This is a genomic window from Nicoliella sp. ESL1113 (genome assembly GCF_058509245.1).
In genome coordinates this window covers 403,700-461,370 of sequence record NZ_CP196387.1, presented here as the reverse complement: position 1 = coordinate 461,370, position 57,671 = coordinate 403,700, and the positions used below count along the sequence as shown (strand labels likewise).

Sequence of the window (57,671 nt, the reverse complement as noted above, 5' to 3'; positions counted from 1 at the left end):
TAATGGCTAATGAGCCAGATGTTAAAAAGGTGACATTGAAGCTAACTTATATTCAGACTCCTGAACAACGCCCAACCACTAAGACCGAATCGATCACTGCTAAGCAAGCCCAACGTTTCTTTGACTCAGTTATCAATGAATACCAAGAATGGCTTGAATTGAGTGAAAAATTGACCCACCAAAGAATTGAGAGTGCTAAACAGTTACAATTTCCGTTTGCGAAGTTCAGAAATGGCCAACGGGATTTGGCGGCGGTCGTTTATAAAAGCATCGTATTAGAAAAACACCTTTTTGCGGAGGCCCCGACTGGAACTGGTAAAACGATTTCGACACTGTTTCCAACGATCAAAGCAATGGGCGAACAAGTAGTTGATAGGTGTTTTTACCTTACCGCTAAGCAAAGCACCAGACGCGTGGCAGAGGATGCAATGACGCTGATGCTCAACAAGGGCTTGAACACCAAGAGCATCACGTTAACCGCTAAGGAACAAATCACGTTCGCTGCCGAAAAGGACTTAAAGCCTGAAGATAACCCGTATATGATTGGTTATTATGATCGACTCAAGCCCGCTTTAAAGGATGTTTTAAACCACAATCAGCACATTAGTAAAAAATGCGTGGAAAAGTATGCTGAAAAGTATAAAATCGATCCATTCGAATTTTCACTCGATTTAAGCGAATTTTGTGATGTAATCATTGCTGATTATAACTATCTTTTTGATCCACAAGTTCACTTGGCACGCTTTTTTAGCGTTCCTAATAAGCAAAATTGCTTCTTAGTCGACGAAGCACATAACCTAGTTGACCGCTCTCGTGAGATGTATTCAACTGAGATCAATAACGCTGGTTTAGCCGATTTAATCGAAAGGCTGAATCAATCCCCAGCCAAAAATAAAAAAGTAGTTCAGAAGATTCAAGCCATCAAAACAGATTTTGATCATTACTATCGATTATTGGGAAAGGAAAAGGCTGAAACAATGGTCTTTGAAGAATCACTCAATAACATCATCAAATCATTAAACGAAGCTGCGATCGAAATTCATAAATGGCTTCCTAACCAACCCGATAATGTTACGACCGATGCCGTGACAGATTTTTACATTAATTGCTTGAACTATCTCAAAATTAATGATTTATACGATTCAAAAATCTATCGAACCAGATTGATCCGTGAGGGGCTCACCATTACATTTCGCCAGTTTTGTATGGATCCAAGTAAGTTCATTGCAGAGACCCTTAATTTAGGTGGTAGTACCATTTTCTTTTCAGCCACCCTCTCCCCAATGAATTACTATCAACGGGTTTTAGGCAATGAAGAGGATAGTATTAGCTATCGATTACCATCCCCATTTCCACCCGAGAACCAATACGTTTTAACAACTAGTTCGATTCAAACCACTTATCATAAAAGAAAAGATAGCATCCCCCAGATCTATAACATGATCAAAGCAATGGTGCATTCTAAACCTGGGCACTACCTCTTCTTCTTTCCTTCGTTCAAATACCTAGAAACGGTGTATGAATTTTTTAGAAACCACCCCATCAAAGAAAAGCTAGTGGTCCAATCACGGAACATGGATCTAAAACAACGGGAACAGTTTTTAAATTACTTTTCCAATCACGATGAAAGCCCAACGTGTGGGTTTGCGATTCTTGGTGGTATTTTCGCAGAAGGCATCGACCTTAGTGGTAATCAATTAATTGGCGTTGGAATCATTAGTGTCGGCCTCCCTGGCTTGAACGAGGAAAATAACTTAATTCGCGATTATTTTGATGCCGAAAACGGGAATGGTTTCACCTATGCATATCAACTTCCTGGTTGGAACCACGTTGTTCAAGCCGCCGGGCGATTAATTCGGACCGCAAGCGACTTAGGAACGATCGTATTAATGGACCAACGTTTTAATCAATCACGATATCGGAAGTTATTCCCTAGTAGTTGGCGATTTAGTGATAACGTTACCACCCCTCAAGAATTAACATATCAGATCAATTCATTTTGGGATTATCACCATCAAAAATAACCCCCATTAGGCAAAACCTAACGGGGGTTATTTTTAGATTAGATAGACTAGTTTAAAAATTCAGCTTCACGGGCGATACAAACGGCAGCGGGAACAACAAAGTCCTTTTGAACCACCGTTAATTTACCATTATCAGCATTGCGTTCGTAAACCGTTCCATTATCGGATTCTTGGTTCACAACCACTACGAGACTTTCATCAGCATTGAAATTAAAATCACGGGGAAAGTCACCTTCAACAGAAGCGCGTTCAACAAACTTAAGACTGCCCTTAGCGTCTGATTCAAAAACTGCAATCGTATTGTTACCACGGTTCGATACGTATACAAAGCGGCCATCACTTGAAACACGGATGGCAGCACAACCATTATGAGCAGTCCAATCTTCTGGGATCGTGGAGTGCACTTCGCGAACGGAGAATTGACCAGCTTGTTCATCATAGTCTAAGACAGCGACGTTACTACTTAATTCTCCAACTAAGTAAGCAACCCCCTTCTTAGCATCGAAACGAATATGACGAGGGCCAAAGCCATCTTCCATTTCTAAGTAACTCACTTCGCTTAATTTACCATTGTCACTTACATCGTATAAATAAACGCGATCTTGGCCTAAATCAACGACTACTAAACGACCATCTGGAGTTAGGTCAGCAAAGTGTGGATGAGGACCATCAGCTTGTTCTGGACGGGGACCCATTTCACCTTCGTGCTTTACTTCGTCTACCTTTGCAAGGGTCCCGTCTGAAGCGATCTTGTAAACGTTGATCACACCAGTATGATAATTAGCGGTGTAGACTAATTGACGTCCTTCATCGACTGAGATATAAGCGGGATTGGTACCCTTATCGTAGTCAGTTTCGATCGTTCCTGATGGGCGTTCCTTACCATCTAAAACTAAAACTCCACCATGAACATCGTCGCCGTTGACCGTTTTGGCAACGGAGTAAATAACGTTTTTCTTTGATAACGTCACATAGGTTGGGTTAGTCGCCTCTGCAACTAATTGTAAGTTTTGCAATTGCTTTTTATCAGTGTCTAATTCAACTTCATAAAGCCCTTTACTGGCACGTTTAGTGTATGTTCCGATTAAAAATTTTTCAATCATCATCATTCGTCCTTTTCTTTTTTATTTTATTATTTCATGTTTATATTATCACATATTTTAATTTAAAAACGAAATGATACCACCATCACAAATTAGAATTTGACAAAATATTTAAATCTAAATATAATAATCTTAAATATAAATTAAGCGTCGATGAGAAAAAGTAATTAGTAATGCACATTCAGAGAGTCTATGGTTGGTGTAAATAGATTGGCATTTACTAATGAACAATGGTCTTTGAGCTTTTCACTAGTGAATAATTAGCTAGTGACGACTGCCACTCGATACCGTGGACCGAAATGAATCCGTTTCGGACTGAGGTTGATTTTTTATCAACAAACTAAGGTGGTACCACGAGCATTCGTCCTTTTTGAGGGCGGGTGCTTTTTTTATTTGGAAGGAAGGATTTAAAATGGAGAAGCAATCATTCACTAAGTCGATGGAAAGTCGACATCTAATTACCCTTAGTTTAGGAGGGGTAATTGGAACTGGGATTTTTATGAGTTCAGGATATTTAATTCAATCTGCGGGCGCAGTTGGAACGATCATCGCATATGGCATCGGTGCATTATTGGTATGTTTGGTAATGCTTTGCCTCGGTGAATTAACCGTCCACGATCCCAACACAGGTGCATTTCACCGCTACGCCAGTAAGTATATCAGTCCAGGAGTTGGCTTCGTAACCGCTTGGTTATATTGGTTGACCTGGACGATTGCATTGGGATCTGAGTTCGTCACCCTCGCAATTTTGGTGCAAAAATGGTTCCCGACACTGCCGACTTGGTTATTGACAATTATCTTTACCGCCATCATTTTCGCCATTAATTCTTTTAACATCACATTCTTCAACCGCGCGGAATTTTGGATGTCAATCATCAAGGTATTAGCGTTAGTGGCGTTTATCATCATTGGATTAGGCATGATTTTTAAAATCGTTCCCGTCCACCACGCAAACTTTGCCCCGTTCTTCAAGGAAATCATAAAGCCTGGATTATTTCCGAACGGTTTTGCACCGATTTTTTCAGTTATTTTAGCCGCTAACTTTGCATTTTCAGGAACCGAAATGATCAGTGTCGCTGCTGGTGAAACTGATAACCCTAAGAAGGCGATTCCAAAGGCAATTTTTCAAACGTTAGTCATTTTAATCGTATTATTTATTGGGACCATCGTAATCATGGGGGCGCTCTTACCGCAAAAATCAGCAGCCCTAACCGACAGTCCCTTCATTGCCGTCCTTGAGAATTGTGGAATCCCATACGCTAGTGATATTATGAACTTCATTTTATTCATTACCGTTTTATCAGCCGCTAATTCAGGGGTCTATGCGGCTTCTCGAATGATTTGGTCACTTGCTGATCAAAAGACGCTCCCCAGTCGATTAGCTAAGCTAAGTAAACACGGGATTCCAGTATATGGACTGCTATTGACCATCCTAGGGGGGCTGTTAGCACTCTTCTCTAGTATTTATTCACCCAAGTTAGTCTACCTAGCGCTGTCCGCAATTTCATCATTTGCGGTCGTAATGGTCTGGCTAATCATCGGCTGGGCCCAATTGAACTTCAGAAAGCAATTCTTAGCCGCTGGCCACAAGCTCGATGAACTCAGCTACAAGGCGCCTGCATATCCCCTGGTGCCATGGCTAGTCATCATCATCTGTGCAATTTCGCTAGTCGGGATTGCATCTGATCCGAACCAACGCATTGCCCTAGAGGTCGGGGTTCCATTCTCGATCATCTGTTATGGGTACTATCAACTAATCTACCGTAAAAAATTAAACCAAACTAATGGAGGAATTCAAAATGAGCAAAATTAAAGAATGGGCAACAAAACAAAATAACATCCTTATCGACTGTGCAATGTCATATGGACTAGAACAACGTAACATTGAGTTAAACAACAAGCTCTGGACAGCTAGCGCCTTGGATAGCCACCCAGACGTAGTGAAACAGATCCACAAGGACTACTTAAATGCCGGTTCGAACTTGACCGTTACTGACACTTACCAAGGTAGTGTGCCTGGATTCGTAGGCGCTGGCTATACTGAAGAACAAGCCGTGGCGCTGATCAAAAAATCAGTTCAATTAGCTAGAAGCGCCCAAGCTGAAGTAAACGTTGAACAACAAACCTGGATCGCTGGAGCAATCGGGCCTTACGGAGCATTCTTAGCTGACGGTTCTGAATACGTTGGTAACTACGGTGTTAGCGAAGAAAAACTGATTGATTTCCATCAAAAACGACTTGCTGCACTCGTTGAGGCGGGCGTTGATCTGCTTGCCTTCGAAACGATTCCAGACATTACAGAATTAAAGGCGATCAAGCAGTTATTAAGTCAATATCCAAACGTCGATGCATTTGTTTCATGCTCGATCAAGGATGCCCACCACATCAGTGATGGAACCGACCTATTAGAAGTGCAAGCCCTTTTGGAAACCATTCCGAACGTAATTGCATACGGCTTCAATTGTAACCACCCTGAATTTACGGTCCCTGGGTTAAAATACCTAACGGAACATCAAACTAACGATGACCAATCATTCATCGTCTTTCCAAACTCAGGTGCACATTATGATCCATCAACAAAAGAGTGGTCCGAAAGCACTGGATTTAGCTTTGGAGCTGCTGCTAAGGAATGGAAAGCAGCCAATGCTAAATGGATTGGCGGTTGTTGTGAAGTCTCCGTTCAAGATGAAATTGACATGAAAGATGCTTTATTTCCCCAAACCAGCAATGTAAAATAGGTTTATATCCTATTAGTGGAGATGTTAATTTTGAATCATTTTGAGGGTCTACATCCGATTATAACGGCTCATTATAACTTGGACTGGTTAACCAAATTCAAGCTGACATCCGTTGCCACAATGCAAAAATCATTGATGAAACCAGCTGACGTTGTAGCCACTAGTACATTCATTAATGAAACGATGCGTAACGTAATGGCTGGCAAACAATTAACTTGGGGCATTGGCACTAAACAAGGCAATCTAATCGGCATTATGAACATTACTAATCTAAATCAGAATGCCGTTGACGTTACCACCCAAATGATCCCTGAATTTAAAAATGCGTTGATTGAAGAGGAAGTACAAAAAAGCATTACTAGCCTCTTAAATGGTATCAATCGAAAAATCGGTTCATGGAAGTCTTAAAAACGAGTCAAACCCTTTCAAGATCCTATTCTAATTCTCAATTAGGATGGGGTCTTTTTTGATTGGAATTTTAAAGATTTATTACGTTCAAGGCAATTGATTGATTATTTAGCTAAATTCATTTATATTATAAAATAAGTGTAATTAATTAATAATTATTATAAAGTGGCAGGAGGTTAGCAATATGAAAAATGAATCTGTTTACGACAAGTCCATTGCCATCTTAAAAGAAAACCATGTTAGAATTACCCCACAGCGTCAGATTATCTTGAAATATCTGATCAATCACCATAATCATCCATCGGTTGAGACCATTTACAAGGCCCTTGAAAAAGATTTCTCTAACCTTAGTATGGCAACCGTTTATAATACGCTGCGACTCTTTGAAGACTTAAACATCATTATTCAGCTTCCCAATAAAGATGGTGGGGTCCGATTTGATTTCTTTGGCACTCCACACTTTCACGCCATTTGTGAAAACTGTGGTAAAATCATGGATATTACATATCCCCGTTATCAAGAACTCGACACCGAGCTTCAAGATATTACCAAAAACCAAGAACCAGATTTCACCCCTACTAAGTCTAAAATTGAAGTCTACGGACTTTGTAAGGAATGCCAAGCTAAATTAAAGCCATAAAAAAAATCAGATTGAAAATTAAATTTTCAATCTGATTTTTTATTATTGATTAACCCAAGAAGTTTCTCAACTTTGCTTGGCGTTCGATTAACATGGTTCTAGTTTCTTTATCATTGATCCGATCTAAGTCGGCTGCTAATTCAGCATGTTTTGCTTGGTCAGCATCAGTTGGACCAGCTTGGATATCAAATAATTCATCCAATGCTAATACGTCCTTTTCGACTGCTTCCCAGGCTGGGTTTTGCTTCTTTAAGGCCTTCATTGCAGCTGGACTGTAGTACTTAGCAACGTGAGCGAAATCGTGACGAATGTTTGGATAATACTTAACAAGCGTTTCGAATTCTTTCTTGCTCAATTGTTGTAATACGCGACCAGTTCCGATCAATTCTGGTGGCACCCCTACTGAATAGAGGGCTCCAGTAAATGTGATTGCCCGTGGCATCTTGTAACCATCGACATCCCGTGAGTAACCAATGATTCCAACGTGTTGGTGTCGGTCACGCCGCTTTGGAAAGGCGTCGAACACTGGTTGGAGATCATTGATCAATGGATCTAGTGTTTCGTGGTATTGCTTAGCAGTCTTACCAGCAATGCTCAACAATACTTTTTGGTCTTCATCCTTAATTGGATGGAATTCGTTCTTTTGTAAACCAGTCCGTAACTTTTCAATTGCTGGTTTAACTACGTCTAATGGATAGTCGTATCTAAATGCAGATTGAATCGTTGCGGTCTTTAGACCAGGGAATTCTTGGAGGTAGCGATCGATCATTAATGGTGAAAGCCCCCCTCTAAAGATGGTACTACCAGTTCCTGCGATTGGGTAAACTGGGAGGTTTGATTTTTCAGAAAATTCAGCTAACTTAGTTAAAGCTAACTTGTTTCCAATAATACTATTAATGAATCCGTTGGAAAGGGCAGAATCTGACCCAGCCAAGAATACACGCACGTAAGGCACTTCACGGTTAAAGTGTTCCTTGTAAAGTTCAACGAACTTACTTAGGACCTTAGGAGCATTTAATTGGGCTTCAAAACTTTCAAATAATGGGATCATTTGAAGTGTATCAGCATTCTTAAAGCCTTGACTAAATTCCTTGTCCTTAAAGTGTGCTAATCGAGAGAATTTTTCTTCCATTTCAAAGAGTTGATCAGCGGATTGAGTCATTGGTAAAATCGCTTCGAACAATGGACGGTTTTCAAATCCAAGGTCACGAGCAAAATCTTCAGCTAATAACATGGTCGTCATTGCTTGCATTAAGCTATAACCTTTTTCTTCCCAAATGTTAGGTAAACGGAAAGTTAAGAACTTATCCTTGCCAAGTGGGTGTTGCTTGAAATATTCATAGTGTTCCGTGTAAAGCCGACTAATTACTGAAGCATCGGCATGCTTACCTTCCCAGTCCCACATGTATTCGTCAGCATTCAATCGCGAGAAATTTTCGTATGCTTCATCAATTTCACGTGATGCTGAAACGAATGGACGAGTATGCTTAAAGAATGGAATGTTTGCGTTATCTGGGTGCTGAGTACCCATAATGTTTGGAATCTTGCGACTCAAAATAAAAACCCCCTATTAGTTACGAAAATTGATTTTACTTAGCCTGGTAATGGTCTTCTGGAACGTGAACGAGGTCTTGTTCTACCAATCGTTCTGCGTTTTCAACTGTGTTCCAAGCTGCTCCCTTTAAGAGGTTATCAGCAACGACCCATAAATGAAAAGCACCCTTATTTTCTTGATCTGGACGCACCCGACCAACGAATGTTTCACGATGACCTTCAGCAGTTAGTGGTTGTGGGTATACTTGGTGGTCAGGATCATCTTGGAGCGTTACCCCATCTGCATCCCGAATTGCAGCCTTGATATCATCAACGGTCGCATTCTTGTCTTCAACTTCAAAGTAAACCGATTCACCATGTGAAATTGGCACTGGAACCCGTACACATGTAGCAGTCACCTTAATATCACTAGCATCCATGTCGTTTAACATAATTTTCTTAGTTTCATGGATCATCTTCCATTCTTCATGGGTGTAACCATCTTCTTCGAAAACATCGATTTGTGGTAAGAGGTTAAATGCTAATGGGTAGTGTTTCTTATCGCTAGCAGTCGGTAAGATATTGGATTCCATCTTCTTGCCATCAAGGTAGTCTTGGGCTTGTTGATAAAATTCATTTAAAGCTGATTGACCAGCACCAGATGCTGCTTGATAAGTAGATACCACGATCTGCTTCAAACCAAATTTCTTAAAGACTGGTTGGAGTGCCACTACCATTTGGATCGTTGAACAGTTAGGGTTTGAAATAATCCCCTTGTGGTTCTTTAATTGTTCAACGTTGACTTCTGGAACCACCAATGGCACTTCTGGATCCATTCTATAAGCACTGGTGTTATCAACACACACGGCGCCACGCTTAACAGCTTCTGGTAAGAACTTCTTTGAAGCCGCCCCACCAGCAGATGCAAGCACTAGGTCAACGCCATCAAAGGATTCTGGAGTTGCTTCTTCAACGGTCACTTCTTGGCCCTTAAATTTCATTTTTTTACCAGCAGAGCGCTTCGAAGCTAAGAGCTTGATGTTCTTAACGGGAACCGTAGAATTAGCTAATTGATCGATCATCCGCATTCCAACGGCACCGGTAGCACCTAGAATTGCGACATTATATTCTTTCATATTAAATCATCCTTTGTTTTAGATTTGTTGAGCTAGGAATTTTTCAATTCTGTCCATGGCTGTCTTGATATCTTCATCTGAAGCAGCGTAAGACATCCGAATGTAGCCTTCACCACCAGGACCAAATGCACTTCCTGGGATCACACCGACCCTAGCTTCACGAGCTAGAGCCAATCCAAATTTAACATCGTCTTGTTCCAAATTAGCAGGAATCTTAGCAAAGATGTAGAAGGCCCCTTGTGGTAAGGCGGTCTTAAAGTTCATCTTTTCAAGACGGTTGCTAATGTAATCACGCCGTTTTTCGTAAATTGCACGCATTGAAATCGGATCATCAAGTCCATTTTGTAATGCTTCTGCCGCAGCAGCTTGGTCGATGTCTGAAGGACAAGTAACCATAAATGCATGGGTCTTGGTAATTTTTTGTACGATTTCAGCAGGTCCAGCAACGAAACCAATCCGCCATCCAGTCATTGCGTGGGACTTAGAAACCCCATTAATGTGAATTGTTTGTTCTGGAATAAATTCAGCGATTGAGTGGTGTTCAACACCATAAGTTAATTCACTGTAAATTTCATCAGAAAGAACAAATAGATTGTGTTGCTTAATCACATCTGCTAGTTCCTTGATCAATGATTCTGAGTATTCAACCCCAATTGGATTACTTGGGTAGTTCAATAGGATTGCCTTAACAGAGTCGCCTTCCTTAGCAAGCACTTCTGATAAGCGTTCAGGAGTAAGGTAAAAATCATCCTTTGAAGTATCAACATTGATGACTTCGCCACCCAATAGCGTCACGATTGGTTCGTAAAGCGCAAAAGTTGGCGTAGGCAAGATAACCTTATCACCAGGGTTTAAGATGGTTTCGAAAGTCGCATAAATTGCTTCAGTCGCACCAATCGTAGCGATGATTTCTGTTTTTGGATCATATTCTAATCCGCGTGTAACTGATAAGTAGTGGTGAATCGCATTTCTTAATTCAATTGTCCCTGGTTGAGCAGAATAATGAGTATCATTATCTTGGATCGCCTTGATTGCAGCTTCTTTAATGTGTTCTGGGGTATTTAAATCTGGTTCCCCAATCGTAAGTTTTACGATGCCATCAACATCTGAAATTTGTTTATCAAAACTTCTAATTCCTGATGGTTTTACTAAGTCTAGCCGTTGGTTGTAAACACGGCTAAGCTTTGGTGATAAGTTTGGCATAATCGCTGATTCCTCCTGAATTGTTTATTCTCTGATAAAAATTTTTAATTCATTAATATTAGAATTATCTTAATTTTACAAAACATTTTCTAATCCGACAACTAATTCAGGCAACTTTTTAACATTTTTTACTGCAACTTTAACTCCTTGCATAAAAGACGAACGATCAAAGGAATCTTGCCGAATCGTAAGTGCCTCTCCAGAACCGCCAAATAATACCTGTTCATGAGCGATGTAGCCTGGTAATCTCACTGCATGGATTCGAATTCCATGATAATCGCCACCCCGTGAACCAGGGAGGGTTTCCTTTGAGTCCCCCTGTTCATGTTGTGGACGAACTTCATCGATCATCTTAGCAGTGCTCAATGCAGTTCCAGAAGGCGCATCCTTTTTGTCTTCATGATGCATTTCAATCACTTCAACGTCTGGGAAGTATTGGGCAGCTTCCTTTGCAAACTTCATCAATAGGACTGCTGATAACCCGAAGTTCGGCGCAATCAATCCACCAATTTGTTTTTGTTTTGAAAGTGCAATCAATTCAGCTTCCTGGTCATCAGTTAAGCCGGTCGTTCCGATCACTGGGTGGTAACCATGTTCAAGGGCGAACTTAGTGTCTTCGTACACTGAATCTGGAATCGTAAAGTCAACCCACACTTCTGCATCTGAATCGACTTGGTTCAAATCATTGAAGACCTTTACTGAATCGGCCAAGCCATAATCAGCTGCTTCCTTATCAGCACTAGGGGCGTATACCGCTACTAGTTCGAATTCGGGGGTTTCGTTGATCATTGTAATGGCCTTTTGCCCCATTGAACCAGTGAAACCAGCTAACAAAATTTTTACCATTATACTAACTCCTCTAACTTATGATTTAATGCATCCTTGTTCAAGCCTAACCGAACTGCTAGGGCTTGCTTTTCTTCATTATCCAATGGCAAGATTGGGAGCCGACATGCGCCGACTTGATACCCTTGCGCATTTAAAACGGCCTTTACGGGGGCTGGTGATGGGTACATGAACAATGCTCCCATTAGTGGGGTCAAATGCCGTTGCATTGCCCCCGCCTTTTGATAGTTACCGGCTTCTAATGCATCGTACATCGCCCGCATTTCAGGACCGTAGATGTGTGAAGCAACAGAGATCACACCGCGCGATCCAATGACCTTTGCGAATAACGCTTGGGCATCTTCACCACTGTAAACGGCAAAATCAGCAGGCGCATTTTGGACTAGAAATTCCATGTCTTCCATTGAAGTACATTGCTTAACCGCCACAATGTTTGGGTTCTGTGCTAATTCCAACACCGTTTCGTTTGCCATCGTCACACCAGTTCGGCCAGGAATGTTGTACATTACCACTGGCATGTTTCCTTCGTTCGCAACAGTTGTAAAGTGGGCCTTCATGCGTCGTTGATCAGGCTTGTTGTAGTATGGAACCACAACTAATGCCGCATCGATTCCTTTGATGTGACTAACTTCCTTAGTGAATTCAACGGTTTCTGCAGTATTATTACTACCAACACCAGCAATTACTGGAACTCTGCCATCCACGATCTGACCAAATTTAGTGTATAATTCAATCTTTTCGTCATGGGTCAAAGTTGGTGTTTCACCAGTGGTTCCGCCAATCACGAAGCCCCGATTACCTTCCTTAATATAGCGGTTCGTAAGTTCAGCTAACGTGTCAAAATCAATCTTGCCGTTCTCATCAAATGGTGTAATAATTGCGGTCATTAAATCTGCATTTTCAAACATAGTAAGTCCCCCTTAATCCTGTTGCATTCGATATTCTAAAAAGCCTGTGATGGCGTGAATGCCTGGTACAATTGCTTCTTCATGTGGTGTAAACGTGGATGCGTGTAATTGTGAATCATCATCCACCCCGAGCCAAAACATCGTGCCGTGAATTTTGGATAATAAGTACCCAAAGTCTTCTCCGGTCATTGCTGGTTCGGTTTCAATAAAGTTTACTTGGTCAGCTTGTTGCATGTACTTAATAAAGTTCGCGGTCAACTTGGGATCGTTTTCAACTGGTAGGTAGCCGCCTTGATTCAACTCCACGTTGACCTCACAGTTATAACTGCGGGCAATTCCAGCTGCCACATCGCGAATCCGTTCGTCGATCGTTTCGATCATCGTTTGCGTAAGCCCGCGAATCGTTCCTTCGATGCGTGCCTTACCTGCAATGACGTTTCTGATCGTCCCAGCTTGGAGCTTCCCGAACGTGATCACGCCACTTTGGATTGGATCGATGCTTCTGGAAATGATGGTTTGAATCTGGTTAATAAATTGGGCTGCTACGACCACCATATCATTCGCATTTTGCGGATAGGCAGCATGGCCACTCTTCCCAATCAAATCAACATTGACCTCAGTCGTACCCGCAAATAGCGTTCCCATTCGACACCCAATCGCACCAGTTGGTAAATCAGGTGTATCGTGGAGCCCGTAAAATTCATCGGGTCGCCATTGACCTTCAAAGACTCCGGCTTCATAAGCTAACTTCCCACCATTTTCACTTTCTTCGGCTGGTTGGAAGAAGAAGATCAAATTATCCTTTGGTTGGTGGCTCGCAAAGTAGCTCAACACCCCAAGGGCCACCGTCATGTGAATATCATGCCCACAAGCGTGCATTACGTCAGCATTTTGAGAGGCATAATCCAATCCAGTCTCCTCAGTAACTGGTAATGCATCAATATCTGCGCGGTAGCCAATCGTTTTCGTCGGGTTGCTGCCTTGCACCCTTACTAATAAGGCGGTTGGCAGCGATTTGATTTCCCTAATCGAAAGGTTCGTTTGGTCGAACTGTGCGATAATCGATTTCAGATAAGCGTGCGTTTTGGTTTCATGCAACGCTAATTCTGGAATCTGGTGGAGGTGTCTGCGAATCTGAATTAAATCTGCTTCCTTTAATGCTGGCATTTGATCACAACTTTCTTAAATCGTCTTCGAGCGTCGTCTTGGATTGCGTTTTGGCATCAACGTCTTTGATCTTTCTAGCGGGGGTTCCTGCTACCATCGTGTATGGTTCAACATCATGAGTAACGATGGCTCCAGCGGCAACTACGGCCCCTTCACCAACATGAACTCCTTCGATCACAACGGCGTTTGCTCCGATCAATACGTTATCGTCGATCCGCACTGGTTCGGCAGAAGCTGGTTCGATCACCCCAGCAAGAACGGCTCCAGCACCGATGTGGGAATGGTTACCAACGATGGCACGGCCACCCATGACTACTCCCATATCGATCATTGAATTAGCACCAATTTCACAACCGATGTTAATGATGGCACCCATCATTACTACGGCGTTATCACCAATCAATACTTGGTCGCGAATGATTGCACCTGGTTCGATTCTGGCGTTGATATTCTTTAAATCTAGCAATGGAACGGCTGAGTTACGGGTCCAGTTTTCAATTTCATAGTCGCTAACGGCTGAATCCTTAAGGATGGGAGCAACTTGTTTCCAATCTCCAAATACGGTTGCTGAATCAACCCCCTTAAATACCTTTACGTCTGCTGGAAAATCGATTTGATCGATCTTACCATTTAAGTAAACCTTAACTGGGGTTTTCTTTGGTGCAGTTCCAATGTAGTTAATAATTTCGCGTGCGTCTAATTGTGCCATTTTTAAATTACTCCTTTAAATTTTTCTACTATTATATTTATGATTTTTATTTGCCATCTAATCCAAAATCAAGGCGTTCTAGATCAGCGGGGGTTTCCCTTCTAGTAACTAACGTTGATTTTCCATTATCAACAAAGACAATGGCTGGTTTCGGGTTAAGGTTGTAGTTAGAAGCCATTGCATACCCATAAGCTCCCGTATCGAACATGACAACCACATCCCCTGGTTTGGTTTCTGGCAGTGGAAGGTCATCGATCAAGATATCACCTGATTCACAATACTTTCCAGCGAGGTGAACGTGTTCTACGATCTCAGCTGCGGGACGGTTAGCAACGACTGCTTCGTACTTAGCTTCGTAAAGGGCTGGTCTAATGTTATCACCCATCCCACCATCGACTGCGACGTACGAGCGAATTTCGGCAACGTCCTTGCGTGAACCGATCGTGTAGAGGTTATAGCCGGCAGGTCCTACGATCGAACGGCCTGGTTCGATCCAAACAGCTGGGGTGGTCAAGCCATGGTCCTTGCTAGCTTGCTTGATCGTTTTAATGATCGCATCGACGAATTGTTCTGGTTGAAGGGGTTTGTCCTCTTCGGTATAACGAATTCCAAACCCACCGCCGACATCAATGACACGAGCTTCATAATTGAAGCGTTGTTTCCAATCAGCAGCTAATTGCACTAACTTTTCAGCCGCTAACTCGAAGCCGTTTAGTTCAAAGATTTGTGAACCGATATGCGAATGAATCCCAATCAATTCCATTCTAGAATGGGTCAAGATAATCTGTAATGCCCGTTCGGCTTCGCCTGATTCAAGATCAAAACCAAACTTACTATCAACTTGACCAGTTTGGATGAATTCATGGGTATGGGCTGAAATGCCGGGGGTGATTCGCATCATTACCTTAATGTGGGCGTCTGATGATTCTAATACTTCATTTAATAGGTCGATTTCATGAAAGTTATCTAATGCGATCACACCAACGTGGTTATCGACAGCCATTTGCAATTCTGCACGTGATTTATTGTTCCCGTGAAAAGTCATGTGTTCAGCGGGGAAGCCAGCGTGTAATGCCATGCTCATTTCACCTGCTGAAACAACGTCAACGTGACAATCCATTGAATTCACTAGTTGATACATTGCGGTGTTGGCGAATGCTTTACTAGCGTAGCAGACTGCATATTCAACATCGTTGTTCTTAAATACCTCTTGAAAGTGTTGAATTTGACTCTTGATTTGATTTACATCGTACACCACTAACGGTGTGCCGTACTGGCCAGCAAGCTCGACTGCATCACAACCACCGATGGTTAGATGGCCTGCAGCGTTAATATCAGATTGGCTAATCTGTTCGTTCATAAAATTACCTCCAAGTTTTTTTACGGGGTCCCTATTCTTGAAAACAAAAAAGGGATTCTCTCGCATGGGTGTGGTCCACATCCATACAAAAGAATCCCAATGGTTTTTATCCATCTTAATTTCTGGTTTCAATTGTCGAAAGCGCTCCACAAGATTATTCTCGTGACAGTCCGCAGCCTATTGAACTACGTCCCAGCAAGAAATCCACTGTAATGAACTTCTAGCTTCGGCAACCGCACTTTTCAATCAACGTCTTCGTCATTACAGTGACTCGATCGGTTTAATAGTCTTGGTCGCGACCTCTTCGATTGCTTAAAATACTAAAGCATTTTTAGCCCTTCGTCAACCGTTTTGACGAAAAAACTTTTTTTATATTTTTTTATTTCTATATAGTGATGCAATTCATCGCATAATGTCAATTCTTTCAGCAGTTGATTAAATTTTTAATCATGTTAGAATTCATTGTGAATATTATTAGAGGAGTGACACACCGTGACCAAAATCATTAAGTTTGGGGGCAGTTCATTAGCGAATGGTTCCCAATACCAAAAAGTAATCGACATTATCAAGGCTGATGCTAGCCGCCAGATCATCGTTGTTTCCGCACCTGGCAAACGCTTTGATGATGATATCAAAGTAACCGACCTATTAATCAAATACGCAGATCAAACCATCAAAAAACAAGACACCAGTGAGGTGTTAAAAACGATCATTGACCGTTATCAAGCAATCGCAAATGATTTTCAAGTTTCTGATGACCAATTCAAGGTCATCAAAGACACCCTATCCGCATTACCTACCCATCAATATCCAAATGATGAGTACCTAATGGCAGCTTTTAAGGCCCACGGTGAAAAGTTAAATGCTGAATTAATGGCGCTCGTCTTAAATCAACTCGGTATCAAGACCCGCTTCGTTGATCCTGCCGAAGCTGGAATCGTGGTGAGCGATGAACCAAATAGTGCTACCGTTCTTCCAGAAACCTACCAAAACCTGGGTAAATTCGGCTATGGTGATGAAAAGCTCGTCTTTCCTGGCTTCTTTGGGGTTACTAAGGATGGCAACATCGCAACCTTTGCGCGTGGTGGTTCCGACATTACCGGTTCGATCGTCGCACGCGGGTTGAACATCCCGATGTATGAAAACTTTACCGACGTCAGTGCCATTTACGCTGCCAACCCCAAAATCATTAACAATCCAATGCCGATCAAGAAAATGACCTACCGCGAAATGCGGGAACTATCATACGCTGGATTCTCCGTTTTCAACGATGAAGCCATCATTCCAGCAATTGAAGGTAAGGTCACCATTAACGTCCGTAATACTAACGACCCAGACGCCCCTGGTACCTTGATCGTGCCAGAAGGATCGTTCCAATCCGAACATGAAATTACTGGGGTGGCTAGCTCCAATCACTTTTCGGCCCTCTACCTCCATCGCTACTTGTTGAACAAGGAAGTTGGCTTTACGCTCAAACTACTACAAATCCTTTATAAGCACGACATCTCATATGAACACATGCCATCTGGAATCGATGATTTAACGATCATCTTTGAAGATAGTCAACTCACCGATGAAAAGATGCGCGCGGTCGGTCGTGAAATCAGCGAGACCCTCCACCCCGATAAGTTGAACTGGATCCGTGATTACTCAATCATCATGGTCGTCGGCGAAGGCATGATCAACCAGACCAACGCGCTCAGTAAGTCGATCGACCCGCTCGCAGCCGATGGTATCAAAGTCAACATGATCAATCAGGGAGCATCCCAAATTTCCATCATGATTGGGACCCGCAAGGCAGATGCCAACCGTGCCGTTAAGGATATTTACAAACAATTTTTTAGTTACCAGGAGGTTTAATCATTATGGCCCATTTATTAAAAGTTCACGGTTCTGAGAACCAATTCTTTATTCTTGATCAAACTACTTTAGATACGCCCCTTTCAGCGGATGAATTGACCCACTTGGCCCAGACCATCTGTCAACCCAATAACTTATTAGGCGGCGCTGATGGTGTCTTAGTCGTCGATAAGTCTGAGCACCCCAATGTACTCGGCCGCATGGAAGTCGTTAATGCTGATGGGAGTCGCGCTTCGATGTGTGGGAACGGACTGCGGTGTGTTTCCAGATACATCTCGGATAAATTCGGCCAGGATGAGTTCAAAGTCGAAACCCCGGCGGCCGACCTATTCGTTGAACGACAACCAGAGCTTGCGGATAAAGTTACCGCCTTTGCAGTCGAAATCTCGCCCGTTCGTTATCAAAAACAAGCCTTTCCATTTGATAACCTGGGAATGGATAAGATCATTAACCAACCACTCCCTGAATTGAACGACCATTTGAAATTCACAACGATCGCCGTTCCTAACCCCCACTTGATCAGCTTCGTTGAAACCGACCAAGACTTAAACGATACGCTAGGTGACCTTGGTAAGCAGTTGAACGCTAAAAACCCCTACTTTCCCGATGGTGTGAACGTCAACTTTGCTAAGATCTTAGGGCCTAACCAAATCTTTGTGCGGACCTATGAACGCGGGGTTGGTTTCACGAACGCCTGTGGGACTGGGATGTCAGCTACCTCACTTGCGTTCGCATTGAACTATCCTGATATGGTCGACATCGAACAACCGATCGAAGTGACTAACCCAGGTGGGATGGTCAAAACGATCGTGCATCCCAATGATGAAAATCAATGGATCCAATTAATTGGAAACGCAACCTTCACCTACCAAATCGAAATTGACGAAGCCGATTTGCATCACGCCAACGTTACGGCTGATTCTGGTCAAGTCACTGATACTGGCGAAGAAGTTTCCTACCAGGAATTCATCAAATCATTACAGTTAAATTAATTTAAATTTGAAGCGATTGGATTGCAATCGCTTTTTTTATTGCTTCAAAATGCGTTACCATAAAAATATGTACTGCTCCCCTAACTTTTAAATTCGTATTTATAAACCCTTTACAACTAGATTCAACTGTTTTATAATAAACGTTGTTAGTTAATAATTATTATAAAGTAATAAAAATAATTATTTTAAGAAGGGACGGGATTAGAATGGCAAAAGCCACTTTAGCACAAAAAATCAATGTAATTAGAGCCAGCGTGATGGGGGCCAACGATGGCATTTTATCGGTCGCAGGGATCGTCATCGGGGTCGCTGGAGCAACTGCGAACTCATTTGCGATCTTTATTTCAGGAATCGCTGGGATGATCGCCGGAACCGTTTCAATGGCAATGGGCGAATGGGTCTCGGTTAGTACCGAAAAGGACTCCCAAAGAAACGCGATCAACGATCAAAAAGCGGCCCTAGCAGCTGACTACCAAGGAGAGTTTGATTTCGTTAAACAAAAATACGTGCATGCTGGCATTGATACTGCCCTAGCAACAAAGGCAACTCAAGAAATGATGAATAACGATGCCCTGGTCACAACGGTACGGGAAAAGTATGGATTTAACGTTAATGAATTTACCAGTCCATACGCAGCGGCAATTGCATCAATGGTCTCTTTTCCAACTGGTTCTATTTTACCATTAGCAGCCATCGGTCTGTTTCCCAGTCATTTAAGGGTCGCAATGACATTCATCGCGGTCGTCATTGCCCTTGCAATCACTGGTTATTCAGCCGCCGTATTAAGTCAGGCTAATCGTTCTAAATCGGTGCTTAGAAACATTATCTCTGGAATGCTAACGATGATCGTTACCTACTTGATCGGTAAAGTCATCGGGAATTTATAATCTAAGGGGGCTCATCATATGCAACAAACTAAACAAAATCAACGGCAAACCATGGCCGAAAAATTAAACACGCTCCGTGCTGGGGTATTAGGTTCCAATGATGGTATCCTAACGGTCGTCGGGGTCTTATTTTCAGTCGCCATCGCCACTACCAACCCGTTCACCATTTTCATTGCTGGTCTATCTGATCTATTAGCCTGTGCCTTTTCAATGGCTTCTGGTGAATACGCATCCGTTAGTTCGCAACGTGATGCCGAAGCTGCCGCTGTCAAAGCAGAACAAAAGCTACTAAAGACTGATCTTGAAGGAGAAATTAACACGGTTAAGCAGTATTACGTTGAACGTGGTATTACCCCAGAAACCGCTGCTCAAATTGCAAAGGAACTCATTGATAAAAAGCCATTGGAAACGATGGTCAACGTCAAGAACAACCTCCAATTGGGGCATTATATGAATCCTTGGAACGCCGCATTTTCATCACTGTTCTCAGCTGCACTGGGTGGGATTTTACCACTGGCAGCAATGTCATTGCTACCCGCTAGCGTGCAATGGCCTGGGACCATCGTCGCAGTGATCATCTCAGTGGCCATCACCGGCTTTTTAAGTGCAAAGCTCGGCAACGGACTGGTCAAAACCGCAGTTATCAGAAACATCATTATTGGCATCTTAACCATGATCATTCACTACTCAGTTGGGAAGTTAATGAATCAATTCTAAATATCGCGCAATCTAAGAGGGGCTTCTCGTTCGAGGGGGCCTTTTTAATTTGATATTAGTTAAGTTATAAAATATAATGATTTAATAATGCGCTTTTATTTAATAGCTATTTACGGAGGACAATATGGAAAAAGAAACCAAGATTAAAATTTTAAAGGATTTAATTGATATTAAATCCGTCAACGATAATGAGACCGCGGTTGCAGAGTACCTACTTCGCCTCTTCCAAGAATATGGTATTAAAGCCAAACTAGTTGCTGAATTTCATAATCGCAGTAACATCGTAGCTGAAATCGGTAATGGAAACCACCCTAAGTTAGCTCTTTCAGGCCACTTGGATACCGTTCATCAAGGTGACGAGCGGACATGGAAAACCGATCCGTTTAAAGGGACCCTGAAAAAGGGCCGCATGTATGGGCGTGGTGCTGCTGATATGAAGGCTGGGCTGGCCGATCTTGCAATCGCAATGATCGAACTAACAGAATCGGCAACCCCAATCAATGGTACGATTCGATTCATTGGGACGATTGGTGAAGAACTCACTGCGGCTGGTTCTAAGTTTTTAACTGATAAGGGCTACGTTGACGATCTCGATGCAATGGTCATTGCTGAACCAAGTGGGGTTTCACTACATGGGCTTCGCTCATACGTTAATAGTGATGGCATCACCATCGAACCAACAGTCCTTAAGAACCTTTTAAAGAAGGCCTTCCTATCGGATGCATTAGAACAACATTTCATCATCAAGGCTCATAAGGGCTGGATGGCATACCGAGTTACCGCTAAGGGCAAAGCAGCCCATAGCTCAATGCCACAAATGGGGATCAATGCCATTGATACATTGATACAATACTACCTTGCTGAAAAAGAATTTTACGCTAATCTAACCGAATCAGACCCTGAACTCGGGCGGACAGTTTATTCTCCAGATATTTTTAAGGGTGGTGAACAAATTAATTCCGTACCCGATCTAGCTTATGAAATCGTAAAGGTACGGACAATCCCCCAAGTTTCTAACCATGAATTAATTGAGCGATTGAACCAATTGATCACAAAATTAAATGCTCAACCAGGGATCGAATTAGAGTTAACGGTTGAACACAGTGAACTACCAGTCAAAAGTGATAACCATACCCACCTAATCGAACTGTTCCAAAAACACGCTGAGCATACCATGCACGAACCAGATCAGCTCCCCGCCATCGGGGTATCGCTTGGGACCGACGCATCTGAATTTAGACGGCACAATGAAAAGATGGACGTTGTGGTGTTAGGCCCTGGGAACACAACTTCTCACAGCCCCAATGAATACGTTGAAATTTCCACTTACCTTGATATGATCAAGCTTTACAGGGCGACCATCGTTGATTTCTTGGCTAACAATCAAGAATAGGAGGCTGGATTTTGTTTCAGTTTATTAAAGAGCATGCTACCATCATTTACGCAGTTGTCGTTGCATCAGGAGTCACAATCGGGGGCATTATCTGGATTATCATGTCCCTTTAAAATAAAAAAAGATCAAGGATAGTTATAATGACTAACCTTGATTTTTTTAATTTATCTAATTTCATGCTTAAAATCTTCCGGTTGGTAGGCGTTGAACCATTTAATAAAGGCCCAATTAACTAATCCTCCAACAACAAGTGGAACAATAATCCAAGTAATTAACGCGGGTCCGATTCCAATCAAGTGGGTAATGAATTCCCGCTCCCCCTTATCCGCAATCATGGATTGAATCGGTGATCCAAATCCGATCCAGCCCAGTCCAGCAGAGGTCGGGGTCCCTTGAACATCGAATAATACGACGGGAATCGCTGCCAATCCAGCGGTCGTAATGAAGGCAAGGATGGTAATCGGTTTTTTAAATACCGTCGTCATCATCCCCATCATCGCCCCCATGAAAATGGCAATCGAAGTCCCCATTTTATTTACGAGCAATGAATTAATCAATAGAATCACCGTCGTACAGACGACCCCTATCCCCGCGGCTGCAGCACTGACCTCAGAAAGCGAGATGGCCAGGGCAATTCCAACCGTCGAAATCGGCGTAATGGTCAAGAATGCAAAGACCATCGCGATCAAAATGCTCATTAGGAGTGGTTGGAAGGCGGTCAGAGAATTAACCAGTTCGCCTAACGTGGTTGTGATCGCACCAACGTATGGCGACATTAGGTAGCCAATCAAGCCCACTAGGCCACCCACGATCAATGGCGTTAGGATGACTGAAATCGATCCAAAGCCATTTGCATACTTTTCTAACAATTTAATGGCTACTACCGCTAGGGTTGCCACAATAATTGCGTTGATGACATCTCCCGAACCATTGGCAACGTAAAAGGTACTGGAAACGGGATTATCAATATTAGTGATCGGATCGGTAAATCCTGGACGCGTTGAGACCCATCGAATAGATCCAGAAGCCGCCCCAGTGGCAAGCATTACTGCTCCTGTGTCTAATGCCTTCATTTTAAATTGGCCTGCCACTGCCATTCCAATCAAGATTGGGATGAAGACATTAAATAATACTAAAATCGCATTCAAGTGCATCGCCCATTGGACCTCTTGGTTGATCAACGGAGCTAATACATACTTTAAAATGGCTGCTGGGAGGACCCCAATCAAGATTCCCTGTGCGGAACCCGTTAGCACCCTGGTAAATAATTTTTTCACTAACTTTTTATGTCTACGGCCAATCGGCTCAGATTTCGAATTAGTACTAATTCACAACACTCTCCTTTTATTGTTTTTTATATCAATTTTTTATACACTTAGTATAACATAATTACAAAATTAAATAAAGCCATCGAATGACCGATGGCTTTACTTTTAAATTGATTCATTATTTAAATATCTGCGGAACCATTCTGTAACATCTTCTAGTCGCTGAACCCGTAAGTTCGGCAACCCATGCCTAGAAAGCCCATGGTAAGACTGTGGATAACGGATGTAATCAACATCGGTGCCAGTCTGCTTAAGGGCGGTAAAGAACGCCTCACTTTGGTTCGTTGGGACTCGCATATCGTATTCACCGTGTTGGATTCTAACGGGAGTTTTCACCTGATCAGCATACTTTAGTGGTGAACGATCCCAGTAGTAATCATTGGCATCATCGGCATAAAGATCCTTGCCCAATTCAGCACTTGCGTAACGAATCCCAATATCACCAGTGCCATATAATGCTTGCCAATCAATAATTGGCCGTTGAACACTTGCAGCTCTAAAGCGATTCGTATGGCCAACCGCCCAGGCCGCAAAGAAGCCCCCGTAAGAACCACCAGCTAAAAAGACCTTATCGGCATCCAAATCACTGTAATGATCCAATGCAGCCTGTAGTCCAGTCATGATATCATCGTAATCCATTTCACCATAGTGGCCCATTAATGCCTTTTCAAACTTTTGCCCATAGGTAGTAGACCCCCTGGGGTTTAAGAACACGACCGCAAATCCGCTACTGGCTAAGTATTGGAATTCATGCATGAATGATTCCCCGTATGCATCATGGGGGCCACCGTGAACGTATAAAACAACTGGCGATTTTTGATTCGGATCGAAATTATGGGCGTGCATTACCCAACCGTAAATCTTATCCTTACCATCACTAGTGTCATAGGTAAACCCGCCCACTTCGGCGTACTCATGGGTAGCTTCATAGGCCTGATTAGGATTGTAAATCCCCCGTTCGTCGAACTGCTTTAAGTCGACAATTCTCAACTCGCTGGGTGATTTTTGAGACGATGCGCTGATCAAAACATGGTTCACATCAATTGGGACAAAGTCATAGATTTCACTATGGTTATCACGCACTAATTGAATGTCACCATCTAAGTTTCCGGTATATAACTGACTATAACCATGGTGATAAGCATGGAAAATGTAATGCGAACTATCCAGCCAAAAAATACTTAGATTACTGCGTTGTTGAGCAAAATCAGTACTCAACCCCCCAGCAAACCCAGCATCGATATCATCATTTAAATTTAGTTGGTAAAGATTCCCATCGTCAATTGGGTATAAGTAAAGGTGATTAACGGTCGCATGAACGTAGTGATTATCATTACCGATCACGATAATATTTTTACCATCTGGTGAAAAACGAGCATCGGTAAAGATCCCACTAGGCATTTCACTGGTTACCCACGTTTTTTTCTTATTAGCAATGTCATAAAGGTATAATGCCGCCGTATCATCAACCGAGTCGGTCAAATTATGCATTGTGGATTGAATAAAGACTAGCCTTGTCAAATCAGGACTAATCCCTTGAAAATCTAAGTCATAGTTACTTTCGAACAATGGCACTTCTTGTTGGGTCTGCAAATCAAACATCGTCAACGAGTAACGCTTATCGTTAGAAAGCCAACCGATTCCATCAAGACGATTATCTAGCTTGGTAATATGACGAATTTGCGGGCGGTCACTGGTGTTGAACTTACTAGAAACGTTCGTGTGCACCCTTTTTAAAACCAAGACGTTTTCATCAGGAGTCATGCGCATTTGAACGATCGAATCGGCATCAGTAACCTGCACTGCATCCCCGCCAGAAAGGGGCATCTTCATCAACTGGTAGCGCCCCTTAGAATCTAAGTGGCGATAATACAGATCAGTATGGGTCCCAACTGGTTGAACGTTAATCCCACCAGTTGCCCAGATTTGGTAATGTCCATCCGTATCAACACTTGCAATCTGCGAAGTATACTTATTTGCTGCTTTATCAATCCCGTTTTCCACAAAAAAGGCCCGTTTCCCAATTGGATTGGGTTGGGTTAAGGACTTTAGCTGATATAGATCCTGTGCACTGACGCCTAATTTAGTATTAGTCATGTTTATCGACCTTCCCCTTTTTTCTTTTTCTAATTTGATATTGTTGTGCCATTACCAATGCTGTAACTGGAATCGTGATAATAACGCCGAGCAACGAAAATAAAATGATGATGAACTGCCCAGCAAAGACCTTGTCATTAATAATACTGCCAAGTGAATATTTTAGGCCCGCAAACCAAATAAACAGGGATAATGAACCACCGAACAAACCGAAGAATAGCGTGTTCAGAGTGGTTCCAATGATTTGCTTCCCCACTAAAATCCCATCGGCAAATAGTTGTTTCGGTTCAATCTTTGGGTGTTGCTCGATAATTTCATCTAACCCCGAAGCGATTGCCATTGTGGCTTCGGCAATTGCGCCTAGGGTACTTAAAATTGCAGTTGCGATTGCCACTTGAACGTAATCAATGCCAACTAGAATTGACATCCCCTCAAGGTCATCACTATCTTCAAGCCCAAACCCTTGTACTTGCGCCCAATGCTCAACTGGGATGATCAACAAGACCAATAACCCCAGTACCACTAAGGAAGCTATAAAGGCAATTTGACTCGTTTCATCACTCGTCCCACTAAGAAAGATCGTGATTGACAAAATGATTACTCCGGTCACAAGGGTGACTATCAAAGATGAGAAATGAAACGCAATTAAAACAATGGCAAAGAATAAAAAGCCAAAGTTCAACAGTAAACTAATGAATGACTGAAGGCCCTGTTTACCGCCCACAACCACCATCAATACTAATAATATCAAACCCAATGCGGTAATTGTACTCATTTGACTTTTGCCCCCCGTTTTTCAATCATCAAGCTCGCAAGCCCACTTGCCAGTGGAATCGAGATCACGATTCCGATTCCACTAATGAGGCTTTGCACGACTCCTAACGACATATTCATTGAAAACGAGTAACCCCAAGTATTGCCATTTTTTAAGAATAGCAGCGCCATTGGAATCGTTTCCCCCATAAAAATAAAGAATAACACGTTTAATAACGGCCCCATGATCGATTTACCGATTTGTTGCCCGGATAAAAAGATCTGTCGACTTGAAATATCGGGACGCTCCTTTTTTAGTGCGAAGAGCGAAGAAACGATATCGGTAGACTCATCCATGACCGCTCCTAGTGAACCAATCATAGTGGCAGCTAAAAACAACGGGCGCGGTAATTGGGTCACATACTGCATCGATTCGTAGTAAACCCCCCGTTCATGGGTAAAGACAAAGACTACTAGTGCAATTAAAATCGAAGCTGCGGTTCCTAAGACAGTTGAAAGCAACGTTACTAGCATCTGGCGGGTAAAGCCTAAAATTAAGATCAACGTGATTACTGAGAACACGACCGCTAGCACAGAAAACACCATTAACACCTGGGTCCCTTGACTATGGCCATTTAACATTACCGCAACGACAAATAAAATCGTATTGACCACAATACTCAACAATGCTGTTAACCCACTTAGCTTCAAAAAGATCAGTAATAAACAAGTGGCTAATAACACTAAAAATGTAATTGGCACATCGCGCTTGTAGTCCTTAATCGTTGTGCGATAGTTTTCACTCGGGTGAACCACTACGAACGCTTTTTGCCCGACCGCATACTTATGATCCATTGTCTCAGAAGTCGAATAGGTATTTTGCACCGTAATGTGGCGTCCCTTTTGCTTACCATTCAACAAAATCCCGCTCAACGTTTGATTCGTCTGTGAATCCGAGTTATGAAATTCATCCGTGGTCGTAGTGGTCTCCCCCTGCGTCACACTTTGCACTAACATGATCGGTTGTTTATAGAATCCATCATCATGCATCACTGCGAACATAACTAAAACACTTGCTAAAACTAACCCTAAAATTAATTTCCAAGGAATTTTATCAATCAATTTTTGCATCATTTTCATCTCAATCTAAAAAAATTTATAATTCATTCTAACACACTAATCTAATCACGTTTACCACTGACATTTAGTTAGTTCAATTTCCTAATTGATTTGACACAAACTTTTATTTTCTTTAAGGTATTATATATAGTTTGTCTAATTAGGACGTTATGTCCTGTCAAAATAAAAGAGCCCACCTGGCCCTTTTTTTATTTTATTGCTTAGATAGGGCTGCCGTCCTATCTTTATTTTTAACTCGGGAGGAATTTTATGACCACCAAAATCGAAGTCAAAGGATTAACCAAGATTTTTGGTAAACACATTGGCAAAGCTAAGGAAATGATGAAAAACGGCAATTCCAAAGCAGCTATTTTAAAAGAAACTGGTAGTACCGTTGGGGTGGATAACGCCTCATTTGCAGTGAACGATAATGAAATATTCGTTATCATGGGCCTATCTGGAAGTGGCAAGTCGACCCTAATTCGAATGCTCAATCGGTTAATTGAACCAACCGAAGGGACAATCACACTCGATGGCAGTAGTGTTACTAGTGCTTCTAAGGAGGAATTACGCCAAATCAGAAGGACCAAAATGGATATGGTCTTTCAAAATTTTGCGCTATTCCCCAATCGCACCATCATCGAAAATACCGCCTATGGATTAGAAATTCAAGGCATCGCTAAGGATGAACGACTAAGTAAAGCGCATGATGCACTTGAATTAGTTGGCCTTCATGGTTATGATAATGAATTTCCTAGCCAACTATCCGGTGGAATGCAACAAAGAGTGGGCCTTGCAAGAGCCCTTGCTAATGATCCTGAAATTTTATTAATGGATGAAGCGTTCTCCGCTTTGGATCCTTTGAACCGTAAGGAAATGCAGGATGAATTAATCGACTTACAAGAATCCGTAAAGAAAACGATCATCTTCATCAGCCATGATTTGAACGAGGCCCTGCGCATCGGGGATCGAATCATGATCATGAAGGATGGTGAAATCGTCCAGATCGGGACGCCAGAAGACATCTTACAACACCCCAAGGATGAATACGTAGAGGCATTTATCCAAGGTGTTGATCGGACAAAGATCTTGACTGCAGAAAACGTCATGATCAGACCAGCTACGATTAACGTTGAAAAAGATGGCCCTAGAATTGCACTCCGCAGAATGCGCGATGACGAAATCTCTAGTATCTATGCGGTTGACAGCGAACGCCACTTAGTCGGGCTAGCAGATGCTCAATCGGTTGATGAATTAATTCAACAAGATGATCGTGACATTCAAAAGGCAATTCAAACTGAGATCCCTACCACCGAATTGAACACCCCGATCAAAGAATTGTTCAAAACAATTTCTAAGACAGCGGTTCCAATTGCCGTCGTCGATGATCAAAAGCGGCTCCGTGGAATTATTATCAGAAGTTCAATTCTTGAATCACTTTCAGGAAGTCAGGGGGGTAAATAATGAACTTATTCTTTGCACAATCACAACCAATTCCAGTAGCAGACTGGATCAATCATTTCGTAAACTGGCTAACTCAATTCGTGGGCTTTTTCAACGGCATCACTAACTTCATTGGTGCAATTATCAACGCGTTCCAATGGGTGTTCGACCTTTTACCAATTTGGTTGTTCATCATCCTAGTTCTTGCAATCACCTTTTATGCATTACGCAAGGCTAAATTCATTGGATTAATGGCTTTCGAATTGATCGGCTTACTCTTCATCTGGAACCAAGGGTTCTGGCGTGACATGACCCAAACGCTATCATTAGTGCTGACGTCTAGCCTGTTGATCGTAATCATCGGGGTGCCGCTTGGAATCTGGATGGCTAAGTCCAAAACGGTTGCCGCCATCTTGAAACCGATCTTAGATTTTATGCAAACCATGCCCGCATTCGTGTACTTGATTCCAGCTGTCGCCCTCTTTGGAATCGGAATGGTTCCTGGGGTCATCGCATCGTTTATCTTTGCATTACCACCAGTCGTTCGCATGACCAACTTAGGTTTATTACAGGTGCCAGGTGACTTAATCGAAGCCGCCGATTCATTCGGTTCGACGAGTTGGCAAAAATTAGTAAAAGTGGAGCTACCACTTGCCAAGTCAACGTTAATGTCTGGTGTGAACCAAGGAATGATGCTGACCCTTTCAATGGTAGTTATCGCCTCGATGATTGGGGCCATGGGCCTTGGTTCTCAGGTCTACTTCGCAGTTGGCCGTAACAATGCGGGGGCTGGATTCACCGCTGGGCTGGCAATCGTAATTCTAGCCATCATCTTGGACCGTATTACGCAGGCCTTTAACCGTTCTAAGCAACCAACGAAGTAAGGAGGTCCATATGAAACGTAAACACCTATTAATGATCGTTCCAGTCATTTTGATCACCTTCATTTTAACGGCTTGCCAGAGTGTGACCGCTCCTTATAATCCAAAGGAAAAGCTCGGTCCGCAAATCAACTACACGATCACTGGAATTGATGCTGGAGCAGGAATTATGGCCTCGACTCAAAAGGCCTTGACCGAATATCCATTAGCCCAAAATAAATGGCAGCTTCAAACCAGTTCTACGGCTGCGATGACCAGTACTTTAGATAAGGCGATCAAATACAAACAGCCGATCGTAATCACTGGTTGGCAACCACATTGGATGTTCACCAAGTATCCGCTCAAGTTCTTAAAGGATCCCAAAAATGTTTATGGGAAGACAGAACAGATTCACACGATCACTAAAAAAAATCTCAAAACCAGTAATCCAGGCGCTTATCAGATTCTCAAACAATTCCACTGGACGCCTGCTGAGATGTCTCAAGTCATGCTCCAAACAAACGCGGGAGTTGACCCTGCCAAAGCGGCTAAGGATTGGATCAAAAAGAATCCCCAAAAAGTTGCCGAATGGACTAAGGGTGTGAAAAAGGGGAATCAACCAGTCAAGATGACCTATGTTGCATGGGATTCAGAAATTGCATCGACCAATGTAATTGCCCAAGTGCTTGATTCAATGGGTTATAAGACCACGATCCAAGCAATGGAAATGCAACCAATGTGGGTCTCAGTTGCTAATGGTTCTGCTGATGCAACCGTGTCCGCATGGCTGCCTAATACCGCTGGATTGTACTACAAACAGTATCAAAGCAAAGTTGATGACGCAGGCGTTAACTTAAACGGTGCCAAGGTCGGATTGGCCGTTCCAAAATACATGAAAAACATTAATACGATTGAAGATTTAATTAATAAATAACATTAAGATCCTATTTGTTTAAAGGCGGTTTACGTTACTTGTGAGCCGCTTTTTTGTATACTATAATTAATCAAAATTTGGATATGGAGGAATTTTTTATGAGTGACACAGTAAATCAGGCCCTAATCAAAACCGATATTTACCAAGCAGTTAACGGTGAATGGTTAAAGGATGCCAAGATTCCAGCTGACCATGCTTCTACTGGTGGCTTCATGGATTTAGTTGATGACATCGAAAAAACATTACGCAGTGATTTTAAAGCCCTTAGCGAGGGGAAATGGGAACCAAGTAATCCCGAAATGGCTGAATTTAAAAAGTTCTACCAACTAGTATTTGATTTTAAAAAACGTGATCAAGTCGGTGCTGAACCACTGAAACCCATCTTGAAACGCATCGAAGATCTTGATTCATACAAAGACCTAGATGATCAATTATCAGACTGGATCCTATCAGGCTTACCACTGCCATTTAATTTTGAAATCGAAGCCGACATGAAGAACGCTAAGATCAACGCCCTCTTCTCTGGGGTACCTAGCTTAATTCTGCCCGATAAGACCTACTATGCCGCTGGCAATGAAGCTGCTAAGCAATTAATGCCTGTATACACGCAAATGGCACGACAATTATTAGTAAAAATCGGCTACTCTGCTGATGAAGCTGAAGCAATGGTCGAAGAAGCTAAGCATTACGATGCCCAAATTGCTCCAAACGTTAAATCAGCGGAAGAAAATGCTGATATCACTAAGATTTACAACCCTAAGAAGTTTAGTGAATTTGTCAAGGCTACTGATAAGTTAGACCTTAACAAGGCGATTACCGAATTAATCGGTCAAACCCCCGATCAGATTATTGACACCGAACCAGAATACTTTGCATTCTTAAAGGATCTCCTTGATGATAATAACTTCAATTTAATGAAGAGTTGGATGATCGTTAAGACCGCTATTTCATACAGTAATCTTTTATCGGAAGACTTACGCGTGCTCGGTGGGACATACAATCGGGCCGTTTCAGGACAAAAAGAACCTGCTAGTAAGGACAAAGCAGCCTACTACCTTGCGACAGGCGTCTTTGATCAAGTTACTGGTGATTACTATGGTAAGAAATACTTTGGTGAACGCGCTAAACAAGACGTGCATGACATGGTCGTAAAGATGATCAACGTCTACAAGCAACGGTTAACTGATAACGATTGGCTAGGTGAAGCTACCCGCCAAAAGGCCATCACCAAACTTAACTCCCTCGTCATTCAAGTGGGTTATCCAGATGCCATTGACCCTATCTTCAAGCAATACAAGGTCGATACTGAAGAAGACGGTGGTACGTTGATCAGCAACGTTGAAAAATTTGGTAAAATCACAACCAAAGATTCCTTTAGCAAGTGGAACCAACCAGTAGAAAGAACTAAGTGGGAAATGAGTGCTGATACGGTCAATGCCTACTACCATCCTTTCAAAAACATCATTGTTTTCCCAGCTGCGATTTTACAAGCCCCATTCTACAGCTTAGATCAATCATCGAGCCAAAACTTCGGTGGGATTGGTGCCGTGATCGCCCATGAAATTTCCCACGCCTTCGATAACAATGGTTCGCAATTCGATGAATTCGGGAACATGAACAACTGGTGGACTAAGGAAGACCACGAACATTTCGACCAACTCGCCCAAAACATGATCAAGCAATTCGATGGCATCCCATTTGCTGGTGGCAAGGTCAATGGTAAATTAACCGTTTCTGAAAACATTGCCGATGCTGGTGGCCTTAGCTGTGCCGAAGAAGCTGCCAAAGCCGAACCAGACTGTAATTTAGCTGAATTCTTCATTAACTGGGCCCGCATCTGGAGAAATAAATCGACTGAACAAAGAGAACAGCTACTGCTTTCGATTGATGTTCACGCCCCTTCCGAACTAAGAGCGACCGTCCAAGTAAAGAACCTCGCTGATTTCTACACCACATTTGATGTTAAACCTGGCGATGGAATGTACATGGCACCAGATCAACGGGTCAACATCTGGTAATTTATCAATCCATTCGATTGAGTGCTATAATATCAGTGGATTCTGTTATTTTATAAGGAGGAATGATAATGGCTCAAGGCGTTTCAAATCATGATTTATTTAAATTAAAATCCATTACGCAACCAACTGCAATTGGGGATCGTTATTTCTTTGTTGAAAATGGAATTGATGAGGAAAGTAACCAATATTACAGTAAAATTGCTAGTGTCGATGAAGATCAGAACTACACAATTTGGGCTGATGGTGGGATTAATGTCAATCCCATTGTCTGTGATGGCAAACTCTTTTATTTACACAGAGATGCCCAAAAACACTTCCAAATTATGGAAATGCCACTTACTGGTGGAACCGCCAAACAAATTACCAGTGGCAATAACATTGAACAAATCAAAAAATCAAGCGATGAGCAAACGCTCGTTTTAAAAATTACTAAATCACGGGTCAAAACGAAGTATGAAACATCTGACTTCCCAGTGCCCCGCCACGTTAATAAAATTTTCAATCGGTTAGATGGGATTGGGTGGCTCCCAAACGATTTAAGTTATGAGTTAGTTTACTTTGATGTTCATACGCACCAAACGATCACCCTATTAGATGTTAAACATGACTTTGATCTAAAAACAATTAGTGCCGATAATATGAAAATTGTCTATACCAAATCCAATCACCCTGATCTAAAGACAGATTATGATCCCACTCAGGGGGTATACATGTACAACGTTGATACCAAAGAGGAAACTTACATCACTAAAAGTGTTGATGGTGGAATCTTCTCAGATGCCCAGTTCTCCCCTGATGGCAAACAATTGGCATTAATTGGTAACACCAATGAACACCCTAATTGTACAGTCAATAACTTTTGGCTATACCAATTTGATGGTGAACAATTAACTAACGTTACCAATAGTGATGATAAATATGACTGTGGGTATGAAAATGGTTTAGCTGCTGACTTTGCTCAACATAAATTGGGTAAGGCGATCCAATGGCTAGATAATGATCATTATGTCTTCCATGCCTATCATCATGGCCGCAGCATCCTATTATCAGGGTCTGGTAATGACTATCAACTCCTTCATGATGGAATTGAAGATGTATATGACTTCAGTGCTTTGAACGATCACCAAATCGTCTTAAGCGTTTCCAAACAAGAAAAGCCTAGTGAACTCCAAGTGCTAAACATCGATGGTCAAAACGCTGACGTTACAACGATTTTCAATCCTAATGCTCAGTATGAAAAAGACCATACTTATGCTAAGTCCGATCATTTTATCTATGTCTCCAAAGATCAAAAGGTCCAATTAGATGGTTGGACGATTCACGCTCATAACTTAGCGGATGGCCAAAAGAGTCCAGTCATCCTATACATTCATGGTGGCCCCCATGCTGCTTATGGTGAAACATTCTTCCATGAATTCCAAACGCTTGCTAACCACGGCTATGCAGTCGTATTTGTCAACCCAAGGGGTTCCACATCTTACGGTCAAGCATTCGAATCTGATGTGATTGGCCATTATGGTGAAAATGATTATTCAGACGTCCTAACTGGTTTAGACTATGCATTAAACCAATTTTCGGACCTAGATGCTGATAAACTCTTCGTCGCTGGTGGTTCTTACGGTGGATTCCTTTCCAGTTGGATCATTGGCCATAACGACCGCTTTAAAGCAGCCAGCGTGCAAAGACCCGTTACTGACTGGCAAGCACTCTATGGCACCAGTGACGTTGGTTTTTGGTTCAACCGTACTGAACTAGGGGTTGATTTATTCAAGGACGCTAATGCCCATGAGGTATACTGGGATAAATCACCACTGAAATATGCTCACAACGTAAAGACGCCAGTTAGAATTCAACACGGTGAGTACGACATGCGATGCCCTACCAACCAGAGTGAATCTTACTTTACGGCGGTCAAGCAAACTGGCACCGATTGTGATTACATTCGTTATCCGCAATCATTCCACGGTTTCTCTAGAAACGGATTGCCTAACCTAAGAATTCAAAGAATTGATGATATCCTTGAATGGTTCAACCGTTATAAAAGCGACCCACTGAAGTAACCATTCGAAAAAAAAATCCTGATGACATTCGTCATCAGGATTTTTTTATTTTTTGTGGTTGTGTTTCTTAAAGGCTTCATAAACGCCCACAACGGCTTCTAAGAACATTCCAGTTGCCATCATTCGCATTGCGATCATTTGAGCATTCATATCGTTATTAAATGAAAAGTATATCAACACACCATAGAAAATTAAGAACATCACAGAAACTATTTTAGAATTACACATCATTAGTCGGCTCCTATTTAGTTTGGTTCGTCCGTGAACGAATCATAAATGCAAATAATAACCCGACTAGTTCTAATACTAGCATGGTCACGAACACAATGTGATAAGCATTATGATTAGCAACGGTTTCAGCAATGCCACTCGCTTTTTGACTTCTTGCAACATTGGTTAAAATTAAAGTTGCTACAGCAACCCCTAGCGAACCTAAGATTTGCCGAGCGGTCGTGGTAACCGCAGTCCCATCAGCAACGACATCTCGTGGCAATGAATTAGCCCCTAACGTAACAGCAGGCATCATTACAAAGGCGTTCCCACCTTCGATCAGCATTGCCAATAAAATCATGACCCAGATGTTAGGTTGACCAGGAATCACGGCCAGTAATAACCAACCTAATACAATCATCGTCATCCCTGATAACATGGTTTTCTTAAAACCGATCCGATCGGCTAATTTACCAGTCAAGGGGTTCAAGAAGCTAAGGAATGCCGCACCCGGAACCAATGCCATCCCAGAGATAAATGGTGACACCCCTAAAATATCTTGGTAGTAAAGTGGAAAGACAATCGTCGTTACGATCAATGCAATGTAAGAAATTCCAGTTAAAAGCACCGATAAATCGTAGTTAAAAGTCTTTAAGACCTTTAATTGCAAGAGCGGGTGCTTCATTGTCCATTGCCGATATACGAAGATGGCAACGAATAAAATACTTACCGCTAAAATAATAATTGCTTGCCCCAAGTTGACGTTTGGCTTACCAATCATATTCACTACGTACAAAATCCCTGCAAATCCAACCAATAAGAAGGTGGAAACGTAGTCTAAGCTACTCTTCTTATGGGGCATTACATCCTTAATGGCATGAAAACTTAGGAATAAAATAATCGTTGCCGTTGTAATGAAGAACACGAACAACCCATGCCAATCGGTAAACTTCAGTACGACCCCAGAAATAATTGGTCCCACTGCTAAGGCAGAACCCATTACTAATCCTGCCAGTCCCATCGTGCTCCCCCGTTGATCCTTAGGAGTGATGTATAGTAAGACCGATTGATACGATGGGAATAAAATCCCCACCGCAACGGCCTTTAAGATCCGCCCCACCATCATAATCGGAAAGGTAGGCGCAAATAAGATAATAATCGATCCAACATCAAACAAAATAATTACAGATATAAATAAAGTTCGAAACCCGATGTTGTTCAATAACCATGGACTGACCGGCATCATAATGCACATTACCAGCATAAAGGCGGTCGTTAACCACTGCACGGTAGTCGCCGAAATATTAAAGTAGCGCATGAACGTAGGGTAAACAGTCGATAAAGATGATTGACTGATCGACATCGTAAAGCTTCCTAACAGAAGAACAAAGATAAACCAAGAACGGTTAAATGGTTTGCCATGTAAGTCATAGCTTACCTTTTGTTCAGCATTTTGGTTCATTATTAATCACCTCAAATTATAATCATTATAAATTGATAACTACTATATTTTATAACGATTACAAACAAAAGTAAATAGATTAGCGCTTATCAAATAATGCCTTTTCTACTAAACGATCGACAACGGGATGGTTGAACAATCCGAAATGATTGGCATCACTACCAGTTAGCTTAATTGCTTGGTAGTTATCAGTCCGTTTTTTGACCAGATACTTTAAGGATTCGGAGGAGACGTTGGTAATGACCCCATCGTTATTGCCCTTGCCCGCACTATTACCGTAGATATTTAATACCTTCACGTTCTTAGGCATCGTCTTAGTACTGGCTAACAAGTCATCATATGAAGGGTATTCCTTCGTTGCTTTTCTCATGATCAATGGCTTATCATCGTTGTTCAAATGATTAGAATTAGCCTTATCATTAGTCTTCATAACCCCATTATAACCAGCACAAATTGAAATCAACTGACTTAATTCTGGGATGCTAGTATCCTTGTCACTAGCGGTCATTAAAGCAGCAACCGCACCCCCGCTAAAACCAACTGCATTATAGTTATTGTAATCATACTTACTCTTTAAATGGACCAAGACTTTATATAGGCCATGCATTTGATCATATACAGTGGTTTTATTGCCAAAGGTTACCTTAATCAGTGGCTGAGCGGTTTTTTGCGTTAACTTGCCCTTGTAAACGGGATTACCATTTTTAAAGGTAATGCTGAGACTCTTATTGCCCCCGTCCCGTTCACCAATCGTCATTAAATGGTTCGCAGCTTTAGTAGATGAATTCGCACCGTTTATGTACAGAGTAGGAACGGGACGATTAACTTTTTTGCTGGTTTTATTTAAATCATTATCATTGTTAATGCTAACGAATATTGCAGCTGCTAATACGATCACTAGCGCTACCACTAACATGATGGTTTGTTTTGCATGCTTAGTCACGAAAATCAGTCTCCTTATATATTGTCTAGATATAAGAATACTAGAAAATTCAACTAATTTCATTAAAAAGTGTCGATTTAAACAATTTCATTAGCATGATTCGGCCAAAAGTAGTAAATTAGATGGTGAGATAATAAAATAAGGGAGCGAATGATTAGATGATTACATTAAAATCACCTCGTGAAATCGAAAAAATGGCCGAATCTGGTGCGATTTTAGCTGGGGTTCATAAAGGATTACAAAAATTAATCAAGCCTGGTTTAGATACATGGGAAATTGAAGAATTTGCTGATAAGTATATTACAGACCATGGTGCCAAAGCCTCAGAAAAAGGTTTTGACGGCTACAAGTTCGCTACTTGTATCTCCATTAATGATGAAGTAGCACATGGAATTCCTCGCAAGGGCCTTAAGTTAAAGGATGGCGACATCGTTAAGGTCGATATGTGTGTGAATAAGGATGGCTTTGAAAGTGATTCTTGCTGGAGTTACGCTGTTGGCAACGTTTCTGATGAAATCAAAAAGTTAATGCAAGTGACCCACGATGCCTTATACCTTGGAATCGATCAAGCCGTAATCGGCAATCGGATCGGTGATATCGGTGCGGCAATCCAAGAATACGTTGAACAACAAAATGGTTTTGGTGACGTGCGTGAATTAATCGGTCACGGAATTCAACCATCCATTCACGAAGCACCAAATGTGCCTGGCTATGGACATGCTGGCCAAGGGATGCGGTTGCGTGAAGGAATGACGATTACGATCGAACCAATGGTCAACACTGGTACTTGGCAAATTACCGATCGTTACGATAAAAAAGACGACTGGACCTACTACGTTTCAGCAGACGGCACTCCATCTGCTCAATACGAACATACCTTAGCAATCACTAAGGATGGTCCTAAGATTTTAACTTCTCAAGACCCCGAAGCGGATCAAAAATACATGCTTTAAAATGAAAAAGATAATTCCAACCACTAGGTTAGAATTATCTTTTTTTACTTACATAGTATCCCCACATCAATAGTCCATTAATAATTGAAAGCAAAATCGAAAAGATACTGAAGATCTTGAAACCATTAAACACCCCAAAATGGGATTGCATTAACGCCCCCACCGTCGTTCCCATCGAACCCATGAACATCTGAAAGGTTTGAATAATCGCGGTGGCATCGGCTTGATCAGAGCGCACCTGGTCATCAATCGCAGCGGTTTGGGCCCCAAAGTAGGCCATGTTCCGCCCGATGATGTAGACAATGTAGGCAACGATGATGGCAATTAACCCCAAATGGTTGGTAAAAACAGCCATCACGACTACAGCAGTCATGAAGATCGCATTCCCTAGATACATCGGGAGCTTACCACCGTGGTTGTCGTACATCCTACCAAAATAAGGATTCAATATCGCCCCAGTCAACGCCCCTGGTAGCAATGAAAATCCTGCAATAAAACTAGAGGTGTGCAGACCGTTTTCGGCAACGTTCGGGATGATCAAGTCTAATCCCAGCATCGAGAACATGTACAGCGCAACCGGCGTAAAGAGGGCTAAGAACTGCCCCTTCTTAAATAGCTCGAGGTTCAAAAATGATCGTTTTGAACGGCGGATGTGCCAGACAAAGACCACTAATGTCACCACAATCACTAAGAAGAACGGCCAATTAAATCCATTCGTTTCTATTTGGTTCACAAGCATTAAGCTCAGCGTTAAAATCACCGTCAACAAAGTAAACGCAATGAAATCAAAGCCATTCGTGTGTGAACGATTGTCAACATGGGTAATCGTCTTCCAGCCCAACAACACGGATAGTGCAGGAGCAATCAATAAAATTATAAAAATCGCCCGCCAGTTCATTAGGTCTAAGACTAACCCACCATAGGTTGGGCCAAACGAGGGTGCGAGGCTCACTACTAGTGAGGAGACCCCCAGCCACGTCCCAATCTTAGCGCGTGGCACGGTGTAGATTACAATGTTAAATGACAATGGCATCGCAACTCCAGATGAGATTCCTTCTAATACCCGTCCTAAAATTAAAATCGGTAGGTTCGGTGCAAACGCCCCGACTAGCGAACCAACGATAAAGAGGATGATACTAAATAACCAGACCGCCCGAATGCTAAACCGCTTGTTCGTGTAGGCACTGGTGGTAATGGCTGCCGTAACTGCTAATAGATAGGCGGCCGTGACCCACTGAATCGTATTCAGATCACTACCAAAAGTTTTAGCCAGGGTGGTAAAAGTTACGTTCATGGAAGTTTCGGCCATGATTCCGGAAAATGATAGTAATGCTACTGAAATAATTGCTAAGATCGTCTTTAACGAAACATGATTTGAATCCATTTCAATCCCCCTTCCAAAATAAAAAGCCAAGCGTTAACTTGGCTTCCAATTAAAAACTACTTGTAAATCCCAACTTTTTGTTTCATTTCTAAGATTCGCCGCACTGATGCGTCGACCTGTTTAATTGAGATTCGTTTATCCTTAATTGCTCGTTTTAATGCTGGAATTCCGCTTCGGTAGTTACTAGACATCAACATGTCGTTACCAGCCTCAAATGCAAGAACATCGGCATTCACCCGATGGGCACTGGCGTATTGAGTAACCGCCCCCATCTGAAGACTATCGGTAACGATAACCCCGTTGTACCCGAGATCAGAGCGTAATAGTTTAACCACCTTAGGCGATAGTGAAGCTGGCCGATATCTATCGACACGGTTCAACACGATGTGGGTTACCATGATCGAATCAGCGCCAGCAGCAATTCCAGCTTTGAAAGGTAGGAAGTCAACTCGTTTCAAATCTGAAAGTGAACGGTTGGTAGTGGCACCCCCGACGTGGGTGTCAGCAGCCGAACCATAACCTGGGAAGTGCTTTAGTGAAGTCGCAACTCCCTGGCTTTGAATGGCTGGAACGACTGCTTTGATGTAACTCGCAGTCTTAGCAGCACTTTGACCAAATGTCCGCGCATAGATAAAACTGTTCCGATTGGATGAAACGTCGGCATCTGGTGCGTAGTTCCAGTTAATTCCAAGCGCCTTTAAATCACGGGCGGAGCGTTTAGCTTGGGCCAATACGTTCTTCATTCCACCACTGTGGTAAGCCGCTTGTGGTGATGGGTAGTAAGTTGACCCTGAGATGGCCCGATTAATGCTTAGTCGTGAAACCGTCCCACCTTCTTGGTCGGTCCCGATCATTAACGGAATTTTAGCGCTATTTTGCATTCCCTTAATGTGATTCTTAAATGAACTCCGATTCCCTGTAAAGTCGGCACTGCCTAAGATGACTCCACCAAGGTGGTAGTTCTTAACCGCTGAATTAGCTGCAGCATCATTTCTAGAAACATCGGCAACGTAGAGCTGCCCTAATTTTTCAGATAATGACATCTTATTGATTGTCTTTTGAATCTGATCTTCTGAATCCTTCGCATGCTTAACTGAAGGCTTAGTTTCCTTTTTTGACTGCTTAGAATTAATCAACGTAATCGCAGCCATCACAGAATTGGAATTGCCAGCCTGGGTAGCTAATAGACCCACTCCAGCAATCACTATCCCACCAGTAAGTAAAGCAATCAAAAATTTCTTCATCAAACAAACCTCCAAAGGCGATTTTTATTATGTAGCACTTTTAGTATATATTAATTTTTTATTAAATACAAAAAAACATCGGAAATTTATCCGATGTTTTTAATTTAAAGCGTCATTATTTAATCATCATGGTGATCATCTGGCGATAAAATCAAATCACCATCAACGGCATTACGCCGCTCAACAGTAATTTTTTTCCGCCGAATACGGTTTTGACGCCGAACTTCACGCCATTCAGAACGTTTGACCTTAATCGTTTTAATCGATTCATCGTTGCGCAACATCTTCCAAATTGAGTATAGAATGAATGGCACCACGAACATCAATGGAAATCCAGCTAGTGTACAGAAGGTCTGAATAGTTTCAAATCCCCCGACCATTACTAAACTAAACGAGAAGATGATAAAGATGACCACCCAGGTCATTCGGTTGGCCCGACTTGGTTGTTCGCCCCGTGCTAATGGTAAACTGGTGAACGAAGACAAAACGTAGGCCGATGATGAAATCGTGGTGGCTAAAAAGATAAAACACGAGATACAGTAAAGTGCGAACATAACGAATTTTAATGGTAATGTCGAAAGGACCGCTGCAATTACTGCCGATTGTCCCTGGGTGCTTAAAATATGGATTAGATCAAGCGTCCCAGTCTTTTGCAGCCAGAGTGAATAACCACCGAGGATGGCATAAAAACTCATACAACCAAGCGCCCCGTAGGTCAACATCCCGACTACGATTTGGCGAATCGTCCGTCCCCGTGAAATCCTGGCAATGAACAGACCCATAAATGGCATGTAAGATAGCCACCAACCCCAGTAGAAAATCGTTTCTTGTTGAGTGGTATCAGCCCGTCCGTTGGGGATCGTATTGGTGCTTAACGGGATGAACTTCTGAATTAGCAATCCAATACTATTGGTTTCAGAATTTAAAATGTACACCGTTGGCCCAATTGCTAACACAATTGCTAGGAAAATCAATGCCGTCCAGATGTGCATGTTACTGAGCTTATCGATTCCACCCTTTAGCCCCTTGAAGACCGTGAAGGTAAAAATCACAAATAGGATCGCAAATAGCACTAATTTAAGTAGCAATGTGTCTGGAATCCCAGTTAAAGAACTCAACACCTTTGAAATAATCGGAATTTCTAGGCCGACCGAGGCGCCAACCCCACCCATGATTCCAAGCACCACGAGAATGTTAACGACCGTTCGTAACACCCTTTGCCATGACTTATCACCATTGAGCATTACGATCGAATCACTTAACGATTGGACCTTCAACTTTTTAACGTATAGGATGTAGCCAATCGCAATCGTTGGGGCGGCAAACATCATCCAAGCCATCGGACCCCAATTATACTGCCCTAACATATGAGCGAGGCCATACGCCTCTTGCGAATACGGCTTCGCACCAAATGGTGGATCCTGTAAGTAACGCAATGGATCGACCATACTAAGCATTAGGATACTAGCATCAATGGCGGTCGCAAAGACCATTGCACCCCATTGAAAATTACCATAGGCTGGCTTTTCTTCCTTATCACCAAGCTTGATGCCACCATACTTGCTAAGAATAATAAAAATAAAGAAAACGAAGTTAATTACATAGATCCACATGTAGCCCCAGCCCATTTCACCTGACACCCATGCTAAGATCGAATTTAAAACGCCGCGAATCGAAGATCCGCCAATCATTAATATTGCTGAAACACAGATAAATAAAATGACCGTTGGAATAAAAATCACCTTATTGATCTTTTTATTTCTAAAAATAAAAAATCCTCCTCAAAAATTAAAAATGTTACCGAATTAAAATAAGTAACATAGTAAAATTTGAAACTAAACAGCTCGCCACGAGCGATATGTATATCGTCCACAACCGTTGGTGGTGGGTTGAAAATGACTATCAAATTTTATGTTTTCATTTTCTAACGTTTATTATAGAACAATTGTAACCGAATATAAAATATATTATTGATATGTTTAGGGACGCCTAAATTATATCCCATAAGATAATTGCTCATAAACGGCGAATCACTCCCCCGGCAATAGCCTTTCGATCATGGTCGTCAAAGTAAGTGCCTGGGTGATCTACACAATTGCAATCATTTTCCCCAATTGGCATTGACTCGGCTTAGGGATCATCTTATTTAGCCTCTTTCAAATTTTAGGGCACGTCTTCCAAATGACTATCAAGCTCAAGACCTGGTACAATCCGGGATTATTCACGACGGTCGTGTTATTCCTACCGTTAGGAATCGTCTTCATCAATAAGTTAGCGAAAATTGGCGCCTTGAACTGGTCAACCTGGTTGTTCGCAGTGTTAACCCTTTTGGCCTGCATTGCTTTGAGCATCGTCTTGCCAGTCCAGGCATTGAAGAACAAGAATACTAAGTACGTAATCAGCCCTTGGCAAGTAAAGCGCTACCATGAAGTCATTAAGTTTTGTCGAATTAAATAATCAAAAAAATCAGGTCGCTGGCTAGCAACCTGATTTTTTAATCTATTGATGAATCGTGTATTTGTTCCGTTTATTCGCAACGTTTGGTGTATGACTAATAATTTGGAAAATGATTAAGATGACCATTAACGCAATTATAGTTGCCCCAAACATCCCAATCCCAGGCATCGTCCCCTTGAATGGTGACACACTGCCCAGTGCAGAAATCACGGTTGGCGAAATTGCGGTCCCGATGTTACAACCAACTAATAACACGGAATTAGCAAGTGCGTTCGAACCCTTCGGAGCAGCGACTTCCATTAGGTTAAAGAGGTAGTTACCGGCTAATGGGAAGGCACACCCGATGACCATCACGGAGATGATCAACATTGGAAAGCTGTGGGCGTAGTTCATAAGTAACATCCCAACTGAGAGGAATAACATCCCTGCTGAGAAGACGAACCGCTTGATAACTTGGTAGATCTTTCCGAACAAGAAGCCCATTACCATACTAGTCAACGTGAAAATGGTAATGACAAAACTAGCATCGGTCGCAGTCCCCATCTTGGCGTTGACAACGATCGAAGGTGTCAAGATACTAACGGCAGCCATCCCCATGGTTAGCAAGCAACAAATCACTCCAGCAGCGATGACCTTGAAGTTGACCCGTTGCTTAGCACTATCTTGGGGGTTGGCTTGATTAACTTGAGTGGTCGTATCGTCGGTAAATGGTGGGACGACGAACCAGAATAATGCGAGGACGGCAAAGATAACGATGTATGCAAGAAATGAAAATTGCCAACTGATGTTGAGCAATAGCCCAATCGATATGTTCATGATACAAAGGCCGACCTGTTCAAATGAACTCCGGTTCCCAAGCATTTGCGAACGATCTTCGCCAGTGTAGAATAGGTTCACCATCGTAATGGCAAGCGAATTCAATAAACCAATCCCGATTCCAAAGATGGCCCGCGAAACTAAGATCACCCATAGGTTCGGCACGAAGGCTGGGATGATCCCAGTTATCCCCATGATCAATAGTCCTAAGCCAATACAGTTCTTCATTCCTAATTTTCTAGAAATCGAAGCTGAAAATAATAGCACGATAAAGGCCGGAATCTGTTGGATCGTGGCCACCGTGTTAACTAATGAAGTCGGATAGTTTGAAAATGTTTTCGCCATTGCGGGTAGTGCTGGTGAAACAGCAGTCCCAATCGTAATGACCAATGAAACAGCTAATATGGAAAAGCGATGGAACAGCGTTTTGGAGTTCCAACTATTTGAATCCTTACTCATATGTGAACACCCTCTTAATAATTTAAACCAATGTATGTTCTTATTATACTCCCAATTTGTAAAACAATAACAAATTTTAAACCATTTAATGAAACAACTACAGTACTTATGTTTAATTTTAGTGTATACTGATAGTATACAAAACATATTACAGGGGGCGTTGAAATTGAAACCATTTTCTCAATTAATTAGCATCGCATTAACCGTTACAGTATTGGGTGGCGTGGGGATGGTAAATAGTTCCTCCACCGCTAATGCTGCTAAAACAACTATTAAGGGCGCTCCAAAGGTGTTAAAGGGGACTTGGGTGACTAAGGTCGCTCGCGCCGAACCAGAAGTTGAAGATGCCCGTTACCAAAAGAGCATCCTATTCGTTACAAATAAATCAATTGATGAATCAGGACTATTTTATAAGACTAAAACCAAGCCTGCTAATCCATTCAACAGTGCTGGTGGTTCCATTAATAGCGGACTTACCTATACTAAGAAGCATAAAACATATTATTTGAGTACCCGTGAAGGTAAGATTCGTTATTATTACAAGGTCAAACGTTTAAGCAACAAGCAAATCAAGGTGTACCTCGGCAATAGTTATTCGAAAAAGCAGCCTACCAAGTGGGAATATAATGGTAAGTACTACAAACAATCAAGTAAGATCGTTAATTTTACGACGAAATATAAGTTTAAATATTAAAACAATGGGATAAAACGTTCATCATTAATGGATTTTTTATCCCTTTTTTTTAATTGAATTAAATCTACATTAATGCATTAAAATAAATAGATTTATTGATAAAAAAGATGGATAATTAAATTAATTATAAAGGAGTGACTAATATGAAAATAAAACATCTATGGATTAGTGCAATCACCATCACATCTTTTTTCACGCTAACTGGATCATTCAATGCCAGTGCAGCAAAGTGGCATAAAGGAACCCCTCATTTTATGAAGGGCCGTTGGATTTCTAAAATGCACAAAACCCAAAATAATACTGGAAAAACGAAATTTGATCGGGAAACTAGTTACTATCGGGATGCATTTGTTATCAACGATATTAAGACCGATCCAATTAATTACAATCCATTTTGGTACAATCAAAATAAAAAATACTCCAGCACAGGTGCTATAAATGGTGCAGCAGCAAATGGTCGATACAAGAAGGTCGGTAAGAATAAATATATTTACAGTGAATACTTGTATGCCGTCAATAAGCGTTCCAAGATACATATCAAAAAAATAAGCAAAAAACACGTCATTATAGCAGGAGAAACATTTAAAAAAGTAAAAAGTTTTAAGCCATACGCTAAGTAGCCTATTAAGTAGGAATTCAATGGTAAGGCGGCAGCATGTTCAGTGATGGTGAACATGCTGCCTTTTTTGTTGAAAGTAATCCCAAAATGCTTCTCATAATTATCGAATGCAATTCCCATTTTAATTTATCGTAATGTTTGAAACAAAAGATTAAATTATAGTATAATTAACTTGTTAAATATTAATAATTGGAGTTGAAAATAAATGAAAAGAAAAATTTTATCAACGCTAGCAGCAACTAGCATTCTGTTATTTACAGGTGCCAGCGCCAGTGCAGCCACATTACATAAGGGGACCCCAAGTAGTATTCACGGTAGTTGGGTTTCTACCAAGGGATATACAAACGGGCCTAGAGTGAACGAAAAGTACCGCATTAACTTTACCTCATCGGATTACCTTCAATTCGACTATCCTGCCGAAGCTGATCCATCCGCAATGACTAAGGTTCACTATAAATATACTGGTAAAAACCGTTACAAAATAACTGGTAAAAAAATTAGTCAAGGCCAGGTTAGCATTAATGAATCCATGGATGTTCACCTATTATCAAAGAATAGAATGCGGCTTAGCTTCCATTCCAGCTCTACTTTACCTGGTTCTTGGAGCACCATCATGAAGAGAAATTAGGGAATTCTTAATTTCCAAATGAATTTAAAAATGGTCCTTAGCATAAGAAAAGTTTCCTATGCTAAGGACCATTTATTTTAGGAGTTAGTTCACAGCTCCCATATTACATATTATTCCTTAGTCGATGCTACCACTAAGAACTGAATCACACTGATCACAAGCAAGAAGAGCAATGCAAACGTGTAGCCTAGAATGCCATTGCCAGCAACTAGTGCAGTCGTTTTGGTAATGATCGTTGCAACGACCACCGTTCCAATCGCCCCTGCAAATTGCTGGACGGTCGTAATGATGGCATTTCCATCGGCTTGTAAGTTCCCAGTTAAGTAACTCAACCCCTTGGTCATGATGTTTCCGTATGCTAGGCCAACACCAATCATGATCAAAGTATAGAAGATGAGCACAACGGCATTGCTGAGCTGACTCGAAAAGATGCTCAAGATCAATAGTGAAATCACCATCAAACCAATCCCACTTAAAATTGGTTTCTTAGCCCCAAAGCGATCTAATAATGCGCCAGAAAATGGTGAAACCACTGCTCCCAACACGGCTCCAGGCAATAGGATCAACCCAGCCGTACTAGAGGCACTGTGATTAATCAACTGAACATAATTAGGAATCACAAAGGCTAAGCCCAAGATAATGAGCTGATTGATGAAAAATGCTAAAACGTACTTAGCATACGCCGCGTTCTTTAAGATGTGAACGCGCAGTAGTGGTTGTACAGAACGGTTTTGCATCCTAACAAATAGCCACAATGCAATTAAACCGATTACAATCGGAACGATCACCATTGGATTCCAGAAGCTACTGGTACTAATGGTATCAATCCCAATGATTAATCCTGCGAAGGTTACCACGATCAACAAGAAGCTCTTGATATCAAAGCGTTCTGCAACGAGTGGTTCCTTGCGCAAGTGGGGAATTGAAAACATCCCCATCACTAATGAAATTAACAAGATTGGCATTAAGATAATAAAGATAAATCGCCAACCAAGCGTATTAACAATGATTCCACCAAAGGTTGGTCCAACGGCAGAAGCTGCGGCAGTAATCAAAGAGCCAACGCCCATCATCACCCCCAATCGCTCTTGTGGCACGTTTTCTAGGATGATGTTGAACATTAACGGCAAAGCGATTCCGGTCCCAAAACCTTGAATCACCCGTCCTAACAGCAAGAAGATAAATGATGGTGCGAACGCATCCACCAATAGGCCAATTAGGAACAATAAGTTGGCAGTTATAAATAGCGAACTGATTTTAAAACGGGCCTTTAAGAACCGCGATAGTGGAATAATGCTCGATAATACCAATAGGTAGATCGTAGTCATCCACTGGACGACACTTAAGCCGATGCCAAACTCCTTGATCAACGTGGGGAACGTGATGTTCATCGATGTTTCCACCGTCACCCCACTAAACGTCATAACTCCTGATGCAATAATTGCTAATAAAACACTTGATGATATTTTCTTTTCCATTAAATAATCATTGTATTTCGTCTCCTTATATATTTTGCCTAACTAAAAGTAAGCACTATCGGTTATTATATAAAAAAAATTTCCAAATTGTCAACAAAAAAATGATTTTAACCACTAACGGCTAAAATCATTTCCCATTTTTTAAATTAATTAACGGTCTTAATTACGTGGGCTGGATTCCCAACGATCACTACATTATCACCAAATGACTTAGTCACAACGGAACCTGCGCCGACCACCACGTTATTCCCCAGCGTCACTCCTGGGAGAATCGTCACGTGACCACCCAGCCAGACGTTATTACCAATCGTAATCGGGGCGCCCATTTCAACATCATTTTTACGTTGAACTGGATCAATCGGATGGACTGGGGTATACAATCCACAGTCTGGTCCGAAGTAACAGTTATTCCCGATCGTAATCGGACAGGTGTCTAAAAGCGTCAAGTGGTAGTTAGCATAAAAATCATCGCCAACGTGGATGTTGAATCCGTAATCGAATTCAATTCCATTCTCCACGAATAGGTTCTTACCACTATCAGCTAACAGTGACTTTAATTGCCGATTAAATTCTTGATTATCATAAATTTGGTTCAACGCCCCTAATGCTTTCCGCATTTTAGTTCGTTGGGCCTGTAATTCTGGATCGAACTGGTCATAATTTTCACCAGCCGTCATCTTCTCACGTTCTGTTGTCATGATTCCACCATCCTGTTCAATTCAATGATAACACGACTACTTATCGTTATCATCAAAGCCCTTCAGCTTATTGAACATATCTTTAATATTATCAACTGATTCATCTTTTGATAATGGGTGGTCAGGAGCATTTTTATCGATTTCTGCTCCCGATGAACCATTCTTTAAAAAGTCATCGATTCGATTTAATGCATTGTCCCTCACATCTTGATCGGCATGTGGGGCTGGATTCTCTGGTCGAGGCCGTGCAACATTGATCGTCCCGGACTCGCCCATCCTATCCATCGCATCATTTAATTTTTTATCAACGAACACGTTGCCAGAATCTTCAGCGTGCCCCTTAGTCCAGTGCCATTTCAAATCAGGGAATTCTTTTAACAACTCATACATCTTTTTCCAAAGTTCCATATTTTTAACTGGGTTACCACTTTTAGTCTTCCAACCATTGTTGACCCAGCCATAAAGCCAATTCTTCGTGATCGAATCTAAAACGTACTTAGAATCAGCAACAATATCGATCTGATTATTATTCAATTTATTTTGCACTAAGACTTGCAAGGCATTTAATGCTGCCATGATTTCCATTCGATTATTAGTGGAACCTAATTCACAGCCAGCATCGCTATGATTAGTCCCATCAGGCATGATAATTAAATAGGCCCAAGCAGCTTTATCGTTATCTTGAACATGTCCGCCACGTACATTGCCGTGGTTTCTAGAACCACCATCGGTATAAACGACAATGGCACCATTTCTAATCGGAGCAACCAGATCAGAATCCGATGTATAATTGTCTGAATAATCGCTTTGATGTAAAAATTCTTCAGCTTCTTCTTTCGTCAAGAAACTCTTATATCTAGCATGCGGAAAATTAGTAATTTCTGCTTGACACTGTGGCCAACTATTGTAAATTCCTGGTGTTCTTCCTCTTCTAACTGCATAGTACTTATGAGCCATAATATCGCCTCCGGTAAGCTTTCCGACTTTGATTTTAAGCCTTTTTGTGAGAAAATAAAAGTAAAAGGAGATTTTTTGATGACTAAGTTAAATACAACATTAATCACCGTCCAAGATGCCTGGGCAATGCTTAAGGATAAAAAAAGCCAACAAAATGAACGTTTTCCCCAATTTGAGAAAAACGGCAAGTTTATTCTGCCAGACTATAAACTAACGCGCAAGCGAGAAGCCTTCAAAATTCGTAAAAGAACGTTTTTGAAACGCCATGCGCGTTCGTACGTTGCCTTTGATTCAGATAATGGACAAACGTTGTGGCTACACAATTTTCCTAGTCTCTCCGCAGCATTATTTTGGTTAGACACGGGACTAAAGACTAATGATATGGATAGTCATTCTTCATATCAACAATGGAAAAGTAGCCACCTTGATGACATTAATGAATTTAAGGATCAATTACGGAAAAAATCAAAGCATAATCACATCCCCAAGAATGCCAACGACTTGGAACAATAAAAGACAAAAAAAGCCCAGTATCTAAATACTGGGTTTTATTTTTACTTAGCAGGACTTTGCTTTAAGAATTTTTGTAATGCTGAAATTTCTTTGTTCTTCTTCTTGTCCTTCTTTTGGTTAACTGGACGACGGCCTTGAACACCGTTTGGATGACAAATACGCATAACTTTATCGCTCCTTTACTTTGTCTGTCTTATTCTTGAAATATACCTGTTAATTATAATACAAAGTGCCCCCTAAAATCAAATCTAAAAATAAGCTTCGTTCAGCCTTGTGCAACGGGCTATTACCACTTATTAGGACTCCAGACTCGGCCATCTAATTCATCGTTGGCCTGTTGGATGCGCTTTTCCTGCTCAACTGCAATCCGTTTGGCGCCTTCAAATAGGCAGCGGTCGGTAAAATCGGCCTCTGCGTCGGCAAATTTTTGGAGTTGGTCTAATAACCATTGTTGATCGTCCATTATTCATCATCCCCCCGTTTGATCATCGCGATTTGATCCTTTAAACTCGCTAGTTCGGATTGCTGGTTCTCCAGTTGGTCAATCGTCAGTTCTAATAACGACTGCTTTTGTGGATCGCCTTCCCGTTCTGCCTTAGCACGCAAGCGGTCGATCACCCAACTTTGTTGTCCGTCGAATGAATTCGGCTTTGGATTATTGATATAGTTTTGATAATCAAATAGCAACCGCGCCTTCTGGTCGGCCGTCATGTAGTTGAACTGATCGACCACGAATGGCGGTAAGAACTGCATCCCCGCTTGTTTCGCAACGGCTTGAAACGGCTTCATGAGTTCTGAAATCGAAAATCCTTCACTACCACCAGCAACGTAGTTCTTAGCAGCCGTCCCCAGCGTCACTACGATCCCTAATTGCTTATCGGCGAGTCTGCCATCTTGATTCTGATAGGTAAAGTTTCTGGTCAACACTTCATCTTCCCATTTCTTTAATAACGCCGGTGAGCTATACCAATAAAGTGGGAATTGAAAGATGATCCGTTGTGCACTGGTCAATAGCGCTTGTTCCTTGGGCACATCGATTTGATAGTCTGGATATGCATGATCTAGGGGGTGCCATACGACCTGCTCTAAATTGCGGGTCGCACCCCGTAAAAACGATTGGGTCGTCGAATCATCAATCTCTGGATGCGATATAATTACTAACGTTTTCAAATGCTCATCCCCATACATTAATATTAATATCATTCTAACTTAAAAAAGATTCGAGTTCACTGATTGACTTTCTTAAGATTTAATGCTATTATAATACCAATGTGTTACGTAGTTTCGAGTTTTTAAGGTTCTTGTTTTGCATAAAACTTCCTTATTTAGATTCAAGCTTAATGATACATGCAATATTTTTCAATTATGGAGGTTCTTAATTATGGAACAAGGTACTGTAAAATGGTTTAACGCTGACAAGGGATACGGATTTATTACTACTGACAATGGTGACGTTTTTGTTCACTACTCAGCAATCAACAAAGATGGCTTCAAGACTTTAGACGAAGGCGAAAAAGTTACTCTTGATGTTGAACAAGGCGACCGTGGCCCACAAGCTGCTAACGTTACCCCTGTTGAAGGTTAATCCTTTTAACTAACTTAATGAAAAACGGTGTGGATTTTATCCACACCGTTTTTTTGTATCAATTTTTAAAGTGCATGTATTTAGAAGCAAAAATGACTAATGATTCGACTGGTTCTTGCATCCCATCTTGAGTCCAGGTAATTAAAATTTCAGTTAGTCCGCCAGAGATTAATGATATCAGTAATTTAGAAGAATTTTCCCGAAATGATAACACCCTTTGATCGATCAATCCGCCAATATAATAACGTAACCGTTCCCGAATGATAATGGTCAAATCATTCTTGATCAAAAGCTCCATCACGTGTTGATCAGCTTTGATTAAATTAAAAAAAATCGTTGCGATATCAAAAAAAGTCCGTGAATGGCTAGCGGATACCTCTTGAATAAACTGCGTAAATAAACCATCAAAGTGGTAGATTAATAATTCCTTTTTATCATGAAAATTACGGTAATAAGTCATTCGTGAGATCTTGGTTTCTTGACAGATTTCCTTCACGGTAATGTCTTTATAATCCATCGTATCCATTAACTTAATCATTCCAGCAACAATTTTTCGTTTTGTCGCTAACTTATCTCTCATATCCTTAATCCACCACTTTTCCTTCTCTTGCAATCTTATATTACTATTGTAAAAATTTCAAATCTTTAAATTTTTTGAGCTTTTTATAACCCTTTTTTGAAACATTGCTTTATAATAATAATTGAGTTCTATATATTGTAAAGGAGATTTTATTATGGCATTTGAAGAAGATACTACATTAGATAGAAAGATGAGTGAAGTATACGACTGGAGCGATTCAGATACCCCAGTTAGAGATGCATTGTGGGACCATTTTATGGAAAACAATAACCATGACACTATCAAGACTTCCGATGAGATGGATAAGTATGAAAACATGTCAGACGACGAAGTTAAGGCTAATGCCGAAAAGGTATTGAAGAAATAGTCATTCCTCCAACAACCCAATATTTTAACTCATCGAGCGCTTGATTCTTAGGAATCAAGTGCTTTTTTTGCGTCCGCAATTAAATCCGCGCTGACCGATTCAGAGGTGAACCGTTGCAACGGTGTATATTCGTGCCGATGGTTAAAAGCAACCGGTTCATAAGCCACCACTGCGACCTTCATATTATTTTCAGTCAAGAAGATCTGGCCGACCTGCTTGAACTTGCCGTTGGTATGCTTACCAGTCCGCCAATCGTGCAACTTAAAGCTGCCGTCAGCGTCTTTTTTGATCTGATAGTTGCCGGAGTTATCAGTTTCCACTGGCACCCCGATATAGCGATTTACTTTATATTTCCCCTTCATTTTTTCACCCCGTTTATTTATTTGTCTATCATAACATTATTTTAAAAAACGTTGGCACCGAATCGGCGACCAACGTTTATTTTAAATTATGCTTTTGGTTTGAACTTGCGGTAAATCATCGTTCCAATCAACCCAATGTAGGTAAGGACTTGCACTAAGACTAAGGCCTTGAACCAGCGACTGATGTGATAACCAATCACCAAGTGGTTCTTTCCAGGATGGGAACTGACGATCAAAGCACCGACCTTTGAGGTCTTAAAGTGCTTGAACGGTTTACCGTTACGCGATACCGTTGTGTGCCCGTACTTAAAGACTGGCAACAAGATCTTTTTAGTATGGTGCGTCGGGTTCTTCCAGCTAACCTTCATGCCATGCTTAGTGACCGTCTTTTTAACGTGGTAACGATTCTTTTTAACCGCCGTTACGGTATAGGCGTGATATGGATGGAATGGGAAGTAATCGTCTGGTGCAATCGAATGCTTGATCGGTAAGTAATCAGGCGTTGATTTCGTCATGTACTTCAGCGCCAACTTTAGATCATCGGATTTCAACGAATTTCGCAGCTTTTTAACACTCTTAGTGTGAACCTTTAAATTAGTGTTATTATCGATTACTCGGTCTGCATGGTACGAAATCGTCCCTAAAATGACGGTCCCCTCTGCAATCCCAAAAATTCCAAGGAACGCCAGGGTCGCAAATGTCCATCTAACGACCTGCATCCCGCGACTGACCTCGTTCGTTAAAAAGATTCCGACTAATAGGAACAATAACGCAAATGAGACGACGTAAAAACGAGCGGGCATCTGAATGTAATAAGAGACCCCTGGCACCCATTTTTGAATCAGATTCCATGGGAAGAAGTAAGATGATAACCACAGAAATAAGATTGCATTGCCAAAAATGACCTTCGTATAGAGGCTCAATTGCTTCCATTTGACGATCACATAGATCGTGACCAACAAGTATAGTGCGGTATAGACTGGCAACAAGACATATGAATGGGTATTGATCACGTTAAATGCATTTTCACTCATCACTAATTGTGGTGCGACTGGCAATAAGGTGTTGGATTTAAAGAGTTCTAACATCCCGCCCCACACATTGGCAGTCAATAACAACGTCAACCCGATTGCTTTGCACAGGTCTAATACCAAGTGAGTACGGTTTTTGCTATAAATGAATGCCACAATGAAGAATGGAATCAAAGCCAATGCACAGATGATACTGGTCATCAAATGCATTTGGATCACGAGCGTCATCGAAAGTGATAACGGAATGATGGCGATCTTATCTTTGCGCATCATTTGCGTCCCAGCTAGTAAGACCAACGGCGTGAACATTGCGCCCAGTCCTGTAAATTGCGAACCTGAGACCCACGACAGCATTGGTGAGGATAATAAGTACATCGCACTCACTACCACTGCTGGCCATTGTTTAACGCGGTTAGCAATCGATAGGTGATACATCAACCATCCAGCAATCGATAGGTACAGCCAACTGGTTAGCAACTGGAATTTGAACCAAGTCCCAACAATTAGTAGTAATAGACCATTAAAATAAGCAAAAATTGGGCCGTAGAGGGCATTGATCACCCGCCCCGTTTGTTGATACCCAAAAAAGGATTGGAAATAATTATAATCCCCAGTTTTGATCTGCATTGCAGCATCATAAAAGCGGTTCATATGAAAAATCGAATCGATTCCCACAATGAACGACTTAGTAAAAATCTGTGGCAAAATTTCGATCAACGCAACGATCGCGATGATTAAATACGGCCAAAGCCGCCGCCATTTTTGGTTAGCCATGATGATACCCCTTTATTTTATAATTATATAAAAAAGTATCCGTAACGAAACGGATACTATTATTATAACTTAAAATTAGTTTTATAAATTATATATTATCGCAAACTTTATATTTGATTTTTTGATGAATGTAATATTTATTGTGCCAAATAAAAAACTCTGAATCGATTAGACCCAGAGTTTTTTAATTATTCCATTGGTGGTAAGTCATCCACATGGTTTTTGTGAATCCGTTGCAACAGGTAAATTGAATAAATTACCAATACCGCCCCAATACATTCAACGAGGTCAAAAGGTACCCCTAATGACTGAATGAATGCGATTGGAATTATCGTACAGATCAAACTGAGGATAAACGTCATCGCAGGTTCAACGGCATCCACAATACTAAGCACTTCTGATGAAGCGAACTTCAAACTGTAGATCATTGATGAAAATGCACAAATCGTCCCTACTAAGATTACGCCACCTAATCCCACTAATACTAATGGGCTGGCAGTTACTTGCTTTGGAGCGGCGATAAAGAATGGTGCGTGGTGGACTGCAATGTAGAAGATATTAAATGGAATACTTGCAATTAAAGTTCCCCATCCCAGAACCACAAATGGTGAGTTTTCCTTCGAAAGTGGTTGTGGAACTGAGTAGTAAATCGCAGCCGAAACAGCTGATCCCAAGCCCCAAAGAATTGAAACCAACGGAATGGAAAGTTCTCCCAAGTCACCCTTAGTAACTGAGAGGATAATTCCAACCAATGCAATCAAAAATACTAACACGTCAGACTTCAAAGGCCGATGCCCTCTGAAAATGAACTTGTACAATACAATAAAGATTGGTGCTAAGTATTGTAACAACGTCGCTGTCGGTGCATTTCCAGTTTGAATTGCCATGTAGAAGGTGGACATATTAACAGCAAGGCCGAATAAACTATAGATCAATAACAACATGATCGAACGTTTGTCCTTAAATACCTTGAAGATGTCTTTTTTAACGTGGAAGGCCCCAATCACTAGTAACAAAATCCCCGCAACTGATGTTCTAGCAGAAATGAACCAATCAACTGGGATTGCACCGTTCTTAGCAACCATCTGCATTAAAATTCCAGAAAATGCCCAGAGTGTCGAAGCCATTGCTGACCAGAAAATCCCCCGTGCGACATTTTCTTTCAATTGTTTCTTGTCTTGCATTATTACACCTCAAATAGTAATTATATTAATCTCAAGGGATATTTTACACGATGATGATTAAATTTAAATGTGATAATTACTAATTTTTATTTAGTAAACTGTGGCGAATCCCGTATGAGAAGTAGATTACTAACCCGATCACGAACCAGATCAACGCCGTGTAGAAGGTATCCTTAGGTAGCTGGGTCGCAATCCCGATACTCAAGACTGCGGAAAGCAGTGGAATCCATGGGTACAATGGGACCTTAAAGCCATTGTTAGGAATGTCTTGCCGTTTCCGTAATGGTAAGATCCCTAGTGAGATCACGATAAAGGCGATCAACGTCCCGATGTTTACCAAGCTAGCCAACTTATCAAGGGAGATAAAACCACTCATAAAGGCAATCACGATCGTTACGATCAACACACTGTGGTGCGGAACGTTATTATTATTAACCTTGTGCAGATGCTTTGGTAATAACCCATCGCGACCCATTGAATAAAGTAGTCTGGAACCACCGTAAATCATGGTCAACATCATGGTGAACATCCCTGCTAACGCCCCGATCGCAATGATTCCAGCAACGAAGTTTTGGTGCACCATTTGTAATGCAAATGATACGGGATCAGCTACGTTTAGGTCCTTGTAGTGCACCATTCCAGTTAACACTAATGAAACCAATACATATAGGATCGTACAAATAACGAGCGTCCCTAAAATCCCAATTGGCATGTTGCGCTTAGGATTCTTCACTTCAGAAGCAGCTGATGACACACAATCGAACCCAAGGTAAGCAAAGAAGACCGCTGCGGCCCCGTGGAAGATTCCACCAGCCCCGAATGGTAACAATGGGTTCCAGTTGCTTGGCTTCACGAAGAAGGCTCCGACAACTAAGAACAATACGATGATCAACACCTTAACGATCACGATGATGTTATTGATCCGTGAAGAAGACTGGGTCCCCTTCGTTAAAATAAAGGCAATCAATAAGACGATCAAGATCGCAAAAAGATTGACGTACGTCCCCTTGCTAGGGTCGTAAAAGCTGCTTAACGCCTTTGGAATGTGAATCCCAAATCCAGCCAGAAATGTCTGGAAGTACGCTGACCAACCAGTCGCAACTGCGGCCACCGACAGCGTGTATTCCAATACTAACGCCCAGCCTAACACCCAGCCAATCACTTCACCGAAGACCACGTTCCCGTAAGAATAGGCACTCCCCGCAACTGGTAGTGATGATGAAAATTCAGCGTAACACATCGCACTGAGTGAACAGACGATCGTAGCAATAATAAACGAAAAGATAATTCCAGGTCCTGCAGTAGTAGCGGCCACCGTTCCGGGCAGGATAAAGATCCCCGCACCGATAACGGTCCCGACGCCCATTCCGATTAAATCCCAGGAACCGAGTGTCCGCTTTAAATTACTATCTTGATCGATATAATTATCCAGCGTTTCTTTTCTAAACATATTAGATAATAAACTCATGGTTTTCCCTCTTTCTAAAACATAATCATTCCGAATAACAAAAAAGGAGCCATACATTTCTAGTATGGCTCCCATGCCCCACTAGCAAATAATAACGCTATTTACTAGTGATAAGGTTCGCACGTGAATAATAGCTCTCCTTGACCAGCAAATAGCATTAGTCTAGGAAGAACTTTCGATTAACTAAACTGACTTTTAACCCTAATAAACACATTTTACGAAACCCCAATCCGAATATTTATTAGTATTATTTTAACCTATTTCTCATTTAATTACAATTACTTTTTAGGAATTGTACTATTCGGCATCGCTAACACAAAGACGGTGCTTAAGATCAACACCCCACCAACCATTTCTAAAAAGTTAAAGTTAGTGTTTAAAAATGCGACCGAACCAATCGTAGCCGATAGCGGTTCGAAGGTATCTAACATCCCCGCCACCGTTGGTGAAACGTACTTCAAACTAGTCGTAAAGCAGATGAATGATACCATTGTACCAAAAATGACGATAAAGGCTACTCCGATTAAGCCCCCCACTGTAAATTGAGGGGGATGCACCCAAAACGGATG

The 57,671-nt window shown here is 41.6% G+C and carries 55 protein-coding genes, 1 riboswitch and 1 other annotated feature (2 of these 57 running past the window's edge); of the genes, 23 read left to right on the top strand and 32 right to left on the bottom strand.

Going from position 1 to position 57,671, the window contains the following annotated elements; translation table 11 throughout:
- On the top strand, window positions 1-2,024 hold the 3' portion of the coding sequence (locus ACSYTJ_RS01725) for an ATP-dependent DNA helicase (RefSeq protein WP_491720013.1). It extends 346 nt beyond the left edge of the window; 2,024 of the gene's 2,370 nt are visible here — the last part of the coding sequence; its start codon lies beyond the left edge, outside the window; the stop codon is at window positions 2,022-2,024.
- A 47-nt stretch (window positions 2,025-2,071) separates the two neighbouring features.
- On the opposite strand, the gene ACSYTJ_RS01720 is transcribed toward ACSYTJ_RS01725, so the two are convergent.
- Entirely contained in the window at window positions 2,072-3,127 is a 1,056-nt protein-coding gene (locus tag ACSYTJ_RS01720; protein WP_491720012.1) for a lactonase family protein, read from the bottom strand.
- 141 nt (window positions 3,128-3,268) lie between these two features.
- Window positions 3,269-3,499: a binding site (T-box leader), on the top strand.
- Window positions 3,500-3,539: 40 nt separating this feature from the next.
- Between ACSYTJ_RS01720 and ACSYTJ_RS01715 the strand changes: the two genes are divergently transcribed.
- The 4 genes from ACSYTJ_RS01715 to ACSYTJ_RS01700 all read left to right on the top strand — a co-directional run bounded on the left by ACSYTJ_RS01715 (window position 3,540) and on the right by ACSYTJ_RS01700 (window position 6,913).
- Complete coding sequence (locus tag ACSYTJ_RS01715) at window positions 3,540-4,940, top strand: amino acid permease (protein WP_491720011.1); 1,401 nt, start codon at window positions 3,540-3,542, stop codon at window positions 4,938-4,940.
- Complete coding sequence (gene mmuM / locus ACSYTJ_RS01710; RefSeq protein ID WP_491720010.1) at window positions 4,927-5,865, top strand: homocysteine S-methyltransferase; 939 nt, start codon at window positions 4,927-4,929, stop codon at window positions 5,863-5,865. Before ACSYTJ_RS01715 ends, mmuM begins: the two co-directional genes overlap by 14 nt.
- 30 nt (window positions 5,866-5,895) lie before the next feature.
- Complete coding sequence (locus ACSYTJ_RS01705) at window positions 5,896-6,273, top strand: hypothetical protein (RefSeq protein ID WP_491720009.1); 378 nt, start codon at window positions 5,896-5,898, stop codon at window positions 6,271-6,273.
- A 184-nt stretch (window positions 6,274-6,457) separates the two neighbouring features.
- A complete protein-coding gene (locus tag ACSYTJ_RS01700) occupies window positions 6,458-6,913 on the top strand; it encodes a Fur family transcriptional regulator (protein WP_491717141.1) in 456 nt (151 codons plus the stop codon).
- A 49-nt stretch (window positions 6,914-6,962) separates the two neighbouring features.
- On the opposite strand, the gene ppcA is transcribed toward ACSYTJ_RS01700, so the two are convergent.
- The 8 genes from ppcA to lysA all read right to left on the bottom strand — a co-directional run bounded on the left by ppcA (window position 6,963) and on the right by lysA (window position 15,775).
- A complete protein-coding gene (ppcA, locus tag ACSYTJ_RS01695) occupies window positions 6,963-8,444 on the bottom strand; it encodes a phosphoenolpyruvate carboxylase (RefSeq protein WP_491720124.1) in 1,482 nt (493 codons plus the stop codon).
- A 58-nt stretch (window positions 8,445-8,502) separates the two neighbouring features.
- The gene (locus ACSYTJ_RS01690) at window positions 8,503-9,582 is read right to left on the bottom strand and encodes an aspartate-semialdehyde dehydrogenase (RefSeq protein ID WP_491717140.1); all 1,080 of its coding nucleotides are present in this window, start codon (window positions 9,580-9,582) and stop codon (window positions 8,503-8,505) included.
- A gap of 18 nt (window positions 9,583-9,600) precedes the next feature.
- Window positions 9,601-10,785, bottom strand: a complete 1,185-nt coding sequence (locus ACSYTJ_RS01685; RefSeq protein WP_491717139.1) for an aminotransferase class I/II-fold pyridoxal phosphate-dependent enzyme — start codon at window positions 10,783-10,785, stop codon at window positions 9,601-9,603.
- A gap of 75 nt (window positions 10,786-10,860) precedes the next feature.
- Window positions 10,861-11,631 (bottom strand): 4-hydroxy-tetrahydrodipicolinate reductase, encoded by a 771-nt coding sequence (gene dapB / locus ACSYTJ_RS01680; RefSeq protein WP_491720008.1) that lies wholly within the window; start codon window positions 11,629-11,631, stop codon window positions 10,861-10,863.
- Window positions 11,631-12,539 (bottom strand): 4-hydroxy-tetrahydrodipicolinate synthase, encoded by a 909-nt coding sequence (gene dapA / locus ACSYTJ_RS01675; RefSeq protein ID WP_491720007.1) that lies wholly within the window; start codon window positions 12,537-12,539, stop codon window positions 11,631-11,633. The genes dapB and dapA overlap by 1 nt, the downstream gene beginning before the upstream one ends.
- Window positions 12,540-12,551: 12 nt before the next feature.
- Window positions 12,552-13,706 carry an N-acetyldiaminopimelate deacetylase gene (locus tag ACSYTJ_RS01670; RefSeq protein WP_491717136.1) on the bottom strand — a complete coding sequence of 385 codons (1,155 nt, stop codon included), beginning with the start codon at window positions 13,704-13,706 and terminating at the stop codon, window positions 12,552-12,554.
- Window positions 13,707-13,710: 4 nt separating this feature from the next.
- Window positions 13,711-14,415 (bottom strand): 2,3,4,5-tetrahydropyridine-2,6-dicarboxylate N-acetyltransferase, encoded by a 705-nt coding sequence (gene dapD / locus ACSYTJ_RS01665; RefSeq protein ID WP_491717135.1) that lies wholly within the window; start codon window positions 14,413-14,415, stop codon window positions 13,711-13,713.
- Between the two features lie 46 nt (window positions 14,416-14,461).
- On the bottom strand, window positions 14,462-15,775 hold the full coding sequence (lysA, locus tag ACSYTJ_RS01660; protein WP_491720006.1) for a diaminopimelate decarboxylase: 1,314 nt from the start codon (window positions 15,773-15,775) through the stop codon (window positions 14,462-14,464).
- A gap of 130 nt (window positions 15,776-15,905) precedes the next feature.
- Window positions 15,906-16,088: riboswitch (Lysine riboswitch) on the bottom strand.
- Window positions 16,089-16,267: 179 nt separating this feature from the next.
- Here lysA and ACSYTJ_RS01655 point away from each other — a divergent pair.
- The 5 genes from ACSYTJ_RS01655 (at window position 16,268) to ACSYTJ_RS01635 (ending at window position 21,624) form a co-directional block, all read left to right on the top strand.
- The gene (locus ACSYTJ_RS01655; protein WP_491720005.1) at window positions 16,268-17,635 is read left to right on the top strand and encodes an aspartate kinase; all 1,368 of its coding nucleotides are present in this window, start codon (window positions 16,268-16,270) and stop codon (window positions 17,633-17,635) included.
- 5 nt (window positions 17,636-17,640) lie between these two features.
- Window positions 17,641-18,627, top strand: coding sequence for a diaminopimelate epimerase (gene dapF, locus ACSYTJ_RS01650; RefSeq protein ID WP_491720004.1), 987 nt, complete (start codon window positions 17,641-17,643; stop codon window positions 18,625-18,627).
- 206 nt (window positions 18,628-18,833) lie between these two features.
- On the top strand, window positions 18,834-19,514 hold the full coding sequence (locus tag ACSYTJ_RS01645; RefSeq protein WP_491717131.1) for a VIT1/CCC1 transporter family protein: 681 nt from the start codon (window positions 18,834-18,836) through the stop codon (window positions 19,512-19,514).
- Window positions 19,515-19,532: 18 nt separating this feature from the next.
- On the top strand, window positions 19,533-20,231 hold the full coding sequence (locus tag ACSYTJ_RS01640) for a VIT1/CCC1 transporter family protein (RefSeq protein WP_491720003.1): 699 nt from the start codon (window positions 19,533-19,535) through the stop codon (window positions 20,229-20,231).
- Window positions 20,232-20,355: 124 nt separating this feature from the next.
- A complete protein-coding gene (locus ACSYTJ_RS01635) occupies window positions 20,356-21,624 on the top strand; it encodes a M20/M25/M40 family metallo-hydrolase (RefSeq protein ID WP_491717129.1) in 1,269 nt (422 codons plus the stop codon).
- A 164-nt stretch (window positions 21,625-21,788) separates the two neighbouring features.
- Here the strand turns inward: ACSYTJ_RS01635 and ACSYTJ_RS01630 are convergent, their stop codons facing one another.
- The 4 genes from ACSYTJ_RS01630 to ACSYTJ_RS01615 form a co-directional block, all read right to left on the bottom strand.
- A complete protein-coding gene (locus ACSYTJ_RS01630; protein ID WP_491720002.1) occupies window positions 21,789-22,901 on the bottom strand; it encodes a PTS sugar transporter subunit IIC in 1,113 nt (370 codons plus the stop codon).
- A 156-nt stretch (window positions 22,902-23,057) separates the two neighbouring features.
- Window positions 23,058-25,049 carry a S9 family peptidase gene (locus ACSYTJ_RS01625; protein ID WP_491720001.1) on the bottom strand — a complete coding sequence of 664 codons (1,992 nt, stop codon included), beginning with the start codon at window positions 25,047-25,049 and terminating at the stop codon, window positions 23,058-23,060.
- Window positions 25,042-25,824: a YibE/F family protein gene (locus ACSYTJ_RS01620; RefSeq protein ID WP_491717126.1), complete on the bottom strand. Its 783-nt coding sequence runs from the start codon at window positions 25,822-25,824 to the stop codon at window positions 25,042-25,044. Before ACSYTJ_RS01620 ends, ACSYTJ_RS01625 begins: the two co-directional genes overlap by 8 nt.
- Window positions 25,821-26,933, bottom strand: coding sequence for a YibE/F family protein (locus ACSYTJ_RS01615; RefSeq protein ID WP_491720000.1), 1,113 nt, complete (start codon window positions 26,931-26,933; stop codon window positions 25,821-25,823). The genes ACSYTJ_RS01620 and ACSYTJ_RS01615 overlap by 4 nt, the downstream gene beginning before the upstream one ends.
- 258 nt (window positions 26,934-27,191) lie before the next feature.
- On the opposite strand from ACSYTJ_RS01615, the gene ACSYTJ_RS01610 reads away from it, so the two are divergent.
- From ACSYTJ_RS01610 to ACSYTJ_RS01590, 5 genes are all read left to right on the top strand, one after another.
- Complete coding sequence (locus ACSYTJ_RS01610; protein WP_491719999.1) at window positions 27,192-28,385, top strand: quaternary amine ABC transporter ATP-binding protein; 1,194 nt, start codon at window positions 27,192-27,194, stop codon at window positions 28,383-28,385.
- Window positions 28,385-29,248, top strand: a complete 864-nt coding sequence (locus ACSYTJ_RS01605; RefSeq protein WP_491717123.1) for an ABC transporter permease — start codon at window positions 28,385-28,387, stop codon at window positions 29,246-29,248. Before ACSYTJ_RS01610 ends, ACSYTJ_RS01605 begins: the two co-directional genes overlap by 1 nt.
- A 10-nt stretch (window positions 29,249-29,258) precedes the next feature.
- The gene (locus tag ACSYTJ_RS01600; RefSeq protein ID WP_491717122.1) at window positions 29,259-30,158 is read left to right on the top strand and encodes a glycine betaine ABC transporter substrate-binding protein; all 900 of its coding nucleotides are present in this window, start codon (window positions 29,259-29,261) and stop codon (window positions 30,156-30,158) included.
- 98 nt (window positions 30,159-30,256) lie between these two features.
- Complete coding sequence (locus ACSYTJ_RS01595; RefSeq protein WP_491719998.1) at window positions 30,257-32,176, top strand: M13 family metallopeptidase; 1,920 nt, start codon at window positions 30,257-30,259, stop codon at window positions 32,174-32,176.
- Window positions 32,177-32,244: 68 nt separating this feature from the next.
- Window positions 32,245-34,236, top strand: a complete 1,992-nt coding sequence (locus ACSYTJ_RS01590; protein ID WP_491719997.1) for a S9 family peptidase — start codon at window positions 32,245-32,247, stop codon at window positions 34,234-34,236.
- A 45-nt stretch (window positions 34,237-34,281) separates the two neighbouring features.
- Here ACSYTJ_RS01590 and ACSYTJ_RS01585 read toward each other — a convergent pair whose 3' ends face one another.
- The 3 genes from ACSYTJ_RS01585 to ACSYTJ_RS01575 all read right to left on the bottom strand — a co-directional run bounded on the left by ACSYTJ_RS01585 (window position 34,282) and on the right by ACSYTJ_RS01575 (window position 36,851).
- Window positions 34,282-34,464: a hypothetical protein gene (locus ACSYTJ_RS01585; protein WP_491717119.1), complete on the bottom strand. Its 183-nt coding sequence runs from the start codon at window positions 34,462-34,464 to the stop codon at window positions 34,282-34,284.
- Window positions 34,465-34,477: 13 nt separating this feature from the next.
- Window positions 34,478-35,908, bottom strand: a complete 1,431-nt coding sequence (locus ACSYTJ_RS01580; RefSeq protein WP_491719996.1) for an MFS transporter — start codon at window positions 35,906-35,908, stop codon at window positions 34,478-34,480.
- Between the two features lie 79 nt (window positions 35,909-35,987).
- Window positions 35,988-36,851 carry an alpha/beta hydrolase gene (locus ACSYTJ_RS01575; protein ID WP_491719995.1) on the bottom strand — a complete coding sequence of 288 codons (864 nt, stop codon included), beginning with the start codon at window positions 36,849-36,851 and terminating at the stop codon, window positions 35,988-35,990.
- 158 nt (window positions 36,852-37,009) lie between these two features.
- On the opposite strand from ACSYTJ_RS01575, the gene map reads away from it, so the two are divergent.
- Window positions 37,010-37,804 (top strand): type I methionyl aminopeptidase, encoded by a 795-nt coding sequence (gene map / locus ACSYTJ_RS01570; protein ID WP_491717116.1) that lies wholly within the window; start codon window positions 37,010-37,012, stop codon window positions 37,802-37,804.
- A 34-nt stretch (window positions 37,805-37,838) separates the two neighbouring features.
- On the opposite strand, the gene ACSYTJ_RS01565 is transcribed toward map, so the two are convergent.
- The 3 genes from ACSYTJ_RS01565 to ACSYTJ_RS01555 form a co-directional block, all read right to left on the bottom strand.
- Window positions 37,839-39,188 carry an MFS transporter gene (locus tag ACSYTJ_RS01565; RefSeq protein ID WP_491719994.1) on the bottom strand — a complete coding sequence of 450 codons (1,350 nt, stop codon included), beginning with the start codon at window positions 39,186-39,188 and terminating at the stop codon, window positions 37,839-37,841.
- A gap of 56 nt (window positions 39,189-39,244) precedes the next feature.
- On the bottom strand, window positions 39,245-40,432 hold the full coding sequence (locus ACSYTJ_RS01560; protein ID WP_491719993.1) for a glycoside hydrolase family 3 protein: 1,188 nt from the start codon (window positions 40,430-40,432) through the stop codon (window positions 39,245-39,247).
- Between the two features lie 119 nt (window positions 40,433-40,551).
- Window positions 40,552-42,165, bottom strand: a complete 1,614-nt coding sequence (locus tag ACSYTJ_RS01555; RefSeq protein WP_491717281.1) for a BCCT family transporter — start codon at window positions 42,163-42,165, stop codon at window positions 40,552-40,554.
- A 403-nt stretch (window positions 42,166-42,568) separates the two neighbouring features.
- On the opposite strand from ACSYTJ_RS01555, the gene ACSYTJ_RS01550 reads away from it, so the two are divergent.
- Entirely contained in the window at window positions 42,569-42,889 is a 321-nt protein-coding gene (locus tag ACSYTJ_RS01550; RefSeq protein ID WP_491720123.1) for an HXXEE domain-containing protein, read from the top strand.
- Between the two features lie 42 nt (window positions 42,890-42,931).
- Here ACSYTJ_RS01550 and ACSYTJ_RS01545 read toward each other — a convergent pair whose 3' ends face one another.
- Window positions 42,932-44,164, bottom strand: coding sequence for an MFS transporter (locus ACSYTJ_RS01545; protein WP_491719992.1), 1,233 nt, complete (start codon window positions 44,162-44,164; stop codon window positions 42,932-42,934).
- A gap of 166 nt (window positions 44,165-44,330) precedes the next feature.
- Here ACSYTJ_RS01545 and ACSYTJ_RS01540 point away from each other — a divergent pair, with 166 nt between their 5' ends.
- The 3 genes from ACSYTJ_RS01540 to ACSYTJ_RS01530 all read left to right on the top strand — a co-directional run bounded on the left by ACSYTJ_RS01540 (window position 44,331) and on the right by ACSYTJ_RS01530 (window position 46,105).
- Window positions 44,331-44,858: a hypothetical protein gene (locus tag ACSYTJ_RS01540; RefSeq protein WP_491719991.1), complete on the top strand. Its 528-nt coding sequence runs from the start codon at window positions 44,331-44,333 to the stop codon at window positions 44,856-44,858.
- Between the two features lie 143 nt (window positions 44,859-45,001).
- Entirely contained in the window at window positions 45,002-45,478 is a 477-nt protein-coding gene (locus tag ACSYTJ_RS01535) for a hypothetical protein (protein WP_491719990.1), read from the top strand.
- A 204-nt stretch (window positions 45,479-45,682) separates the two neighbouring features.
- The gene (locus tag ACSYTJ_RS01530) at window positions 45,683-46,105 is read left to right on the top strand and encodes a hypothetical protein (protein WP_491719989.1); all 423 of its coding nucleotides are present in this window, start codon (window positions 45,683-45,685) and stop codon (window positions 46,103-46,105) included.
- A gap of 110 nt (window positions 46,106-46,215) precedes the next feature.
- Here ACSYTJ_RS01530 and ACSYTJ_RS01525 read toward each other — a convergent pair whose 3' ends face one another.
- The 3 genes from ACSYTJ_RS01525 to ACSYTJ_RS01515 all read right to left on the bottom strand — a co-directional run bounded on the left by ACSYTJ_RS01525 (window position 46,216) and on the right by ACSYTJ_RS01515 (window position 49,238).
- A complete protein-coding gene (locus tag ACSYTJ_RS01525) occupies window positions 46,216-47,583 on the bottom strand; it encodes an MFS transporter (protein ID WP_491719988.1) in 1,368 nt (455 codons plus the stop codon).
- Window positions 47,584-47,729: 146 nt separating this feature from the next.
- The gene (locus ACSYTJ_RS01520; protein ID WP_491717108.1) at window positions 47,730-48,281 is read right to left on the bottom strand and encodes a sugar O-acetyltransferase; all 552 of its coding nucleotides are present in this window, start codon (window positions 48,279-48,281) and stop codon (window positions 47,730-47,732) included.
- A gap of 36 nt (window positions 48,282-48,317) precedes the next feature.
- Window positions 48,318-49,238: a ribonuclease H family protein gene (locus tag ACSYTJ_RS01515; RefSeq protein ID WP_491719987.1), complete on the bottom strand. Its 921-nt coding sequence runs from the start codon at window positions 49,236-49,238 to the stop codon at window positions 48,318-48,320.
- 78 nt (window positions 49,239-49,316) lie between these two features.
- Between ACSYTJ_RS01515 and ACSYTJ_RS01510 the strand changes: the two genes are divergently transcribed.
- Window positions 49,317-49,751, top strand: coding sequence for a hypothetical protein (locus ACSYTJ_RS01510; protein ID WP_491717106.1), 435 nt, complete (start codon window positions 49,317-49,319; stop codon window positions 49,749-49,751).
- A 41-nt stretch (window positions 49,752-49,792) separates the two neighbouring features.
- Here the strand turns inward: ACSYTJ_RS01510 and ACSYTJ_RS01505 are convergent, their stop codons facing one another.
- The 3 genes from ACSYTJ_RS01505 to ACSYTJ_RS01495 all read right to left on the bottom strand — a co-directional run bounded on the left by ACSYTJ_RS01505 (window position 49,793) and on the right by ACSYTJ_RS01495 (window position 50,921).
- Window positions 49,793-49,915, bottom strand: coding sequence for a hypothetical protein (locus ACSYTJ_RS01505; RefSeq protein ID WP_255552537.1), 123 nt, complete (start codon window positions 49,913-49,915; stop codon window positions 49,793-49,795).
- A gap of 122 nt (window positions 49,916-50,037) precedes the next feature.
- Window positions 50,038-50,214, bottom strand: a complete 177-nt coding sequence (locus ACSYTJ_RS01500; protein WP_491719986.1) for a hypothetical protein — start codon at window positions 50,212-50,214, stop codon at window positions 50,038-50,040.
- Window positions 50,214-50,921, bottom strand: a complete 708-nt coding sequence (locus ACSYTJ_RS01495) for an NAD(P)H-dependent oxidoreductase (RefSeq protein WP_491719985.1) — start codon at window positions 50,919-50,921, stop codon at window positions 50,214-50,216. Before ACSYTJ_RS01495 ends, ACSYTJ_RS01500 begins: the two co-directional genes overlap by 1 nt.
- Before the next feature lie 211 nt (window positions 50,922-51,132).
- Between ACSYTJ_RS01495 and ACSYTJ_RS01490 the strand changes: the two genes are divergently transcribed.
- A complete protein-coding gene (locus ACSYTJ_RS01490) occupies window positions 51,133-51,336 on the top strand; it encodes a cold-shock protein (RefSeq protein ID WP_219054080.1) in 204 nt (67 codons plus the stop codon).
- A 58-nt stretch (window positions 51,337-51,394) separates the two neighbouring features.
- On the opposite strand, the gene ACSYTJ_RS01485 is transcribed toward ACSYTJ_RS01490, so the two are convergent.
- The gene (locus tag ACSYTJ_RS01485; RefSeq protein WP_491717103.1) at window positions 51,395-51,916 is read right to left on the bottom strand and encodes a TetR/AcrR family transcriptional regulator; all 522 of its coding nucleotides are present in this window, start codon (window positions 51,914-51,916) and stop codon (window positions 51,395-51,397) included.
- Window positions 51,917-52,070: 154 nt separating this feature from the next.
- On the opposite strand from ACSYTJ_RS01485, the gene ACSYTJ_RS01480 reads away from it, so the two are divergent.
- Window positions 52,071-52,283 (top strand): P8 family protein, encoded by a 213-nt coding sequence (locus tag ACSYTJ_RS01480; protein ID WP_491717102.1) that lies wholly within the window; start codon window positions 52,071-52,073, stop codon window positions 52,281-52,283.
- Window positions 52,284-52,330: 47 nt separating this feature from the next.
- Here ACSYTJ_RS01480 and ACSYTJ_RS01475 read toward each other — a convergent pair whose 3' ends face one another.
- The 5 genes from ACSYTJ_RS01475 to ACSYTJ_RS01455 all read right to left on the bottom strand — a co-directional run.
- Window positions 52,331-52,645, bottom strand: a complete 315-nt coding sequence (locus ACSYTJ_RS01475) for a DUF7671 family protein (protein WP_491717101.1) — start codon at window positions 52,643-52,645, stop codon at window positions 52,331-52,333.
- A gap of 86 nt (window positions 52,646-52,731) precedes the next feature.
- Window positions 52,732-54,450, bottom strand: coding sequence for a hypothetical protein (locus ACSYTJ_RS01470; protein WP_491719984.1), 1,719 nt, complete (start codon window positions 54,448-54,450; stop codon window positions 52,732-52,734).
- Between the two features lie 188 nt (window positions 54,451-54,638).
- Complete coding sequence (locus ACSYTJ_RS01465) at window positions 54,639-55,634, bottom strand: DMT family transporter (protein WP_491717099.1); 996 nt, start codon at window positions 55,632-55,634, stop codon at window positions 54,639-54,641.
- A 79-nt stretch (window positions 55,635-55,713) separates the two neighbouring features.
- Complete coding sequence (locus ACSYTJ_RS01460) at window positions 55,714-57,102, bottom strand: APC family permease (RefSeq protein ID WP_491717098.1); 1,389 nt, start codon at window positions 57,100-57,102, stop codon at window positions 55,714-55,716.
- 278 nt (window positions 57,103-57,380) lie between these two features.
- Window positions 57,381-57,671: the end of a DMT family transporter gene (locus ACSYTJ_RS01455; protein WP_491720122.1), read on the bottom strand. 612 nt of this gene lie beyond the right edge of the window; only the last 291 of its 903 coding nucleotides appear in the window; its start codon lies off the right edge, out of view; its stop codon occupies window positions 57,381-57,383.

What these genes read in the sequence shown, in the direction of transcription:
- ACSYTJ_RS01720 (WP_491720012.1), bottom strand. Translation starts at nt 3,127, where the DNA reads ATGATTGAAAAATTTTTAATCGGAACATACACTAAACGTGCCAGTAAA.
- ACSYTJ_RS01715 (WP_491720011.1), top strand. Translation starts at nt 3,540, where the DNA reads ATGGAGAAGCAATCATTCACTAAGTCGATGGAAAGTCGACATCTAATT.
- mmuM (WP_491720010.1), top strand. Translation starts at nt 4,927, where the DNA reads ATGAGCAAAATTAAAGAATGGGCAACAAAACAAAATAACATCCTTATC.
- ACSYTJ_RS01700 (WP_491717141.1), top strand. Translation starts at nt 6,458, where the DNA reads ATGAAAAATGAATCTGTTTACGACAAGTCCATTGCCATCTTAAAAGAA.
- ppcA (WP_491720124.1), bottom strand. Translation starts at nt 8,444, where the DNA reads ATGGGTACTCAGCACCCAGATAACGCAAACATTCCATTCTTTAAGCAT.
- ACSYTJ_RS01690 (WP_491717140.1), bottom strand. Translation starts at nt 9,582, where the DNA reads ATGAAAGAATATAATGTCGCAATTCTAGGTGCTACCGGTGCCGTTGGA.
- ACSYTJ_RS01685 (WP_491717139.1), bottom strand. Translation starts at nt 10,785, where the DNA reads ATGCCAAACTTATCACCAAAGCTTAGCCGTGTTTACAACCAACGGCTA.
- dapB (WP_491720008.1), bottom strand. Translation starts at nt 11,631, where the DNA reads ATGGTAAAAATTTTGTTAGCTGGTTTCACTGGTTCAATGGGGCAAAAG.
- dapA (WP_491720007.1), bottom strand. Translation starts at nt 12,539, where the DNA reads ATGTTTGAAAATGCAGATTTAATGACCGCAATTATTACACCATTTGAT.
- ACSYTJ_RS01670 (WP_491717136.1), bottom strand. Translation starts at nt 13,706, where the DNA reads ATGCCAGCATTAAAGGAAGCAGATTTAATTCAGATTCGCAGACACCTC.
- dapD (WP_491717135.1), bottom strand. Translation starts at nt 14,415, where the DNA reads ATGGCACAATTAGACGCACGCGAAATTATTAACTACATTGGAACTGCA.
- lysA (WP_491720006.1), bottom strand. Translation starts at nt 15,775, where the DNA reads ATGAACGAACAGATTAGCCAATCTGATATTAACGCTGCAGGCCATCTA.
- dapF (WP_491720004.1), top strand. Translation starts at nt 17,641, where the DNA reads ATGGCCCATTTATTAAAAGTTCACGGTTCTGAGAACCAATTCTTTATT.
- ACSYTJ_RS01645 (WP_491717131.1), top strand. Translation starts at nt 18,834, where the DNA reads ATGGCAAAAGCCACTTTAGCACAAAAAATCAATGTAATTAGAGCCAGC.
- ACSYTJ_RS01640 (WP_491720003.1), top strand. Translation starts at nt 19,533, where the DNA reads ATGCAACAAACTAAACAAAATCAACGGCAAACCATGGCCGAAAAATTA.
- ACSYTJ_RS01635 (WP_491717129.1), top strand. Translation starts at nt 20,356, where the DNA reads ATGGAAAAAGAAACCAAGATTAAAATTTTAAAGGATTTAATTGATATT.
- ACSYTJ_RS01625 (WP_491720001.1), bottom strand. Translation starts at nt 25,049, where the DNA reads ATGACTAATACTAAATTAGGCGTCAGTGCACAGGATCTATATCAGCTA.
- ACSYTJ_RS01620 (WP_491717126.1), bottom strand. Translation starts at nt 25,824, where the DNA reads ATGAGTACAATTACCGCATTGGGTTTGATATTATTAGTATTGATGGTG.
- ACSYTJ_RS01615 (WP_491720000.1), bottom strand. Translation starts at nt 26,933, where the DNA reads ATGCAAAAATTGATTGATAAAATTCCTTGGAAATTAATTTTAGGGTTA.
- ACSYTJ_RS01610 (WP_491719999.1), top strand. Translation starts at nt 27,192, where the DNA reads ATGACCACCAAAATCGAAGTCAAAGGATTAACCAAGATTTTTGGTAAA.
- ACSYTJ_RS01605 (WP_491717123.1), top strand. Translation starts at nt 28,385, where the DNA reads ATGAACTTATTCTTTGCACAATCACAACCAATTCCAGTAGCAGACTGG.
- ACSYTJ_RS01600 (WP_491717122.1), top strand. Translation starts at nt 29,259, where the DNA reads ATGAAACGTAAACACCTATTAATGATCGTTCCAGTCATTTTGATCACC.
- ACSYTJ_RS01595 (WP_491719998.1), top strand. Translation starts at nt 30,257, where the DNA reads ATGAGTGACACAGTAAATCAGGCCCTAATCAAAACCGATATTTACCAA.
- ACSYTJ_RS01590 (WP_491719997.1), top strand. Translation starts at nt 32,245, where the DNA reads ATGGCTCAAGGCGTTTCAAATCATGATTTATTTAAATTAAAATCCATT.
- ACSYTJ_RS01585 (WP_491717119.1), bottom strand. Translation starts at nt 34,464, where the DNA reads ATGTGTAATTCTAAAATAGTTTCTGTGATGTTCTTAATTTTCTATGGT.
- ACSYTJ_RS01580 (WP_491719996.1), bottom strand. Translation starts at nt 35,908, where the DNA reads ATGAACCAAAATGCTGAACAAAAGGTAAGCTATGACTTACATGGCAAA.
- map (WP_491717116.1), top strand. Translation starts at nt 37,010, where the DNA reads ATGATTACATTAAAATCACCTCGTGAAATCGAAAAAATGGCCGAATCT.
- ACSYTJ_RS01565 (WP_491719994.1), bottom strand. Translation starts at nt 39,188, where the DNA reads ATGGATTCAAATCATGTTTCGTTAAAGACGATCTTAGCAATTATTTCA.
- ACSYTJ_RS01560 (WP_491719993.1), bottom strand. Translation starts at nt 40,432, where the DNA reads ATGAAGAAATTTTTGATTGCTTTACTTACTGGTGGGATAGTGATTGCT.
- ACSYTJ_RS01545 (WP_491719992.1), bottom strand. Translation starts at nt 44,164, where the DNA reads ATGAGTAAGGATTCAAATAGTTGGAACTCCAAAACGCTGTTCCATCGC.
- ACSYTJ_RS01535 (WP_491719990.1), top strand. Translation starts at nt 45,002, where the DNA reads ATGAAAATAAAACATCTATGGATTAGTGCAATCACCATCACATCTTTT.
- ACSYTJ_RS01530 (WP_491719989.1), top strand. Translation starts at nt 45,683, where the DNA reads ATGAAAAGAAAAATTTTATCAACGCTAGCAGCAACTAGCATTCTGTTA.
- ACSYTJ_RS01525 (WP_491719988.1), bottom strand. Translation starts at nt 47,583, where the DNA reads ATGGAAAAGAAAATATCATCAAGTGTTTTATTAGCAATTATTGCATCA.
- ACSYTJ_RS01520 (WP_491717108.1), bottom strand. Translation starts at nt 48,281, where the DNA reads ATGACAACAGAACGTGAGAAGATGACGGCTGGTGAAAATTATGACCAG.
- ACSYTJ_RS01515 (WP_491719987.1), bottom strand. Translation starts at nt 49,238, where the DNA reads ATGGCTCATAAGTACTATGCAGTTAGAAGAGGAAGAACACCAGGAATT.
- ACSYTJ_RS01510 (WP_491717106.1), top strand. Translation starts at nt 49,317, where the DNA reads ATGACTAAGTTAAATACAACATTAATCACCGTCCAAGATGCCTGGGCA.
- ACSYTJ_RS01505 (WP_255552537.1), bottom strand. Translation starts at nt 49,915, where the DNA reads ATGCGTATTTGTCATCCAAACGGTGTTCAAGGCCGTCGTCCAGTTAAC.
- ACSYTJ_RS01500 (WP_491719986.1), bottom strand. Translation starts at nt 50,214, where the DNA reads ATGGACGATCAACAATGGTTATTAGACCAACTCCAAAAATTTGCCGAC.
- ACSYTJ_RS01490 (WP_219054080.1), top strand. Translation starts at nt 51,133, where the DNA reads ATGGAACAAGGTACTGTAAAATGGTTTAACGCTGACAAGGGATACGGA.
- ACSYTJ_RS01485 (WP_491717103.1), bottom strand. Translation starts at nt 51,916, where the DNA reads ATGAGAGATAAGTTAGCGACAAAACGAAAAATTGTTGCTGGAATGATT.
- ACSYTJ_RS01480 (WP_491717102.1), top strand. Translation starts at nt 52,071, where the DNA reads ATGGCATTTGAAGAAGATACTACATTAGATAGAAAGATGAGTGAAGTA.
- ACSYTJ_RS01475 (WP_491717101.1), bottom strand. Translation starts at nt 52,645, where the DNA reads ATGAAGGGGAAATATAAAGTAAATCGCTATATCGGGGTGCCAGTGGAA.
- ACSYTJ_RS01470 (WP_491719984.1), bottom strand. Translation starts at nt 54,450, where the DNA reads ATGGCTAACCAAAAATGGCGGCGGCTTTGGCCGTATTTAATCATCGCG.
- ACSYTJ_RS01465 (WP_491717099.1), bottom strand. Translation starts at nt 55,634, where the DNA reads ATGCAAGACAAGAAACAATTGAAAGAAAATGTCGCACGGGGGATTTTC.
- ACSYTJ_RS01460 (WP_491717098.1), bottom strand. Translation starts at nt 57,102, where the DNA reads ATGAGTTTATTATCTAATATGTTTAGAAAAGAAACGCTGGATAATTAT.